The organism is Nocardia sp. NPDC055321, assembly GCF_053645575.1.
The window spans coordinates 265464-323134 of record NZ_JBSHMS010000007.1; the positions used below are offsets into that span (position 1 = coordinate 265464).

A 57671-nucleotide genomic window follows, 5' to 3' on the forward strand; every position below is an offset into this window, starting at 1 on the left:
GGTCCTGATCCTGCTGGCGGTCGTGGCGGTGCTGATCACGGTGGGCCTGCTCGCCTTCCGCCGCCGCGACCTGCGCTGACCCGCCCCGGTCACGGTTCCCTCGGATGCGCACCCGGCCCCGGCCGGGTGCGCATCGCCGTATCGGGGTGATCCGGCGCTTCGCCCACGGTGCCTCTCATGTATCCGGATCCGCCTAAGACGTTGTGGCCGAGTTTATCCCGGCAGCGTGCCCATTCCACATGTGTGACGGATGGAGGGCCTACAGGCCTACTCGTCCTGGTACGCGCGAGCGACGCTGACCGCTGGCATGACCGGTGGGTGCGGTATCCGGATGCCGATCTGTCGAGGCGGATACCCGAGAGTGGCCCGGATCTCAACACACACCGCGCTTCTCAGAACGGCCGCGCCCACCACCTGTCGTGCGAGGAGGCGGTCGAAGTCGTGACGGCACAGTGTCGTTCGCGGGCGGCGCACGGGGAGTGGCGGCGGATCGGGCAGTGGGCGGGCAGGGGGCGGGGGTGGATTAGTTCGGCGAAATGGTGGTAGATGAAAGGGGAACCGATTAAGGAGGTGGGGGATGTACGAGGGACTGATACTCGGCGCGCATCTGCCGTCCGGATGGCTGTGGCCCGCGCTGATCTTGTTCGGGCTGATCCTGTTTGCGGCACTGGTGGTGTTGCTGCTGGTCAGCGGGGCGCGCTTCGACGACATGTCACACGTGGTGCCGGCGACGCCGGGGCCCTGTGAGCCCTTCTGCTACACGCGCTGACGCCCGCCGGGGGCGGTGGATCGCGGAAAGGGTTACCGCGCCTCGGCCGGGGCTACTCCATGAACAGGTTCGACGAATGAGGTTTCTCATGGGGCAACGGGTTCCGGCCGTGGTGGGGTTGTACCTCCGCGTGTCCGGGCAGTGGCGGCGGATCGCCGAGTTCCGGCTGGCCGCCGACGGGCGCGCCACCTTCCGGGCGGTGGATCCGATCGAGGGGCTGGTGGCGCGGGTCTGGTACCACCAGGGCGTGGACGTTCCGGGCGAGGATCGCCGGGTGCTGCCGGAGGACGGGGCCGAGTTCCTGCGAGCGCTGCTGCAGCCGTTCGGTTTCCGGGACTACCGCTTCCGCGACGACAGTCCGGCGTCGGCCACGCACGCGGGAGCCTCCACCGGCCGGGGTGAGCACGGGCTCGGTCGTACCGGGCGAGCGGCCACCGGGACCGGCGGCGCGGCGGTCTGCCACCGGCACGCCGCGGTTCGCGGCAAAGGCGGCGACAAGTCGAGGGCGGCAGCGGATTCCGACTGCGCGCAGTGCGCGGAGACCGAGCCCGTCGTGCCGCGTGCCCCGGAGCCCGGGCGTCCCGCCGCCTGGCGGGCGCTCGACGCGGATACCCTGCGCTTCTGACCAGGCGAGGGAATCCGCCGAATCCGCGGCGCTACAGGCTGTTCGCCAGCAGCGCGTACTGCGCCGCCGCCATGCGGTGCACCTCGTCCGCCGTCTGCGCGTTCACCACGCCCACGTACCTCTTGTAGATCACGTAGCACCGGAACGCCGCCGTGCCGGACTTGCGATGCACGCACTTGGTGTCCGGCACGTTCTCCGGGCCCGGCCCGGTCGACCCCGACTCGCCCAGACTGCTGATCAGCCCGGCCACCAGATCCGCGCCCGACTTGGAATCGCGGGTGCGGAACAGATAGTTGTCGTCGACACCCGCCATGGCGTCCATGCCGGTGTCGGCGACCAGCCGGGACCGCAGGGCCTGATCCCCGGCCGGATGAACGAGCATGGCGGGACCGAAGACCGCGAACGTGTCCGGATCCGGGCTGCGGCCGTCGCGATCGGTGGTCAGCACCCGCGCCAGTAGCCGCTCCGGATCGACCGGCAGCGTGTCGATCTGATCGGCGGGCGTGGCGGCGAACGCGTCCACCGCGGGCACCTCCGCGTCCAGGGTCTTCTTCAGCCAGGACAGCAGATCGGCCTGATCGGCGCTCGGGCGGGAGATGAACACCGAGATGACGAATTCCTTGCGCGGCATGGTCATACCGATGTTGGCGACGCCGGGCCGCCAGTGCGACATGGCGTCGGGATAGTCCGGCAGGGTGAGTTTGCGGTTCTGGTCGAGGGCGACGTTGAAGTCCGCGTCCGAGAGCTCGCGCGCGGCCAGTTTCGCGCTGTCTCCGCTCGGGAACCGCAGCAGCCGGATCGTGACCGTGGTGCTCTTGGGATCGGGGGCGTTGGAACCGGCGGGATCGGGCAGATCCGAACTGCTGGTGGCGAATCCGGCGATGAAACCGCGATTCTGCAGCACCGGCCGCGCCGACGACGACAGGTGACTCACCGTCACCACGTCATCGACCGAGGTGAGCACGATGCCGCCGCGCCCGACCCGCAGACTGGAATCGACCTTGATCGCGGGCACCACGGCATCGGCCATTCGCATGCCCTCCAGCACCGGGCCCTTACCGCTCGAATCCCGGCCGTACGTATAGCGATCCACCGGATACGAGCCCGTGTCGAGCGTGCGGACATCGAGCTCGGCGGGTGTGGGTGTGCCCTCGACCGCGCACGCCGCCGTCGCTGCGAGCAGCGCGGTGCAGGCGAAGGCGGTGACGATCCGAAGTGCGCGGCTCATGGTCCGGTCCCTCCCGCGCGGCCTCGCGGCGGCGCTCCACCCCATGATTTTCGTCAACCGGGGCGGCCGCGTCCACCGTTATCCGCCGGATCACCCGGGCGGACGGGGTGTCATCACACCCAGATGCCCTTGCCGACGGTCACCACACCGCCCTTGCTGACCGCGAAACGCTCGCGGTCGCGGTCCCGGTCGACGCCGATGATCTCGCCCTCCGAGACCACCACGTTCTTGTCCAGAATGGCGTGCCGCACCACCGCGCCGCGCCCGATCCGGACTCCCGGCATGATCACGCTGCCCTCCACCGTCGCGCCGTCCTCGACTCGGACATTGGAGAACAGCACCGAATTGCGCACGGTCGCCGCCGACAGGATGCTGCCCGCGCCGACGATCGACTCCTGCGCCAGGCCGCCGCGCCCGAACTTGGCGGGCGGCAGGTTCTCGGCCGCGCCGCGAATGGGCCAGTGCCGGTTGTAGAGATCGAAGACCGGGTCCACCGACACCAGATCCATGTGCGCCTCGTAGAAGGCGTCCAGGGTTCCCACGTCACGCCAGTAGCCGCGACTGCGATCGGTCGATCCGGGCACGATGTTGCTGCCGAAGTCGTACACCGCGGCCTGGCCCGCGCGCACCAGGCCCGGAATGATGTCGCCGCCCATGTCGTGGTCCGAGTCGTTGTCGTCGGCGTCCGCGCGGATCGCGTCGACCAGGACCTTGGTGGTGAAGACGTAGTTGCCCATGGAGGCGAAGGTGACGTTCGGATCGTCCGGGGTGCCCGGCGGATGCGCGGGCTTCTCCAGGAAGTTCACGATGCGGCCGGACTCGTCGGAATCTATGCAGCCGAACGCGCTCGCGGTGCTGCGCGGCACCCGGATGCCCGCCACGGTCACGCCCGCGCCGGCCTCGATGTGCGCGGTCACCATCTGCTCGGGGTCCATGCGGTACACGTGATCGGCGCCGAAGACGACGATGTACTCCGGGTCCTCGTCGTAGATGAGATTGAGCGACTGCATGATCGCGTCGGCGCTGCCGGTGTACCAGCGCGGGCCCAGCCGCTGTTGCGCGGGCACCGGGGTGATGTACTCCCCGCCGAAGCCGGAGAGCCGCCAGGTCTGGGAGATGTGCCGATCCAGGGAATGCGACTTGTACTGCGTGAGTACGCAGATCCGCAGATACCCGGCGTTCACCATGTTCGAGAGCACGAAGTCGATGAGGCGGTACGCGCCGCCGAACGGCACGGCGGGCTTGGCACGGTCCTTGGTGAGCGGAAAGAGTCGCTTGCCCTCGCCACCGGCGAGCACGATCCCGAGTACGTGCGGCTGGCTCCTCACACTCGCCAAGTTACCTGTCTTCGGTGGCCGGGCCTGCGGCGGCGCGAGTTCGAAACCGGGGCACGCCGGTTGTTCGACCGCTGGTCGCCTGCCGGACGCTTGCGCGGCTGCTGCCGACGTGGCGTTCTCGGCGCCACGCGTCCGGCTGGACCACGGCGTCGCGGAAGGGGCAGGGGCGGCGGGTGATCGGATCGCCGTCGCCGTGGGGGTGGACCATGGCGGTCCGATCGTGTCCCCCGGGGTGCGAACTTGCGAGGACGGGTGGTTGGTCGCGGGTTGGACGAGAGACTAGGTTGGACCGGTGAGTTCTGGCGCGGATGGCGGCCGCGAACACGGCGTTCCCGGGCGCGGTGTTCATGACCTGCGTGTCGCCATGATGACCCGCGAGTACCCGCCCGAGGTGTACGGCGGGGCGGGGGTGCACGTCACCGAACTGGTGCCGCGGCTGCGGGAACTGTGCGACGTCTCGGTGCACTGCATGGGCGTGCCGCGGCTCGATGCCGTGGTGCACCAGCCCGATCCGACGCTCTACGCCGCCAACTCGGCGCTGCAGATGATGTCCGCGCAACTACGGATGGCCGACGCCGCCGAAGGCTCCGACGTCGTGCACTCGCACACCTGGTACACCGGGCTGGCCGGGCACCTCGCGGCCGAGCTGTACGCGATTCCGCATGTGCTGACCGCGCATTCGCTGGAACCGCGCCGGCCCTGGAAGGCCGAACAGCTCGGCGGCGGCTACCGGCTCTCGTCCTGGTCCGAGCACAACGCCATGACCTACGCCGACGCCGTGATCGCGGTGAGCGCGGGCATGCGCACCGATGTGCTGGCCGCGTACCCGGACATCGATCCGGCGAAAGTCCATGTGGTGCACAACGGTATCGACGCGAGCGTGTGGCATCCGGGCGGACCCGCGCCCGAGGTGCGCGACATTCTCGGCGAACTCGGCGTGCGGCGGGACCGCCCGGTCGCGGCGTTCGTCGGGCGCATCACGCGGCAGAAGGGCGTCCCGCACCTGCTGGCCGCGGCTCGATACCTGGACCCCGACATCCAGCTGGTGCTGCTGGCCGGGGCCGCCGATACGCCCGCCATGGAGGCGGAGGTGCGCGCCGCGGTGCGCGAACTCGGCGCGACCCGCGACGGGGTGTACTGGGTCCGCGAGATGCTGCCCACCGAGCTGGTCCGCCAGGTCCTGGCCGCCGCAACGGTTTTCATCTGCCCCTCGGTCTACGAGCCCCTGGGCATCGTGAACCTCGAGGCCATGGCCTGCGGCACCGCCGTCGTGGCCTCCGACGTCGGCGGGATTCCCGAGGTGGTGGTCGAGGGCGAGACCGGCCGCCTCGTCCACTACGACGAGACCCGCCCCGACCTGTACGAGCGGGCCCTGGCCCACGCGGTCAACGTGGTGGCCGCCGACCAGTCCGCCGCCGCCGCGATGGGCGCGGCCGGCCGCGCCCGCGCGATCGCCGAGTTCGACTGGAATCAGATAGCCGCCCGTACCGCGAAGGTCTACGACCTGGTTCGCAAGAACTGAGCCGCACGGGCGCCGGAGCCGGTCGCACGGTGGCGGCGGCCGGCGGAGTGGAGCGCGCCGGGTCGGCGATTCGTCAGGCGCGGGGGCTGTAGATCGAGATGGTGACCGACGCGGTGACGAGTGCGGGGTCCGGCAGTTGCGCGATGCGGGTGGGGCGACGGTCGGCGGCGTGGAAGGCCGAGGGGCCCATCGCGACCACCGCGGCGATGTCGGGGTGGGACAGGGACATCGTGTACTCCACGGCGGTGCGGTCGAGGAGTTCGAAACGGGCGTCCAGGGATTCGGCCAGGCGGTCCTGTTTGGTCGCGTCCACGTGGACCATGTCGAGGGGCTCGATCAGCTCGGTCAGGTGGCGGGGGGTGGGCGTCACGACGAGGAAGCGGCCGCCGGGGGCCAGGACCCGGGCCACCTCGTCGGCGTTGCGGGGGGCGAAGACCGAGAGGGCCGCGGCGAGGGAGTGGTCGCGGACGGGGAGGCCGCGCCAGGCGTCGGCCAGGATCGCGGCGGCACGGGGGTGGGCGCGTGCGGCGCGCCGGGCGGCGGGCTTGGCCACGTCGAGCGCGATGCCGCGCAGGTCGGGCAGGGCATCGAGGACGGCGGACGTGTAGTAGCCGGTGCCCGCGCCGATCTCCAGTACCGCGGGCCCGCCGGTGGTCGGTGAGCCCGGTCCGGAGACGATGCCGGGAACCGCGGAATCGCGCGGGGCGGCCGAGGGGATCGCGTCGGCTCGCGGGGTCTTGTGCGCACGTGCGGCTTCGCTCAGCAGGGTCGAGGCGAGGCGGGTCGCGGACGAGCCGGTGAGCGTCGCGCCCGGGCGGAGCGGGCGATCGGCAGCGTTGGGCTCGGGGGCCGGGAGCGGGCCACCCGCGAGAGCGCCGGCCAGGGCCGCGGCGATGGGTGCGAAATGACCGGCGGCCTGAAAAGTGGCTCTCGCATCGAGCATGTCGGGCGTGTCGCCGGACATTTTCGTGGAGGCGCCGGTGAGCAGGCTGACGTAGCCCTGGCGGGCGATGTCGAAGGTGTGGCCGGTGGCGCAGCGCAGGGCGCGCGCGTGCGGCGCGAGGTCCCGGCCGCATTCCGGACAGGACAGTAGATCGGCGCAGGCGATCAGGGGATCGACCGAGCCGAGGGGTGGTGGGCCGGCAGACACCGATATGCCGGTGAGCCGGTCCGCCCGGGGGCTGTGGCTCACCGGCACAGGTAGGTCTGGCTACTAGCTGGTGACACTCTTGAGTTCGTCACCCAGTGCCGCAGCTTCCTCCGGCGTGAGCTCGACGACCAAACGCCCGCCACCCTCGAGTGGAACCCGCATCACGATTCCACGCCCTTCCTTGGTTGCCTCGAGGGGACCGTCCCCGGTGCGGGGCTTCATGGCCGCCATCCTCTGCTCCCTCCAGATCTGCGCGGATTACTGCGCACTTTCATGGAACTCCAGTTGTTACCAACCAGGCAGCCCGCCGGTATGTGGCGGGCCGCACCAAGCCCATTCTTCCCTATCGCGGATCGGGGCGGGTACCTGAGTTCCAAAAACCGACCGATGCGGCGTTCAGGGAGTCACCGGATTCACCCAGCAATCGGCGATGTGATCGTCTACCATCCCGGTCGCCTGCATGAGTGCGTACGCAGTAGTGGGACCCACGAACTTGAACCCGCGGCGCTTCAGTTCTTTTGCGAGAGCAGCGGATTCGGGAGTGATGGCGGGCACATCGGCGAGGGTCGCGGGCCGCGGGCGCGGGTCCGGAGCGAAGCCCCAGAGCAGCTTTTCGAGGCCATCGGGGAGCTCCAGAGCGACCCGGGCATTGTGGATACTCGCATCGATTTTGGCCCGATTGCGAACTATGCCGGGGTCCGTCATGAGGCGTTCCACATCCGCCGGGCCGAACGCGGCGACCCGTTCCATGACGAACCCGTCGAAGGCCGCGCGGAAGGCCGGGCGCTTGCGCAGAATCGTGATCCACGCGAGGCCCGATTGAAACGCCTCGAGGCAGACGCGTTCGAACAACGCGTCGTCGCCGTGCAGCGGGCGGCCCCATTCGGTGTCGTGATAGTTCCGGTAGAGCTCGGAGGACTCGGACCAGCCGCACCGAATCCGGCCGTCCGTGGCCGGGGACGCGGCGGTCATCGGCGGCCCGGGGTGCCATCGGTGCCCGGCTCGTCGCCGGGTTCGGCGGCCGCGGGCTCGGCCGGCAACACTTCGGGCAACGGGTTGCCCGACTCGGCGGCGCGTACCGGGGGATCGGCGGGAAGCGGCGGCGCGGCGGCGGTTTCCGGTGTGGCGCCGGAACCGTCCGAGGCGGCCGAATCGGAAGATATTCGGCGCGGGCCGGGCGTGTCGGTGGTCTTGCCGAGCGCGACGGATCCGGTGTTCGCGGCCTCGGCCCCGACCATCACCTCGGAGCGCTCGTCCTGGGCGCCGCGCGCCTGGGCGAGCTGCCACTCCAGATCGTCGATGCGGGCGGCCAGCCGGGTCAGCGCCCAGTCCACCTCGCCCGCCTTGTAGCCGCGCAGCACCTGCTGGAAGCGCAACGCGCGCACGTCGCTGCCGCCGATGTTCTCCGCCGGGAGCACCGTCACCGTCGTCCCCTCCGGCAGCGGGCCCAGTTCCTCGGAGCGTCCGAAGACCGCACTGGCGACCAGGAACAGCAGCGCGGCGACCAGACCGACGATCAGCACGTACAGCAGCAGCGTGAGCATGTGTCCGAGCTTAGGGGGACGGGCCGACGCGGAAATAGTTAGGCCCGGCGGAAATCGGTCGTCGAACTCTCAGTGCGAGGACCGATTTCGCGCCGGGCCCGAAGGATCTCGGCCGTGCGCCGTGCCTACAGGTGGCGCGTGGTGTCGATGTTGAGGGACATGCCCGCCAGGCCGCGACGGCGCACGGCCAGCTTGTCGGCGATCTCGAGCAGGGCCTTGCCCGAGGCGCTCTCGGGGGCGCTCAGCACGATCGGGGTGCCCTCGTCGCCCGCCTCGCGCAGCTCCTGCTCGATCGGGATCTGGCCCAGCAGCGGCACGTTCGCGCCCACCGCGCGGGTGAGGTTCTCGGCCACGGTCTGCCCGCCGCCCGAACCGTAGAGCTCCATACGCGAGCCGTCGGGCAGGTCCAGCCACGACATGTTCTCGATGACGCCCGCGATGCGCTGGCGGGTCTGCAGCGCGATGGATCCGGCGCGCTCGGCGACCTCCGCGGCGGCGAGCTGCGGGGTGGTCACGACCAGGATCTCGGCGTTGGGGATCAGCTGGGCCAGCGAGATGGCCACGTCGCCGGTGCCGGGCGGCAGATCCAGCAGCAGGATGTCCAGATCGCCCCAGAACACGTCGGCCAGGAACTGCTGCAGCGCGCGGTGCAGCATCGGGCCGCGCCACACCACGGGGGTGTTGCCCTGGGTGAACATGGAGATCGAGATGAGCTTCACGTCGTGCGCGATGGGCGGCATGATCATGCGCTCGACCTGCGTCGGGCGCTGGTCGGTGCCGAGCATGCGCGGCACCGAGTGGCCGTAGATGTCGGCGTCGAGGACGCCGACGGACAGGCCCTTGGCGGCCATGGCGGCCGCGAGATTGACCGTGACGCTGGACTTTCCGACGCCGCCCTTACCGGAGGCGACCGCGTACACGCGGGTCAGCGATCCGGGCTGCGCGAACGGGATGACCGGTTCGGCGTTGTCGCCGCGCAGCTTCTTGCGCAGTTCGGTGCGCTGCTCGTCGTTCATGACGTCGAGGGTCACGTCGATCGTGCCGACCCCGGGCACGTCGTTGACGGCCTTGGTGACGCGTTCGGTGATGGCGCCCTTCATCGGGCAGGCCGATGTCGTCAGGTAGACCACGACCTGGACACTGCCGTCGTCGCCGACCACGACGCTCTTCACCATGCCCAGCTCGGTGATCGGTTTCCGGATCTCCGGGTCGTTCACCTTCGCGAGCGCGCCCCGCACATCCGATTCCGTTACCACTGGCATGCGTTCAACAATAGGAGGACGAGCGGCGGCACGAACGGTCAGGGCTCGGAACGGGGCCGGTTCCGGCGGCGCCCGGCGAACGTTCTCAGCGGGCCGCCGCCACTTCGGCCCCGGCGGGGTCCGGGTGGCCGGACGGCTCAGGAGCGCCCGGGGCGGGGCGCGTCGCGTCGCGCAGCAGAACGGCCCAGTACCCCACGAGGATTGCGCAGTAGAGCGACTGCGACAGCGCCGAGGTGATGCCGCGCGGCGGCATCTCCGTGTTCAGCGACAGCGGGATCGCCGACGCCGCGAGCGCTGCGGTGGTGATCGCGCCGCGACCCAGCACGATCAGCACGAGCAGACCGGGCCACAGCAGCATCAGGTAGTTGTGCCACGCGATCGGGGAGAACAGCAGACCGGCGGCCAGCACCGCCCAGGGCGCCACGCCGCCCGGGTCGGCGCGGTGCCGCCCGCACCACCACAGCGTGCCGGTCAGCACGGCGAGTCCCAGGGCGGTGCCGACACCGGCGGGCAGGCCGAACCGCACGGCGAGGCCCGGCAGCGAGGCGTTGTCCACCCAGCCGGACACCGGCTCGGAGAACGCGATTCGCAGCCAGCCCGCCGCGCTCGACGGTCCGGCGGCGAGCACGCCGACGAGCGACGCGATCGCCGCGGCCGCGATGCCGGCCCGGAAGGGCGCCCACGCCCGATGCACGGCGGCGAGCAACAGCAGCGGCGCCAGCGAGGGTTTGAGCGCCACCGTGACGCCGTACAGGACGGCCGCGAGCACCGGTCGTCCCCGGCGCTGTGCGATCCATCCGGCGACGAGTCCGGCCAGCAGCATCGGATAGACCTGGCCGAGCAGCAGCGTCCCGTACAGCGGCGCCGAGGCGATGACGGCCGCGACGACCGCCGCCGTGACCGCGGGCCGCAGCCGCAGTTCCCGGCACACCGCGAGCACCGCGCCGAGGACCACGAGCAGCATCAGCACGATGAAGACCCGGTGGGCCGTGACGGCGTCCAGCGCGGCGAACGGCGCGAGCAGCAGCGAGACGAGCGGCGGGTTGAGATTGCGTAATTCGGCCGGGGTGTCGTAGATGTCGTCCCCGTGCACGAGCGCGACGGCCGAGTGCCAGAACGTGTCGAAGTCGACGTGCACCCCACCCATGTCCGCCGACCACAGCGGCCCGACCATGCCCCCGAGGTCGGCCACCCGCAGGACCGTGACCCCCACCGCGACGACCACGAGCGGCAGGACCGCCACCCACCCGACAACACCCGCGCGATCGTTCCGCGCAACTCCCCGCAACACGGCTCCCGACGTTATAGCTACCGACCGGTTCCCGCCGAATCGCCGCGAATGTTGTGCCGGATCCGACCGGCTCGGGCTGTATATGCAAGGGCGGTGGGTGGATTCACCGCGACCGAGCACACCCTGTCGTCGGGACCGTCGCGCTGGGCCGAGTTGGCTGTCCGGTCCTGCGGGGGAGTCGGTCGGGTTGCGAGCCGGCCCGGGTGCCGCACGGTCGCTCAGGCCATCGCCACCGGCCCCGGGTAGGCCGGTGGGTTGCTGTGCCGCTGCGGGTCAGATGCGGGGGAGCTGGGCGGGCTGGGGGGCCACGCCGGAGGCGTAGGCCGTTTCCCAGGCCATCACGTTCGCCACGTAGGCCATGGAGTTGTTGTAGCGCAGGATCGCGCGGGTCTGCTGGGCGGCGTCGCGCATGTTCAGGCCGCCCGCGCAGAGGTATTTGCCCGCGGTCAGGGTGGCGTCGAAGATGTTCTGCGGATCGGAGATTCCGTCGCCGTTGCCGTCGGCCGCGTAGCGCGTCCAGGTCTCGGGCAGGAACTGCATCGAGCCCACGGCGCGGTCGTAGCCGGAAATCCCGTCCAGCACACCGTTGTCGGAGTCGTGGATGACGTTGTTGCCCGCGAGGCTGCCGTCCAGGACGGGGCCGTACACCGGGTCGAGGTTGTTGCCGTTCGCGTCGACCTTGCCGCCGAACGAGTGCACCGACTCCACGCGGCCGATGCCTGCGAGCATCTGCCACGGCATGCCGCACACCGGGTTGTCCGCCGCCAGTAGACGTTCCGCGTTCTGATACGCGTTCACGGAGATGCCGGGAATGCCGAGCGGGCCGGCGGGGAGGGCGGCGGGGACACGCCCGTCGGGCTGGGCCACCGTCTTCACGATCGGAGGTGGCGGGGGGAGAAGCTGTTTGGCCTCGCGAAGCAGAGGCTGTTCGGCCGCGGCCGGCAGGGCCGCCTCGGGTCTCGATAGCTCCTGACCCCCGGCGACCGTCAGCTTCTGTTGCTGGATGGTCGAGGTGATCTTGTCGGTGATCGATCCGTCGGCCGCGCCGGTGACCGTTGCGATTCCGGCGGGCAGGAGGCCGGTGAATGCCAGAACCGATCCGCGCCGCATCGTCGGGACCGGGGGCTTGCGATGACGTCCCACAGTGTGGTGACCCTCCATTACCGTCGGGAAGAGACCGGGGGTGGTGGACGCCACGCTACCGCATTCGAGACCTTTTCGTTACTACTCCGTGACCATCTGAAATTTTTGCGCAGATCAGCCGGTAGAAAACCGGTTTTCCGGGCCGTGCGGCGCGTCCCGCCCCGCACGGCCGGGAAAATTACGGCGCGGGCGCGGGCGCCGGCAGCGGAATCGTGATGCCGAACGGGAGGGTGATGCCGGGCGCGGCGGGCGCCGGCTCGACCGGTGCGGCGGGCACCTCGGCGGGCTCGGCGACGCCGGGCTCGGGGGTCTTCTCCGGCGCCTGTGCCTGCGGGGCGACCGGTTGCTGGCCCTGCTCCTGCGGCTTCTCCTCGGTGGCGGCCTGGCACGAGACGGTCGCCTGTTCCGGCGGCAGCGCGCGGCCGTCCGGCCCGTAGGTCACGTTCGCCTGTCCGGGCTGCGCGCCGTCCTCGGGCTTGGCGTCGACCGGCAGCGCGTCCGGCTGCACCGGAACCTCGGCCTCCACGCAGTTTTCCGGCGCCGGGGCGGCGGGCGCGGCGGGGCAGAAGATCCCGCACGGAATCGGCGGCAGCCCCGGGATGGTGATCATCACCTGGGTCGCGGGCGCCTGCGTGGTGCCGACCGGCTTCTCCTCGGCCGTCGTGGTCGGCAGCGTCGAGGAGGCCAGCGACATGTCCGGCGCGCTCTGCAGCGAGCCCGGCGGGACCAGCGTCGAGGAGATCTCCACCGGCGCGGGCGCGCCGCCGGTCTTGTACGCGTTCGACCAGCTCAGCACGCTCGCCGCGTAGGACATCGAATTGTTGTAGCGCAGTACGGCTTTGAGCTGTTGCTGCGCGTCGCGCAGGTCCAGCCCGCCCGAGCACAGGTACTTGCCCGCGGCCAGCGCGGCGTCGAAGACGTTGTGCGGATCGGAGACGCCGTCGCCGTTGCCGTCGGCCGCGTACAGCGACCAGGTGCCCGGCAGGAACTGCATGGGGCCCAGCGCCCGCACGTAGCCGCCGTCCGCGGCCTTGATGACCTCGTTGCCCGGCAGCGTGCCGTCCAGGGCCGGGCCGTAGATGGGCTGCACCGTGGTGCCGGCGGCGTCGGTGCGGCCGCTGCTGGCGTGCCCGGACTCGATGCGGCCGATACCGGCCAGCAGATTCCAGGGCAATCCGCAGCCCGGCGTGGAGGATTCCATGGCCAGTTCCGCGTTGCGGTAGGCCGCGAGCACGATCTCCGGAATGCCGAGCGCGCCGGTGCCGCCGGGCAGAGCGATGTTCTGCAGTGGCACGTTGCCGAGGCGGGAGCCGTCGGCGGGCGGGGTCATGGCGCTGAGTCTGCGCGGGGCCTCGGGTGCGGCCGGGACCAGGCCGACGAGCTGATCGGACGCGGGTTCGGCGCCGGCGGGTGCGCTGTCGCTGGCCGCCGCTGCCAGCAACGCTTCCGGGGCGGCCTGCGGGGCCGCCTGGGGATGCGTCGTGACATTGGTGGCCGAACCGGCGGTGACCAGGCCCGCGATCAGCAGGGCAGACGCTGTCACCGGTGCAGATATTCTCTTCGCCACCACACAATCCCCTCGGTCGTGCGGCCGAAGCCCTGTGATGACAGCCGCAGTGCGGTGGTGTCTGGGTCGGTCGCTCGGAACAACGTGATCCAGGTTACCCATCCGTAAGCTTGTTGTGTACTCCTTCTGCGGTCAGTCGCCATCTTTCTGCGCCAAATTTGCGACCCCAGGCCTCTTTCGATCGGTACCCTTCTTGGTTTTGCGCTCGGGTACCGCCTCGCCGTCGGTCGCCAGTTTCTCCAGCCTGAGCAGGGCTTCCTTCACATCGTCGAGTTCGCGGCGGACGTAATCGCGGGTCGCGACCTCGCCGACCGCCAGGCGCAGGGCGGCCAGTTCGCGGGCCAGGAATTCGGTGTCGGCTTTTGTCTGGGCTGCCCGCGTCCGGTCCTCCTCCAGGGCGACCCGGTCACGGTTGTCCTGCCGGTTCTGCGCCAGCAGGATCAGCGGCGCGGCGTAGGCGGCCTGGGTGGAGAACGCCAGATTCAACAGGATGAACGGGTACGGATCCCAGCGCAGCCGAACGGCGAAGACGTTGAGCAGAATCCAGATGATGACGATCGCGCTCTGGATCACCAGGTAGCGGCCGGTGCCCAGGAACCGGGCGACCCGCTCGCTGGAGCGCGCCAAAGCCTCTGCGTCCCAGTCGAATCCGCGGAATCTGCTCTCGACCGGGGTACCGAGGCGCTCGCGAGCGCTCAGTTTGTCCATTCGATCGGTCATGCCCGCCCTCCGGTGCCGTCGATCAGCGGCATGCCGTGCACGTCGTGATTGTCGTCCTGCTCGCGCCAGTCCTCGGGAAGCAGGTGATCGAGGACGTCGTCGACGGTCACCGCGCCGAGTAGATGGTTCTCCGCGTCCACGACCGGCCCGCACACCAGGTTATACGTTGCGAAATACCTGGTCACGGCTGTGAGCGGCGCGTCGGCGCGCAATTGCACCAGATCCGCGTCCAGGATGCCGCCGACGAGGTTCGCCGGTGGTTCGCGCAGGAGTTGCTGAAAGTGCACGCACCCCATATATCTACCGGTGGGCGTCGCGGTCGGCGGGCGCACGACGAAGGCCATGCTGGCCAGCGCCGGGGTGAGCTCGGGATCGCGGATACGGGCCAGCGCCTCGGCGACCGTGGTGGACGGGGTGATGACCACCGGTTCGGGGGTCATCAGGCCGCCCGCGGTGTACGGCGCGTGTTCGAGGAGTCGGCGGACCGGCTCGGAATCCTCCGGATCCATCAGTGCCAGAAGCGATTCGGCTTCGTTCACCGGCAGCTCGCCGAGCAGGTCCGCCGCGTCGTCGGGGTCCATGGCCTCGAGCAGGTCGGCCGCGCGCTCGACGCCGAGCTGTTCGAGCACCTCCACCTGATCTGTCTCGGGCAGTTCCTGCACCACGTCCGCGAGGCGTTCGTCGTCGAATGCCGAGGCGACCTCGATCCGGCGCTTGCGCGGCAGCTCACGCAGCAGATGCGCCACGTCTGCCGGGCGCATGCCCTCGAATTGCTCGAGCAGCTGGGTGACGTCCTGCCCGGGCAGATTCAGCTCTGTCTGAGTGAGTCCGCGCACCTGCGCCCAGTCCACCACGTGCACCGCGCCGCGCCGCCCGAACCCGATGCCGAGCCGGCGGCGTTCGCGCACCGCGACCCGCGTCACCACCCAGTCCCGGGTCCGGGACTGCTCGACGCCCAGGTCGACCACCACGACCTCGACGTCGGCCAGCCGCGGCAGTTCCGGATCGGCGACGCGCACCGTGGAGTCGAGCAGCTGCGCGATGGCGAGCACCTCGCCCGGGCGCAGCTCGAAACGCCGGACCGAGATGTTTCCGGTGGTCAGCGTGACCGACCCGGGGTCGACCGCCTGCACGCGCAACATCGGGACGAAAATCCGCTTCCGGGTGGGCAGTTCGACGAGGATGCCGAGCACGCGCGGTTGCTGCCGGTCGTACCGGATCGAGAGCACGATGTCGCGAATGCGACCGATAGACTCCCCGTCCGGTCCCAGCACCACCAAGCCCGCGAGCCGAGCGGCGAAAACTTTGGTCGCTGCCATGAGAGCCAAGGCTAGTGCGTGGGGGCCGCCCGAAATGTCACGCCACGAGCGTGCCTTTCGCCACTGGACAAGGAGTGACCCATGACAGCGCGCCGTTCGGTGCTCGCCGTGCCCGGCAGCAACCCCCGCATGATCGACAAGGCCAAGGGCCTGGCGGCCGACGAGATCTTCCTCGATCTGGAGGACGCGGTGGCCCCGGCGGCCAAGGCGCAGTCCCGGGCGAACATCGTCGCCGCGCTCAACGCCGAGGGCTGGAACGGCCAGATTCGCGTTGTGCGCGTGAACGATTGGACCACCCAGCACACCTACGCCGATGTCATCGCCGTGGTCGAGGGCGCGGGCGCGAACCTCGACGCCATCCTGCTGCCCAAGGTCACCGACGGCGGCCAGGTCCGGGCGCTGGATCTGCTGCTGACCCAGCTCGAGAAGGCCGGCGGGCTGCCCGTGGGCCGCATCGGCATCGAACCGCAGATCGAGAACGCGCTCGGGCTGCGCAACATCGACGAGATCGCCACGGCGAGTTCCCGGGTGCAGACGCTGGTGTTCGGCCCCGCCGATTTCATGGCCTCCATCAATATGCGCACCCTCGTGGTCGGCGAACAGCCCGAGGGCTACACCCCCGGCGATGCCTACCACCACATCTATATGACCATCCTGCTCGCGGCCCGCGCCCACGGATTGCAGGCCATCGACGGCCCGTACCTGGCCGTTCGCGACATCGAGGGCTTCCGGCGCAACGCCGCGCGCACCGCGGCGCTCGGTTTCGACGGAAAATGGGTGCTGCACCCGGACCAGATCGCGGCGTGCAACGAGATCTTCAGTCCGCGCCAGGCCGATTACGACCGCGCCGAGGAGATTCTGGATGCCTACGCCTTCCACACCTCCGCCGAGGGTGGTGCGCGCGGCGCCGTCATGCTGGGTGACGAGATGATCGATGAGGCCAGCGCCAAGATGGCCCAGGTCATCGCGGAGAAAGGACGTGCGGCCGGAATGATGCGCAGCACGTCCGCGGTGTGAAACCGGCGCTGCGATACCCCGGGTGACCCGGACGAATAGCATGATGGAGATATGACGAATCCCCTGGGGAACTCGAACCGGAACCGACCGGGCCTGCCGACGCCTCCGTCGGGCTGGCCGGTCGCGTCGTACCCGACCTACGCCGAGGCACAGCGGGCGGTCGACTACCTGGCCGACAACCAGTTCCCGGTGGAGAACGTGACCATCGTGGGTGTCGACCTCATGCAGGTCGAGCGGGTGCTGTACCGCCTCACCTGGGGCAAGGTCATCGGCACCGGTGTGGTGTCCGGCGCCTGGCTGGGCCTGTTCGTCGGCCTGCTGCTGAGCCTGTTCAACAGTGGCGGCGCGATCATCATCGGCCTGATCGGCGGCATCATCTTCGGCGTGATCTCCACGACGATTCCGTACGCGGCCAGCCGCGGGCAGCGCGACTTCGCCTCCAGCATGCAGTTGGTGGCCGGGCGGTACGACGTGCTGTGCGATCCGAAGGCCGCCGAGCAGGCGCGCGACATGCTCGCCAGGCTGGCGCTGTAGCCGATGGACGTGATCGACACGGTCCGGGCCGGCGTGCTCGGGCATTTCGGCGTGCAGACCGCGGACGCGGCCTCGGTGACCTTCCTGGGTCTCGAGCCCATCGACATCCTGCGGATCCCGGACGCGGATCTGGTGCACTACGTGACCCTGGGCGGTTCCCGCCATCCGATGACCGATCCGAGTGCGGCCCTGGCCGATCCGGTGCGCGGGCCGCGCGCGGAACTGGCGCTGACCCTGCTCGGCAACGTCGGCGCCGGTTCCGGGCTGACCCGGGCGCTGGCGGTGCTGGTGGCCTCGCCGTCGGTGGAGGGCATCGTGCTGCAGCCGGACGCGCTGCTGGACTTCGGCGAACCGCTGTGGGGCGGCGCCATTTTCACCGCGGTGCTGCTGGGCGAGAGCGAGATCCCGGACGTGCCGCTGCCCGACCCCGCGGACCCGGTGCGGTTCCTGACCGCGACGCCCATCACCGCGACCGAGGCCGCCTGGGTGCGGATCCGGGGCGCGGCGGCGCTGCGCGAGGCCTGGACCGAGGCGAAAATCGATGTGCGGGACCCGGATCGGGGTTCGGCCAGCCTCTAGCCCGGGCCGAGCCCGGACCGATCCCGCGGATCAGAGCCAGTCGTTGCGGTGGAACGTCTTGTACAGCACGGCGCAGACCAGCACCATGAGCCCGATGATCAGCGGATAGCCGTAGGTCCACTTCAGTTCCGGCATGTGATCGAAGTTCATGCCGTACACGCCCGCGATCATGGTCGGCACGGCCGCCATGGCCGCGTACGCGGAGATCTTGCGCATGTCGGTGTTCTGCTGCACGCTCACCTTGGCCAGCGCGGCGTTGATGAGCGCGCTGAGCGATTCGTTGAAATCGGTGATCTGTTCCGCGGCCGCGGTGTGATGGTCGAGCACGTCTCGCATGTAGCGCCGAATCTCCGCCGGCAGCGGCAGTTTCGGGTCGTGCGTGAGCAGTTGCAGCGGGAGCGCCAGCGGTTTGACCGCGCGCCGCAGTTCCACCACCTCGCGCTTGAGCTGATAGATCGCCTCGATGACGATGCGGCTCGCGGGGGTGAACACCGCCTCCTCCATGGCGTCGACGTCCTCCTCGATCGACGCGGTCACCTCCACGTACGAGTCGACGACGTGATCGGCCACCCCGTGCAGCACCGCGCCGGGACCGAGCCCCAGCTGCTGCGGGTCGGCCTCCAAGTGCTTACGGACACCGGCCAATCCGGTGTGGTCGCCGTCGCGCACGGTGATCACGAAGTCGGGCCCGGTGAAGATCATGATCTGGCCGGTGTCGACGATCTCGCTGACCGTGTTCAGCTCGTGCACGTGGTACTGCACGGTCCGCAGCACCAGCACCAGAATGTCGTCGTAGCGTTCGAGTTTGGGGCGCTGGTGGGCGTGCACCGCGTCCTCGACCGCGAGCTGATGCAGGCCGAACGCCCGTGCCACGTCGAGCATGAGGGCGTGGCTCGGCTCCAGCAGGCCCAGCCAGACGAAGCCCTCGCCGCGTTCGCGGACCTCCGCCAGCGCCTGTTCGTAGGTGCACTGATCCAGCAGCCGCCGCCCGTCCACGTAGACCGCGCAGTCGACGACCACGTTCGCCCCGTCCTCGCGGCCGGTCGATGTCGGTGGGTGGTCCTCCGGCCGGTTCGATCGGTGCAGGGACGGCAGCGGCGGAATCGACACGGTCGAAGTCTAGTTGTCACCGGGCCCGCCGCCGGGGCACCCGCGTGCGGCGTGCGCGGGCCACGTCCGATCGTTACGGGCGCGCGCGGGCAAGATGGGGGTGTGCGCATCGATCTTCACACTCATTCCAATGCCTCCGACGGCACCGACACCCCGGCCGAGCTGATCGCCAACGCCGCGGCCGCCGGGCTCGACGTGGTCGCCCTGACCGATCACGACACCACCTCGGGGTGGGCCGAGGCGGTCGCGGCGCTGCCGCCCGGCCTGACGCTGGTGCGGGGCATGGAGATGTCGTGCGTGGGCAACGGCGCGGACGGCTGGCCGGTGGCGGTGCACCTGCTGGCCTACCTGTTCGATCCGGCCGACGCGTGCTTCGCCCAGGAGCGGGAGCGGTTGCGGGCCGAGCGCATCGTGCGGTTGCGGTCCATGGCCGAGCAGATGCGGGCCGACGGTCTGCCGGTGGATCCGGACGCGGTGATGGCGTCGGCGGGGCCGTCGGCGGGCCGGCCGCATCTGGCCCGGGCGCTGGTGGAGGCGGGCGTGGTGCCGACGGTGGACGCGGCCTTCCAGGATCTGCTGTCCTCCGACGGCCGCTACTACGTGGAGAAGGCCGACACGCCGTTGGAGCGCGCGGTGGAGATGGTGGCCACGGCGGGCGGGGTGAGCGTGATCGCGCACGCGCGGGCCCGCAAACGCGGCCGGTTGCTGGCGCTGGATCACATCCGGGAGTTGAGCGAGCAGGGTCTCGGCGGGCTGGAGCTGGACCATCCCGACCACAGTGCCGCCGATCGCGCGGTGCTGGCGGACCTGGCCGCCGAACTCGGTCTGCTCACGACCGGGTCCTCGGATTACCACGGTCGCAACAAAACCATCCGGCTCGGTGAATTCACCACGGATCCAGAACAATTCGAGCGGCTCGTGGAGAAGGCGAGCGGGGTTCCGGTGATCACGGGATGAAGGTGCTGCGCGGGCTGAGCGGCATCGTCGCGGGCGGCACGGTGGTGCTGGCGGCGACGGTCGTCGGCGCCGAGATCGTGGGCGCGCGGCGCGGGTTTCCGGGCCCGGGAGCCGCCGATGTCGCGTGGCACGTGGTCGCGGCGATAGCGGTGGTCGCCGCGCAAATTTATTCGGATAGGCGTTCGGGTTCGGCGGCTTTTTTCGGGTCCATGGTTGTTTTTCTACTGGCCGGATATCTGTTGTGGGCCCAGTGGTGGAATTGATACACGCATAACAGTTGCGAGCAGTTGAACTCTGGTCGAACATTTGTCGATATGACCGAATTCGACGCCGATGTGCTCGTGCTGGGCGGTGGCCCGGCCGGGGCCTGGGCGGCGCTCGCGGCGGCCGCCACCGGCGCCCGGGTATTGCTGGTCGACAAGGCGCACTGTGGAACCAGCGGGCCCACCGCGCACGGCGGCGCGACACTGTGGAACATCGCGCCGGGCCCCGCGCGCGACGAGGCGGTGGCGCGGAGTTTCGCGCACGGCGGCGGACTCGCCGATCCCGAATGGATGTACCGCGTCCTGGACGAGACGCACCGGCGTGTCGGCCAACTGGTCGGGGGGAGCGCGCGGTCCGCGGAACCGCACGGGCTGCCCAGTCGAATTCACCTGGACGGCCCGGCGTACCTGGGCCGCATGCGGCGCAGCATGATCGTCGCCGGTGTACGAATCCTGGACCACCACCCGGCATTACAGCTGCTCACCGACGCCGACGGCGTCGTGTCGGGCGCGGCGGGGGTGGCCCTGCGGGGTGAGGCGCACGCCTGGATCGTGCGGGCGCGCGCGGTGGTGCTCGCCACCGGCGGCTGCGCGTTCCTGTCCGGCGGCGCGGGCACCGACGTCGCGACCGGTGACGGCCTGCTGATGGGCGCCGAGGCCGGCGCCGAACTCTCGGGGATGGAATTCTCCAACGCGTATTCGCTGGTGCCCGCCGGTGATTCGCGACGGACCGGCGCCGGCGCGTCGCTCGTAGTGCCCGATCGGCTCATCGACGCCGCCACGCTCTACGACGAGTCGCGCGCGGTGCTGTGCGAGCACGGCGCCGAATCCCGGGTGCGGGCATTCACCGCGATCGCAGACGGCCGCCGGGTCTACGCGGCCCTCGACGACCTCCCCGAATCGGTCCGCGAGCGATTGCACGGGGACGCGAGCACACCTGATCATGTGGCCCTGCGCCCGGTGTTCGAGGGCACGGTGCGCGGGACCGGTGGCCTGCGACTGGCCGGAGCCGATTGCGCCACCACGGTTCCCGGGCTCTACGCCGCGGGCGACGTGACCACCCGCGAGCCGGTGACCGGCGCGGTCTCCGGCTTCGGCGGGCAGAACGGGGCCTGGGCGATCTCCTCCGGGGTCTGGGCGGGCGCGGGCGCGGCGCGCTACGCGAGCACCCGGCGGCGGGCGGGCAAGACCCGCGCAGTGCCGGGCGCGGGGCTCGGCGCGAAGGCGCGCATCGATCCGCGCGCGGTCATCGGACTGGTCCAGGAGCACACGCTGCCGTTGCGCCGCAGCTACTGGCGCAGCGACGGCAGCCTGCGGGACAGCATCGGCGAGCTGGACGGCATGTGGCCCGGCGCCGAATTCGACCTCGGCGGCGCGGGCGCGCACCGGCTGCGGGCCAGACAGGCGGCGGCGCTGCTGGCGGTGGCGCGCTGGACCAAGTACAGCGCGCTGGCGCGCACCGAGACGCGCGGGATGCATCGCCGCACCGATCACCCCTGTGCGGCCGGTGATTGGCGCGTACGGTTGCTCTCGGGCGGGCTCGACAGCGTGTGGGTGCGCCCGGAACGCTCGGCCGCGCCGCGGTCCATGCGCGGGCCGGTCCCGCCGCTGGTGCTCCCCGACGACGCGCCACTGCCCGACGCGGCGGGCAAGCACAGCCGGACCCGGTCCGCGGCCCTGGTGCACGAGCCGACGCTGACGGAGATCGAATTGCACTGATCCGCTGGTCCGGCGGGTCGTGCAGCGTGCTCACAGGTGAGCCTGCCAACCAGGCATGACAGCTCACCGCGGTGGTCGTCGCCGCGTTGTGACAGTTCTCCACGGTCGCGGCCGGACGTGCGAGTTTCCCTTTACCTGGGGGTGATTCGCCTCGCCTAGGCTTCGTTGATGGTGAACGCGCGCGATGGGCCCGGACCCGATTTGGCGCGTCGTCGCAGCTACTGGCAGAATGTTGCGATCCCCGGTTGGAGCCGACCGCCCGGCCCGGGACACTCGGTGATCACGATCCGCTGACTCGCGGATTCACCCACGATCACCCCGGCGACATCGCCCGGACCCACCCGTCCGGTTCCCGCTCGACGATCTGTGCCGCGACACGCTGCCTCGGCTTCGTGAACCGATACTCGTAATGCTTTGTGACACTTGCTCGATAGACCGGCGCAGTTCCGAAGTAACGGTATCGGTGAAGCAGTGCGGCGCGCCCGATATAGAGCAAGAAACCTGAAATAGCTATTACCGAACGGTAACCGTCAAACGGTTGAGTCCGCACCGAGATGGAGTGAAATCGTGTCACCCGTGACTGAAGCAGTGAATGCCCCCGCGAGCAACGCGAACCTGGCCGACATCACCACGGAAGAAATTTTCGCGGGCCACCTGGGCGGCAAGCTCTCGGTCGAACTCACCGCGCCGCTGGAGACCCAGCGCGATCTCTCCATCGCCTACACCCCGGGTGTAGCGCAGGTGTGCCGCGGCATTCACGCGGACGAATCGCTCGCCAAGACCTACACCTGGGCCGAGCGCCTGGTCGTGGTCGTGTCCGACGGCACCGCGGTGCTGGGCCTGGGCGACATCGGCCCGCGCGCCTCGCTGCCGGTGATGGAGGGCAAGGCGGCGCTGTTCAAGAAGTTCGCCGGACTGGACTCGATCCCGATCGTGCTCGACACCAAGGATGTCGACAAGATCGTCGAAACGCTGATCCTGCTGCGTCCGAGCTTCGGCGCGGTCAACCTCGAGGACATCTCCGCGCCGCGCTGCTTCGAGATCGAGAAGCGCGTCATCGAGGCCCTGGACTGCCCGGTCATGCACGACGACCAGCACGGCACCGCGATCGTGGTGCTGGCCGCGCTCAAGGGCGCCGCCGCCGTGCAGGGCCGCGACATGTCCGAGATGAAGGTCGTGGTCTCGGGTGCGGGCGCCGCCGGCGTGGCGTGCACCGACATCCTGCTGGCCGCGGGCGTCAAGGACGCGATCGTGCTCGACTCCAAGGGCATCGTCAGCCGTGACCGCGGCGACCTCAACGACGTGAAGCTGGATCTGGCCCAGCGCACCAACCCGCGCGACATCACCGGCGGTCCGGCCGAGGCGCTCGCCGGCGCCGACGTGTTCCTGGGCCTGTCGGCGGGCACCGTCGCCGAGGAGCTCATCGCGTCGATGGCCCCGGAGTCCATCGTGTTCGCCATGTCGAACCCGGATCCGGAGATCCACCCCGACGTGGCCGCCAAGTACGCCGCGATCGTGGCCACCGGCCGGTCGGACTTCCCGAACCAGATCAACAACGTGCTGGCCTTCCCCGGCGTGTTCAAGGGCGCGCTCGACGTGGGCGCGCGCCGCATCACCGAGGGCATGAAGGTCGCCGCCGCGGACGCCATCTTCGCGGTGGTCAAGGACGAACTGGCCGTGGACAAGATCATCCCCAGTCCGCTGGACCCGCGCGTGGCCCCGGCCGTCGCCGCGGCCGTGGGCGCGGCGGCGATCGCCGAAGGCGTCGCGTAGTCGCACTCCGCTGAAAGTCCCGGCCCCCGCACAGTTCCTGTGCGGGGGCCGGATCAATTTCAGAGGAAACGACGGTCAGCGGCGCTCGGTGGTCCGCTGCATTCTCGGTGAGGCGGTCACCGCGGCCACGAACTCGGCCAGCTGCTTGTCCGAGACGTTGCGGGCCAGATCGGACTCGCAGATCATGCCGATCAGGCGTTTGCCGTTCGCCATGTCGACCACGGGCAGGCGCTTGATCTGGTTCTGTTCCATGATCTCCAGGACCTCGGAGACGTCGGTGTCGGCGTCGACCCAGCGCGGGGTGCCCGTCGCGAGGTCGCCGGCGCGGACGCGGGCGGGATCGTGGCCCTCGGCGATACATCGGACCACGATGTCGCGGTCGGTGAGCATGCCGATCATGCGCTCGTTGTTGCAGATGGGGAGCGCGCCGACGTCCATGTTGCGCATCAGTTGCGCGGCGCGGTCCAGGGTCTCGTCCGCCGGTATGCACTCCACGCTGTCGTGCATGATGTCGCGGGCTTTCATGGCTTTCACGCAAAACCTCCTCGGAAGTGGATGGTGCTGTAGCCACTGCCCATCGTGTCCCGGATCACAGTCGAGGTCAATGCGTTCTTTGCTGAGAGGTAGCCGATCGCTGGTCGGGGGGTGGCGCGGGGTCCGCGATGGTCCGGCGCAGGCGGCCCGAGCCGGGGGCCGCGGCCCACACCGCGGCCGCCAGCAGCGCGTCCAGGATCAGCGCCAGCGCGGCGACCAGGATCGCGCCGACGAGCACGCGGTCGTAGCGGTAGAGGCCGATGCCGTCGAAGATGTAGCGGCCCAGTCCGCCCAGATTGACGTAGGCGGCGATGGTCGCGGTCGCGACCACCTGCAGGGTGGCCGCGCGCAGCCCGGTGAGCAGCACCGGGAGCGCGTTGGGCAGTTCCACGCGGAACAGGACCTGGCGTTCGGTCATGCCCATGGCCCGCGAGGCGTCCACCACCGTGTGGTCGACGTTCGCGATCCCGGCGTACGCGCCGGCCAGCAGCGGCGGGATGCCGACGGTCAGCAGGGCCAGGATCGGCGGCAGCAGGCCCAGGCCAAGGCCGAGCACCGCGAAGGTGAGCAGGCCCAGGGTCGGCAGGGCGCGCATGGCGTTGGCGAAGCCGACGATCAGCGCCGAACCCCGCCGGGTGTGCCCGATAGCGAGGCCGAGGGGCACCGCGATCAGCGCCGAAAGTCCCACGGCCAGCACGGTGTACCAGAGGTGCTGCAGTACGCGAACCCCGATGCCGGTGGGCCCGGACCAGTTCGCGCCGTCGGCGAGGAAGGCCCAGGCATCCGCGAAAAGACTCATGCGGCGGGCCCTTTCGCGGTGCGGCTGTCGCGCAGCCACGGGGTGGCCAGCCTGCCGAGCAGGAACAGCGCGCGGTCCACGATGAGCGCCAGGACGAGCACCACGATGATGCCCGCGACGATCTCGTCCGGATAGTCGCGCTGATACCCCTGGGTGAAGAGCTTGCCGAGCCCGCCGACGCCGATGAGCGCGCCGACGGTCACCATCGAGATGTTGGTGACGGCCACGACCCGCAGGTTGGCGACGAATACCGGGAGAGCGAGCGGGAAGTCGACGGTGAGCACCCGCCGCAGCCGGGTGTAGCCGATGGCGTCGGCGGCGTCGAGCACGGCCGCGGGCACCGAGTCCAGGGCGGCGGGCACCGCGGTGACCAGCAGCGCCACCGAGTAGATGGTCAGGGCGATCACCACGTTGAGCGGATCGATGACCGCGATGCCCAGCAGCGGGGGAATGATCACGAACAGCGCGAGCGAGGGAATCGTGTAGGCGATGCTCGCGACGGTGGTGGTGATGCGCCGCGGCCAGCGGGTGCGGTGCACCAGCGCGCCGATCGGCACCGCGATGACCAGCGCGAGCAGCAGCGGCAGCAGCGCCAGATACAGGTGCGTGCGGGTGAATCCGGCGATCTCGCCGAGATTGTCGAGGAGGTAGTTCACCGCGGTTCCCCGGCGAAGAACGCGCGGTTGCGTTCGGCGTCCTCGTCCGCGCGCTGGCGGGTGAGCTGTTCCAGCACGTCCGCCGCGCGGATCCCGCCGACGGCGGCCCCCGAATCATCGACCGCCACACCGATTTCCGAGGGCGAGGAGATGGCGCTGTCCAGGGCCTGGCGCAGATCGCCGCCGGGCGGGAACAGCGAACCGCCCGCGGCGACGCACTCGGTCAGCGCGCGCCCGGCGCGGACCCCTTCCACGCCGGTGGTGTCGATCCAGCCGATGGGATGGCGTGCGGCGTCGACCACGAGCCGCCATTCGTTCCGGCCCAGGCGGACGCCGGGCACATCGGCGGGGGACAGGGTCGCGAGGTCGAGCAGCGTGACACCCGCGGCGCTGCGGAAGGACAGCTCGCGATAGCCCCGATCGCGGCCGACGAATCCGGCGACGAAATCCGTTGCGGGCTGCGAGAGTACGCGCTGGGGCCGGTCGTACTGCTGGAGCCGTCCGCCGGGCCCGAAGACGGCGATGCGCTCGCCGAGTTTGATGGCCTCGTCGATGTCGTGGGTGACGAAGACGATGGTCTTGCGCAGTTCGGCCTGCAGGCGCCGCATCTCGGCCTGGAGTTCGGTGCGCACCACCGGGTCGACGGCGCTGAAGGGTTCGTCCATGAGCAGGATCGGGGGATCGGCGGCCAGCGCCCGCGCCACCCCGACGCGCTGCTGCTGGCCGCCCGAGAGCTGCGCCGGATAGCGCCGGGCCAGTGCGCGATCGAGCCCGACGCGGTCGAGCAGTTCCAGCGCGCTCGCCCGGGCGGAGCGGCGCGAGACACCGCGCAGCACCGGCACGGTGGCGACGTTGTCGAGCACCGTGCGGTGTGGCAGCAGCCCGCCGCTCTGGATGACGTAGCCGATGCCGAGCCGCAGCTGCACCGGGTTTCGCGTCGAAATGTCCTGTCCGTCAACGGTTATGGTTCCGCTGGTGGGCGCGATCATCCGGTTGATCATGCGCATGGAGGTGGTCTTGCCGCAGCCGGAGGGGCCGACGAACACGGTGAACGAGCCGGACTCGATCCGCAGGTCGAGCTCGTGGACGGCGACCGTGCCGTCCGGATAGGTCTTGCTGACGCCGCTGAATTCGATGTCGGACACCGTGTTCCCCTACCGCCGTTGTTCTCGTCCGTCCCGCGCTACGCGACCGGTTTGTCGAGCCCCTGGGCCGTGATCCAGGTCTTGGCGGCGGCCGCCGGTTCGGTCTTGGCGTCGCCGGAGACCGCGGTGTTCAGCGAAATCAGTTCGGCGGTGGTCAATTTCGCGGAGACGGCGTTGAGCACCGCGATCATCTTGTCGCTCTTGCTCGCGGTGTTGAACAGTGGCACCACGTTCTGCGCGGCGAAGTTGTGCAGCGGATCGGCCAGTACCACCAGGCCGTTGGCGGCGATGGCGGGCGAGGTGGTGAAGATGTCGGCGGCGGTGACCTGGCCCTCGACCAGCGCGCGCACCGTGGCCGGACCGCCGCCGTCGGCGATGGGCACGAAATTGGCGGGCGCGATATCGAGGTTGTAGAACTTCTTCAAACCGGGCAGACCGCCCGGGCGCTCGGCGAATTCGGCGGGCGCGGCGAACTTCACCTCGGCCGAGTGCGCGGCCAGATCGGCGATGCTGCGCAGATTCCAGCGCTGCGCGGTGGCCGCGGTGACCACCACGGCGTCGGAATCCTCGGCGGGCGCGGGTTTGCCGATGCCGAGGTCGGTGCCGAGCGCGGTGATCAGCGCGGCGTTCACGTCGACCGCCGCGGTCGCGGTGGCGTTCTTGTCCAGGTACTGCAGCAGATTGCCGGTGTAGTCGGGCACCAGGTCGATCGCGCACTGGCGCAGCGCCGGGACATAGGCCTCGCGGCTGCCGATATTCAGCTTGGTGTCGATGGTGAAACCGTTGGCGCGCAGGGCTTCCGCGTAGAGGTTGGCGACGGTCTCGGACTCGGGGAAGTTGGCGGATCCGACCGTGAGGTGGTTCGTGTCGCCGCCGCAGTCGCCGGAGGCGCCGAGGGGATCGGAGTCCCCGCCACAGGCAGAGGCGACCATCGCGGCCGCCAGGGCCACCGCGGCGGCGAGAATACGCAGGGCGGTCCGAGCGTTTCGCCGGCCATTGGCCCGCGTGGTGAGTAGGGGGTGCACAGGCTTCCTTCCACCAAGAAAACAGACTTGACTGTTTATATTGCCCGCTTACCCACGCCGACGCCGCCTACGCCGGGTCGGTTTTGAATTCGCCTGGCACGACACCGTATTTCGGAGTGTTGAGGCCCCGATCCGCTTTCCCGGAACCCGGGGGAGCAGACTGTTGCGGGTGTTCGGCAGAACGGATTACCTCACCCGGGCCCGGCGTGCCCGGCGGCGATCGGCGCGGGCACCGCGCGTGACACGGCGCGTCGCCGTGCTCGCGACGCTGGCGGTCCTCGGTGCGAGTTGCGGTTCCGAGTCCGGGCCCGTGCTCACCATCGGCGCGGGCGAGTCCGCGCAATCGCAGGTGCTGGCCGCGGTCTACGCGGGCGCGCTGGCGCGCACCGGCGCGCGCACCGCGGTCCGGGACGGACTCGGCGACCGGCGGGCCGCGATCGCCGCGCTGGACGCGGACGAGGTCGTCGCGGTCGGCGAGGTCAGCGGTGATCTGCTCACCGACCTCGATTCCGGCTCCGCCGCACGCAAACCCGACGCCGTGACCGCGGCGCTCAACGCGGCGCTGCCCGCGGGCCTGATCGTCGGTGACGCCGCGGACGGCACCGATCTGCGGCCGGTGGTCGTGGCGGCGGCCACGCGGGTCGCCGAATTCCCGCCCACGCTGCGGGATCTCGGCCCGCGGTGCGCGGGGCTGGCGGTGGGCGTCGCCACCGGGCCGGCGCTGGATCCGCAGCGGGCCCCGCTCGATCCGCATCGGGACGTGGTCGAGCCGCTGCGCGCGGTGTACGGCTGCGAACTCGCGGAACCGGTGCCCTTCACCGACCTGGGTGAGCTGCGGAAAGCGCTCGCCGAGGGCCGGATCGGGCTGGGCGTGCTGTCGGGCCCGCCCGCCTATCTGCCGGACGGCGGCGGGGATCTGGTGGCGCTGGCCGATCCGGAGTACGCGTTCCGGGCCGCGATGGTGCTGCCGCTGGTGCGCAAGGGTGAGCTGAACGAGATTCGGCTGCGCAAACTGAATTACGTGGCCGGTGAGCTGACCACCGGGGACCTGGCGGACCTGATTCGCCAGGTGCGCGAGGACGGGGTGCGCCCGGACGAGGCGGCACGCGCCTGGCTGGACGCGCACGCGCTGTAGGCGATTGGAGGTCGTCCGCGCGGGACGCCTTGCCGCCGTGCGGGTGTGGCGGCTCGGCGTGCGGAGGTCAGTCCAGCAGCGCCGCGGCGAGTCTGGGGGTGAGCGCCAGCGACGGCAGCGATTCCACCAGCAGTTCGATGAGTTCGTCGCGGGATATGGGTTCCTCGCGCAGCCAGATGAGGGTGGTCTCCTCGAGGAAGGCGATCCAGCCGCGGACGGCCAGGGTGAGCCCGGGGCGTTCGGCGTCCTCGATGGGCAGCGGCGAGTTGGCCAGGATGCGCTCGACCTGTGCGGCGCGGTGCGCATCGACCATGGCGATGAGTTCGGGGATGGCGCTGGCCGGTCCGCGCAGCAGGGCGCGGTAGGAGGTGCGGTTCTCGCTGACGTAGTCGACGTAGCGCTGGATCGAGTCGCGCAGCATGTCGAGCATGTTCAGGTCCGGGTCCGGCGCGGTGCGGGCCAGCAGTTCGGCGTTGGCGTGCGCGACGACCGCCAGGTAGAAGTCCTGTTTGGTGGGGAAGTAGTGGAACAGCAGGGCGCGCGAGATGCCGGCCTGTTTCGCGATCTCGCTGACGGAGATGTCCTCCAGTTCCCGTTCGCGCAGCATGCGGGTGCCCAGGGTGATCAGTTGCTGACGGCGTTCCTCGGGGCTGAGGCGCACGCGTTTGGTTCCCGTGGCCGGTCTGCTCACGCCTACTCCTTCGGTCACCCGGGAAATCCTACTGAACGCGAGTCAACACTGTTGACTCGGACTCAATAAGACCTTACGCTCGATTTCATGAGTCGCAAGGTTACAGACAAAGCTGTCGATAATCGGCCGGTCCGGCATTCGCACATCATCATCGTCGGCAGCGGGTTCTCGGGCCTGGGCATGGCGATCCGCCTAAGCCAGCAGGGTCAGCGGGACTACCTGGTGCTCGAGCGCGGCGATGATGTCGGCGGCACCTGGCGCGACAACACCTACCCCGGCGCGGCCTGCGACGTGCCCTCGCACCTGTACTCGTACTCCTTCGCGCTGAACCCGGAGTGGACGCGCTCGTTCTCCAAGCAGCCGGAGATCCAGAAGTACATCCAGGGCGTCGCCGACAAGTACGGGGTGCGCGACAAGCACATCTTCGGCTGCGACATGACCGGCGCGCAGTTCGATAACGAGACCGCGCGCTGGGAGATCCAGACCTCGCAGGGTCCCTTCACCGCCGACATCCTGATCTCCGCCGTCGGCGCGCTGTGCGAGCCGAACCTGCCGGACATCAAGGGCATCAACGACTTCCAGGGCGAGATCTTCCACTCCGCCCGCTGGAACCACGATTCGGACCTGACCGGCAAGCGCGTCGCGGTCATCGGCACCGGCGCCTCGGCCATCCAGATCGTGCCGAGCATCGCGAAGCAGGTCGCCCATCTGGACGTGTACCAGCGCACCGCGCCGTGGCTGCTGCCGCGTGGCGACCGGCCGTACCTGCTGCCCGAACGCCTTGCCTTCAAGTACATTCCGGGCGCGCAGGCGCTCTCGCGCGCGGCCATCTACGCGGTCCGCGAGAGCCAGGTTGTCGGCCTGGCCAAGTTCCCGCCCGCGATGAAGATCCTGGAGACCGTGGCCCGCGCCAAGCTGCGCGTGGAGGTCCGCGATCCTGAACTGCGCGCCAAGGTCACCCCGAACTTCCGCATCGGGTGCAAGCGCATGCTCATCTCCAACGAGTACTACCCGGCCCTGGGCCGCGACAACGTCGAGCTGGTGACCGACGGCATCAAGGAGATTCGCGGCAACTCCGTCGTCACCAAGGACGGCGTCGAGCGCGAGGTGGACGCGATCATCGTGGCCACCGGCTTCCACGTCACCGATTCCCCGGCGTACGAGACCATTTCCGGTCGCGACGGCCGCACCCTCGCCGGCGTCTTCGAGGAGGGCGGTCAGCAGGGGTACAAGGGCTCGGCCATCAACAACTTCCCGAACATGTTCTTCATGCTCGGCCCGAACGTGGGCCTGGGCCACACCTCGATGGTGTACATGATCGAATCGCAGATCAACTACATCTCCGACGCCGTGGCCACCATCGACCGGCTCGGCCTGCGGACCATCGAGGTCCGCAAGGACGTGCAGGACGCGTACAACGTCGAGCTGCAGGGCAAGCTCGAGGGCGCGGTCTGGAGCACCGGCGGGTGCGCCTCCTGGTACATGGACAAGCACGGCAACAACACCACGCTGTGGCCGGACTTCACCTTCCGGTTCCGTAGTCTGCTCGAGAAGTTCGATGTATCCGCCTACGAGACTTCCGAATCCACCGCGCGGGTTTCCGCGTAATACTCGCCGTAACCGGCACAATCGAAAGTGGTAAACGTGAGCAACGATGCTTACTTCAAGGACAAAGTCTGTGTGATCACCGGCGCCGGCTCCGGCATCGGCCGCGCCCTGGCGGAGAACCTGGCCCGCCGTGGCGCGAAGCTCGCGCTGTCCGACATCGACACCGACGGCCTCGCCGAGACGGTCAAGCGCTGTGAGCGGTACGGCGTGGACATCAAGTCCGATCGCCTGAACGTCGCCGAGCGCGAAGCGGTGCTGCTGTACGCCGACGAGGTCGCCAAGCACTTCGGCAAGGTCAACCAGATCTACAACAACGCCGGCATCGCGCATCACGGCGATGTGGTCAGCACCGCGTTCAAGGACATCGAACGCATCATGGACGTCGACTTCTACGGAGTCGTCAACGGCACCAAGGCATTCCTGCCGTACCTCATCGAATCCGGCGCGGGTCACGTGGTGAACGTGTCCAGCCTCTTCGGCCTCATCGCGGTGCCCGGCCAGAGCGCCTACAACGCGGCGAAGTTCGCGGTGCGCGGCTTCACCGAGGCGCTGCGCCAGGAAATGATCATGAGCGGCAAGCCGGTCAAGGTGACCTGCGTGCATCCCGGCGGCATCAAGACCGCCGTGGCGCGCAACGCCACCGTCGCCGAGGGCCTGGATCAGAAGAACCTGGCCACGATGTTCGACAAGCAGCTCGCGCTGCACACCCCGGAAATGGCCGCGCAGGTCATCACCGAGGGCGTGGCCAAGGGGCACGGCCGCGTGCTGATCGGCTGGGAGGCCAAGCTGCTCGACCTGTTCGTGCGCAGCACCGGCTCGTACTACCAGCGCATCTCCGCGGTGGTGCAGAAGCGCTTCCTGCCCTAGGGAATTGGATATGTTGGACGTGAAACTGCCACTGCCCGTGGCACGTGCGGTGCTGCGCCCGGTCTTCCGGGTCATGCTGAACGCCCGGCTGCCTTTCACCGTGCAGCGCAAGCTCATGGAGATCGGCGCGCCGGCGCAGCGCCCGCCGCGCGGCACCCACGTGGAGCGCGTCCGCCTCGGCGGGCGTCCGGCCGAACGGGTCACCGTCGGCCCGGTCAGCGACCAGGCCACCGTGCTGTACCTGCACGGCGGCGGCTACACGGTCGGTTCGCCCGTCACCCACCGCGCGCTGGCGGGCTATCTGGCCCGCGAAACGGGTTGCGCGGTCCATGTTCTGGATTACCGCCTGGCGCCCGAGCATCCGTTCCCGGCCGGACTCGACGACGCCGAGATGGCCTTCCTGGAACTGGTCGCCACGGGGTACCGGCCCGAACGCATCGCGCTCGGCGGTGACTCGGCCGGCGGCGGGCTCTCCCTCGCGCTCGCGTTGCGGCTGCGGGACAAGCACGGCTACGTGCCGGCCGCGCTCGGGTTGATCGCGCCGTGGACCGACCCCAACGAGCTGCCCGCGCGGGACGAGGATCTGGTGCTGACCCGGCCGTGGTCGCGGTCGTGCGCCGACGCGTACCTCGGCGACGGCGACAACCAGGACATCGGCTACGCGCCGCTGCTGGCCGAACTGCACGGGCTGCCGCCCACCTACGTGCAGGCCGATCGCGACGAACTGCTGCATCCGCAGTGCGTGCGACTGGTCGACAAGCTCACCGCGGCCGGTGTTCGCACCGAGTTCTCCGAGACCGACGGGCTCTGGCACGTCGCGCAGCTGCAGGCGTCGCTGGTGGCCCCGGCCGCGGCGATCACGATCGAACTCGGCGACTTCCTGCGCCAAGCGCTGCGTCCCGCGCCCACCAGGTCCATAGGATAGGCAGCGCAGCGCGTGTGACCGCCCGGACCGGCGAACGAGAACATGTTCGGGCGGTCCGTGGGGTGTGACCTGGAAGCGTGGCGTAAATTACTCGCCAGTATTACTCAATGTGGAGGGCAGCGATGCGAGAGTTCGAAGTCCCGGCTACCTACACCATCCCGGAAACCGCGAACATGTCGGACGGCGCGTTCCGGCACGCGAAGGAAACGCCAGGTCTGGTCGTTTTCAACACCCCGGATGGCAACGGCGGCTGGAACGATGTCACCGCGGCGGAGTTCGCCGCGACCGTGACGGGAGTGGCCAAGGGTCTCGTCGCCTCCGGCATCGAACTCGGTGACCGCGTCGCCATCATGGCGGCGACCAGCTACGAGTGGGTCGTGCTGGACTTCGCCATCTGGGCGGCCGGCGGCTGCGGCGTCGCCATCTTCGACAGCTCCTCCGCCGAGCAGGTGCGCTGGATCCTCGAGGACTCCGCCACCAAGATCACCATCGTGCAGAACGACAAGCTGCGCGCCACCGTCGCCGAGGTCGAGGGCGGACTGCCCGACCTGCGCGAGGTGCTGATCCTCGATTCCGGCGTCATCGCCGAGCTCACCAAGCGTGGCGCGGAGCTGGACGACAGCGTTGTGCACGAGCGCCGCGCGCAGGTGAAGGCCGCCTCCCCGGCGACCCTCATCTACACCTCGGGCACCACCGGTAAGCCCAAGGGCGTCATGCTCTCGCACGCGAACCTGTACGCCGAGTCGGCCGCGGACCGCTCCTCGATGAGCGAGTTCCTGCAGCCGGGCCGCAAGTCGCTGCTGTTCCTGCCGCTGGCCCACGTCTTCGCCCGCGCGGTGGCCCTGGCCGCCTTCGACGCCGGCGTCACCGTGGCGCACACCGCCGACTGGTCGACGCTGGTCGAGCAGTTCGGCAAGTACAAGCCGGACTTCATCCTCTCGGTGCCGCGCGTGTTCGAGAAGGTGTTCAACGGCGCCAAGCAGAAGGCGCACGACGGCGGCAAGGGCAAGATCTTCGACTACGCCACCGAGGTGGCCATCGCCTACAGCGAGTCGCTGCAGAACGGCGGCCCCGGCCTGGGTCTGAAGATCAAGCACGCGGTGCTGGACAAGCTGGTGTTCAGCAAGCTGCGCGAGGCCATGGGCGGGCGCTGTGAGTCGGCCGTCTCCGGCGGCGGGCCCCTGGGCGCGCGCCTGGGCCACTACTTCCGCGGCGCCGGCGTCACCATCTACGAGGGCTACGGCCTGACCGAGTCCACCGCGGCCGTCAGCGTCAACACCCCCAAGTTCATCAAGGTCGGCTCGGTCGGCCGCCCGCTGCCCGGCCACGGCGCCAAGGTCGCCGAGGACGGCGAGCTGCTCATCCGCGGCCCGGTGGTCTTCAGCGGCTACTGGAAGAACGAGCAGGCCACGGCCGACGCGTTCGACGGCGAGGGCTGGTTCAAGACCGGCGACCTGGGCGCGATCGACGATCAGGGCTTCATCTCGATCACCGGCCGCAAGAAGGAAATCCTGGTCACCGCGGGCGGCAAGAACGTCTCCCCGGCGATGCTCGAGGATTCCCTGCGCCAGCACCCGCTGATCAGCCAGGTCATGGTCGTCGGCGACGGCCAGCCGTTCATCGGCGCGCTGATCACCATCGATCAGGAGGCGCTGCCGGGCTGGAAGGAACGCAACGGCATTGCCGCGGACATCTCGATGGCAGAGCTGATCGAGAACGCCACCCTGAAGTCGGAGATCGACGCCGCGGTGGCCGCGACCAACAAGCTGGTCTCGCACGCCGAGGCGATCAAGAAGATCCGGATCCTCCCGGTCGACTGGACCCAGGAGGGCGGCGAGCTGACCCCGAAGATGTCGCTCAAGCGCAACGTGGTGATGAAGCAGTACGCGGCCGACGTGGACGCGATCTACGCCTAGCCCACGGCTCTCGAACGAGGCGCCGCCCGCGGAAATGTCCGCGGGCGGCGCTTTTTCGTCGGGGTCGCAGCCGGCGCTGTGGTGTCCGGTGCGCTCGGGCTCGGCTGCGCGCCGAATCGTGTGCGGCCCATCGCGTGGCCGATGAAATTCGGGCATCCCGGTCGTCATACCCTGTGGGTGGCACGCGTTCGGCCACCCGAGGAATCGACCGAGGAGGCAGACATGACCGCTGTGAACCCGTATCTCGTCTTCAACGGCAATGCCGAGGAGGCATTCGTCTTCTACCGGTCCGTGCTCGGCGGGGAGCTGCAGATCGCCCGTTTCGCCGACATGGGCGGGACCGACGACTTTCCGGCGGAGTTCCGCGACAAGGTCGCGAACGTGACCTTGCCGCTGGGGGATTCGCTGCTCATGGGCTCGGACGTCCCGCCCGGGCAGACCGTGAGCTTCGACCGCCCGGCGTTCTCGGTGAGCCTGGACGTGGACAGCGCGGCCGAGGCCCAGCGGGTGTTCGACGCGTTCGCCGCGGGCGGGCAGGTCGCGATGCCGCTCGGCAAGACCGAGTGGGCCGAGGCGTTCGGGATGATCACCGACAAGTTCTCGATCCCGTGGATGATCAACTACGCCCCGCGCTGACGCTCGCCACCCCCGCGCCCGTCACGGTTATGTCACCGGCGGGCCGTGGGGAAGCGGCGAATCGGGCAGTAGGGTCGGGGGTGTGACCGGTCGTGGATTCCGGATAGGGAGTGGCATCGTCGCCGCCGGGGTGACCCTCGGGGTCGCCGAGGTCGTCGCGGCGTTCATCGGTCCGGACTCGGGCCCGCTGCAGGCCGTGGGGGCGTGGGTCGTCGACCACACGCCGGACGGGGTGCGGGAATGGGCCATCCAGAGCTTCGGGACCAACGACAAGCTCGTGCTGTTCGTGGTGATGGGCATCGTGGCGGTGCTGGTCGCCGGTGTCGCGGGGCTCGTCGAGCGGTCCGAGCGGCCCGCGGGGTCGGTGTTGTTCGCGGGGTTCGGGCTGGCCGCGGCGCTCGCGGCGCTCTCGCGGTCCCAGGCCTCGTGGACGTGGACGCTGCCCGCGCTGCTGGGCACGTGGGCCGGAATCATGGTGCTGCGCACGCTGATCGACCGGGTGGACGACTGGGCCGGAGTCGTCGCCGCCGCGAGTGCGGGCACGCTCGCTTCAAACCGTTCGGTGACGCGCGACCATGAATCGTCGCCGGTTTTGGGCGTATCCGATTCCGGCACTGCCGGGTCGGCGGGCGGGCCAACCGGCCTCGATCCGGTTACCGGGTCGGGCGGTGGGCCCTCGGGGGCGGAACCGGCGGGCGCGCAACGGGACACGAGCGGCCGGGGCAGCGCGACGGCGGAGGACGTCGCGGTCGAGCGGCGGCTGGTGGTGCGGGGGATCGCGGTCGCGGCGGCCGCGGGTATCGGGGCGGGGATCGCGGGGCGCGTGCTGGGGACGCGGACGCGGAGCGTGGCGGGGGAGCGGGCCGAGGTCGTGCTGCCCACGCCGAAAGGCGTTCCCGTCGTAGTGGATCCGGCGGCCGACCTGCGGCTGCCGGGGCTCACGCCGTACCTCACGCCGAACGCCGATTTTTATCGCATCGACACCGCGCTCACCGTGCCGCAGCTGAGCCGGGAGAACTGGTCGCTGCGGATCCACGGCATGGTCGATCGCGAAATCCGGTTGAGCTGGGCCGATCTCGACGCGCGGACGCCGGTCGAGCGGCTCGTCACCCTGGCGTGCGTGTCGAATCCCGTGGGCGGGGACCTGATCGGCAACGCGCAGTGGCTGGGGTACCGGCTCGACGAGCTCATCGCCGAGGCCGGCCCGCACCCGGACGCCGATATGGTGATGTCCCGCAGCGTCGACGGGTTCACCGCGGGCAGTCCGCTGGCCGCGCTCACCGACGGCCGCGACGCGCTGCTGGCGGTGGGCATGAACGGCGAACCGCTGCCGACCGCGCACGGCTACCCGGCCCGGCTGGTGGTGCCGGGACTATACGGTTACGTCTCGGCCACCAAATGGGTCACCGAACTCGAGATCACCAGATTCGATCGCGCGCAGGCATACTGGACCAAACGCGGCTGGTCGGAGCGGGGCCCGATCAAGACCGGCACCCGCATCGACACCCCGCGCGGCGGCACCCTCGCGCCAGGAACGGTCACCGTCGCCGGCGTCGCGTGGGCGCAGCATCGCGGAATCCGCGGCGTCGAGGTCCGCGTCGACAACGGCGAATGGCGGCCCGCGCGCCTGGCCGCGGAACCCACCATCGACACCTGGCGCCAGTGGGTCTTCGACTGGCAGGCCGAACCCGGCGTGCACACGCTCTGGGCGCGCGCCACCGACGGCACCGGTGAAACCCAGACCGCCGACCGGCGCGATGTGGTGCCCGACGGCGCGAGCGGCTATCCCTCGGTGACGATCCGCGTCGGTGCCTGAGAGCTCCAACCCGCGACGAAGGTGACCGGCGCGGTCGGCGGGCTCCTCTCGTTCGCGACCCGCGCCGGCGGACCGGCGCCCGCCCGGTCATGCCGCCGACCGCTGTGCCGGGGTCCCGGTACGGTCGCACCTCGGTGCGGATCGCCCGGTGGCTGAAACCCGCCGAAATCGGTGAGGTTCGACCGGTTTGCCGTGCTGCGGAAAGGTTTTCGGTGTGGCAAAGTGCCGAACGGCCTCTTGGCCGCTGCCGCGGGATTACGATCGGCGCTGCCCGTCGACCCCCGTCCGAGCCCATCCGAGGGAGCCCCGCGTGACCGGAGTACTGGAGTGGGCGCGGGCGGAGAACCTGCAGCCGGAGCCGCTCACGCTCGACCACTGGCACCAGCTCCCCCGGGAGTTCGCCCGGCTCGTCGAAGTGGTGAACGGCGACATCGTGCGCGCCGAAGCCCCGAGTCTCTGGCACGGCAACGCGGCCAAGCACCTGTCGTCGATGTTCGAGAGCGCCGCCGAAACCCATATGAGCCGCTACCAGGACGGCGTGCTCTACGTCGGAACCGGCCTGGACGTGCTGCTGTGGGAGACCCCGCGCCTCACCGTGCGCAGGCCCGACATCGTCATGTTCTCCTGCAGCCCTTCGGAAATGGGCCTGCTGCCCGCCTCGCGCATCCGCGTCGTGGTGGAGGTGGTGACCCCGGTCAGCGAACGCGTGGACACCACCGACAAGCAGGCGGAGTACGCCGCGGCCGGAATCCCCTGGTACTGGCTGGTCTACATGGATCGCGACCGGGTCGCCTACATCCAGACCTTCGTCCTGGTGCTCGGGCACTACCGCCCGCATCGCCGCCTGATGCCGATCGTCGGGGAAACGGTGCTGGACATGCCGATCGAGATCCGCCTCGACTGGCACTGGCTCATCGCACTGGCCTACTGACCTCGGATGCGAACAGGCTCCCGGCCGTGAAAACGATCGGGAGCCTGCTTATTTCGTTGTGCGGTGGCTGAGATCGGCTGTCTCGCAACCGATCCGCGGTCGGGAGCCGATCAGCTCGCGACGGGCTCCTTGTCGAGCCGCGTCTCGGACTGCTCGGCCGACTTCCCGTGCCCGACGAACAGCGCCGAGGCCACCACGCCGATCAGCAGAATGAACCCGGGCAGCAGCATCGACTGGCTCAGCGCCGTGCTGACCTTGTCCAGCACCGCCTCCGGCAGCTTCGCCATTCCCGCGCCGCCCTCGTGGATCGGTCCGGCGGGCAGATTCTGCGCCGCGATCCGCGAGGACATCAGCGCGGCGATCGCCGCCGAACCCAGGACCGAACCCACCTGGCGGGTGGTGTTGTAGACGCCCGCGCCCGCACCGGCCTGCGAGACCGGCAGATTGTGCGTCGCGGTGGTGGCCAGCGGCGCCCAGATGCACGCGTTGGCGATACCGGCGACGCCGCCGATGATCAGGAACGCCAGGATCGAGGCGTCCGGCTTCATCAGCGCGGCGAAGGCGAAGATCGTCGCCGAGAACGCGGCGAAACCGATGGTCGGGAACACCCGGGGCGGCATCCGATCGGACAGCTTGCCCACGATGGGCGCGAAGACGCCGGTCAGAATCGCCATGGGCGCGAGCACCAGCGCCGACCGGGTGGGCGACATGTCGCGCACCTGCTGCAGGTAGAAGTAGAACGGCACGAAGACCGCGGTCACCGAGGCGCCCATGGCCGCGATGGCCAGGTTCGACATGGCGAAGTTGCGGTCCTTGAACAGGCTCAGCGGCACGAGCGGCTCACCGGTGTTGCGGGCCTGATTGACGATGAACAGGCCGAGCACCACCACGCCCGCGGCGATCAGCAGCCAGATCAGCGCGTCCCAATCGCGGGTGTTGCCTTCCTGGATGCCGAAGACCAGCAGGAACATGCCCACGGCCGACAGTGCCACGCCGACGAGATCGAACTTGTGCTCGTGCGTCGGCAGCGCGGGCACCAGCCACACGGCCAGCGCGAACGCGATGATGCCGATCGGGACGTTGACGTAGAAGATCCACTCCCAGCCCTGCCAGTCCACCAGCACGCCGCCCAGGATCGGGCCGACCAGGGTGGCCAGGCCGGCGACGCCGCCCCACAGGCCCATGGCCGCGCCGCGCTTGTCCGGCGGGAAGGTGCGGGTGATGACGGCCATGGTCTGCGGGGTCATGAGCGCGGCGCCCAGACCCTGGACCGCGCGGGCGGCGATCAGCATCTCGATGCTGCCGGACATGGCGCACCACAGCGAGGCGGCGGTGAACACGGCCAGGCCGATGAGGTAGATGTTCTTGGGGCCGAAGCGATCTCCGAGCCGGCCGGTGATCAGCAGCGGCACCGCGTAGGCGAGCAGGTAGGCGCTGGTCACCCAGATGACCTTGCTGATATCGGCGTTCAGATCGTCCATGATGGCCGGGTTGGCCACCGCGACGATGGTCATATCCAACAGGATCATGAAGAAGCCGACGACCAGCGCATATAGCGCCAGCCACGGATTGCGTTCGGTGGACATGGATTCAGGTTTCCTGTCTGGCGGGGGCGGCCGAAAAGGGCTGCCCGGAAAGAGAAGTGGTCACGAGGCGCTCGGTCCGAGCGGGTTGCGGCCCTCGCGGACCGCGGCCACGTCGTCGGCGCTCAGGCCCGCGCCCCAATCCGAGCCCAGGCTTTCGGTCGGCAGGATTTCGAGGCGTTCGCCGGTCTCCGGGTCGAACTCCTCCCAGGGCAGCTCGCCGCTCTCCAGGTCGGCGACGAAGGCACGGATCCACTCGCCCTCGGTGACGTTGAGCGCGTGCATGTATTCGATGACGGCCCAGAAACGACGCGGCACCTGCCGGCTCACCGCCCACTCGCGCAGCGCCTCGATCTCGGCGCTGCGACCGTCTATCCAGGTCAGGCGTTCGCGCAAGAGCGCGATCACTTCCTGCACCGGCAAATTGTGCGCCTCGGCCAGGGCGACCGGGAAGGCCGGGTACTCCTTGATCGGCAGGCGCAGGAGCTCGGTGATGCGGGCCCGCAGCCGCGCTCGGCCCTCGGATCGGATGCGGTAGATGGTGCGTTCGGGCCGGTTGCCCGCCCGATCCGTGCCCTCCGCGAGCACCAGTCCCTGCTCGGCCAGGCGCGCCACCGTGTGATAGAGCGAGCCGGGCTTGATCTTGACCAGTTCGTCCTCGTGGCGGGTCATGAGCAGCTGATACATCTCGTACGGATGCATGGGCCGCTCCTCCAGCAGCGCGAGTACCGCGATCGCCATCGGCGTCAGCGCCACACCCGCCTGCTTCCGGTTCACCGGTACCTCCATCCTCCAAGCCAAATATTCCACGTGGAATATACGACCCGGAGCATTCCTGGAACAAGGGTCCGCTCACCGTCTGTGAAACACCTCACCGGGCCGAATAATTGCCCGGGTCGGCCCCGAAGTCGCCCGGCGCGCGATCGGGCAGGTCGCTCGGCGGTCGGACCGTGTGCGATGGCGGACGCGCCGCGATTGCCGCGGGGTGGCCGGAACGATCGCGGCGGCGGCGCGGCTTTCGTAGGCTGGCAGCCGAAAACTCGCGCGCACGAAGGAGCAGTCATGGTCGCCACGCTGATGAAGGGGCAGAACGCCCCGCTGGAGGCGGCGGGCGTCGCGATCTCGGTGCGCAGCGCCGCGGCCGTGGACGTGTCCGCGTTGCTGGTGACCGCGGACGGGAAGGTGCGCTCGGACGCGGACTTCGTCTTCTTCAATCAGCCGTCCGGGCCCGGGGTCGATTTCGTGGCGGGTTCGCCCGCGTCCCTGTGGGTTTCACCCGCGGCCGTGCCCGCCGATATCGACCAGGTGCGCGTGGTGCTGACCCTGGATGATCCGGCCGCCACCTTCGGGGGCTTCGCGCCGCCGGTCGTCGCGGTGGGGGACAGCTCGGGAAACACGCTGTGCGAGTACACGGTCGAGGGGCTCGACACCGAATCCGTGGTCATCGCGGTGGAGATCTATCGCCGCGCGCAGGCGTGGAAGGTGCGCGCGGTGGGGCAGGGGTACGCGGGGGGATTCGCCGCGCTGGTCACCGATCACGGTGTGAGCGTGGATGATTCGCCCGAGCCCGCCGCGGCTTCGGCACCTGCCGCGTCGTCGGTGCCCGCTGCGCCCGTAGCGCCCGCGACCGCTCCGAATCAACTGGAAATCCGCAGCGTCCCTGGCGAATCCGCTCTCCCCGCCGAACAGCGCGAGCGCCTCGATTTCCGCAAACGCGAGGTCGCGAAGGTGCTGCTCACCAAGCAGGCCACCGGCGTGCGCGCCCGCGTCGTGCTCGTTATCGACAAGACCGGCAGCATGCGCCAGCTCTACAACAGGAAAGTGGTCCACCGCGTCGTCGAGCGCATGATCCCCATCGCGATCCAGCTGGACGACGACGGCCTGCTCGAGCCCTACCTGTACGCCCGCGACTTCCTGAAGCTTCCGAACATCACCGTCGAACAAGCACATTCGTGGACCGAGAAGTACCTGCACCTGTCCGGCACCCGCGAGGGCCTGGACTACGACTTCATCGGCCTCGGCAACGTCGAGATGCCGATCATGCGCGAGGTCATGCGCACCCTGAAGCCCGGCGGCCCGCCCACCCTGGTGCTGTTCTTCACCGACGGCGGCTTCGCCAAGAAACGCGAGATCGCCGACCTGATGCGCGAGGCCGCGAACCTCCCCGCCTTCTGGCAGTTCATCGGCCTCGGCAAGGCCAACTTCGGCGTCCTGCACACCCTCGACGAGCTCGACGGCCGCACCGTCGACAACGCGGGCTTCTTCCCCGCCCTCGACATAGACGAGCTCGACGATCCCGCCCTCTACACGAGCCTGCTCGGCGAGTTCCCCGACTGGCTCCGCGCGGCGCGGGCGGCAGGCATCAGCCGCTGATCCTCGCCGGGGCCGGCGGCTGCCCCGGTGATCTCGGGACCCGTACCCGCGGTGGGCGATTCCGGCCGAGAGCGTGCAGGGCGGAGCGAGGCGGGCCACCTGCCGCAGGTGCTCGAACGCAACAGGGCCGGACCTCCAGAAGGAGATCCGGCCCCGCGGCGGAACGGTTTTCGCCTAGGAGGTGGGGCTCATGGCCTCGGCGATGATCTCGGCCTGTTCGACCGCGTGCACCTTCGACGAACCCGAGGACGGGGCCGACATGGCGCGGCGGGAGATCCGGCGCAGCTTCGCGAAGCGGGCCGGGAGGATCTCCGGGAGGTTCAGGCCGAAGAAGGGCCAGGCGCCCTGGTTGGCCGGTTCCTCCTGGACCCACGCCAGATCGGTGGCGTTGGCGTAGCCCTCCAGGGCCTCGTTGAGGCGGAACTTCGGGATCGGGTACAGCTGCTCGACGCGCACGATCGCGAGGTCGTCGCGGTTGTTCTTGACCTTCTCCGCGAGCAGCTCGTAGTAGATCTTGCCCGAGGTCAGCAGCACGCGCTTGACCTTCGAACGATCACCGTCGCCGGTCTCGTAGGTGGGCTCCTCGAGCACGCTGCGGAACTTGTTGTCCGTGAAGTCCTCGATGTCGGAGACCACGGCCTTGTTGCGCAGCATGGACTTCGGGGTGAAGACCACCAGCGGGCGGCGGATGCCGTCCAGCGCGTGCCGGCGCAGCAGGTGGAAGTAGTTCGACGGCGTGGACGGAACCGCCACGGTCATCGAACCCTCGGCGCACAGCTGCAGGAAGCGCTCGATACGGCCGGAGGTGTGGTCCGGGCCCTGGCCCTCGTGACCGTGCGGCAGCAGCAGCACGACCTCGGAGAGCTGGCCCCACTTGGCCTCACCGGAGGAGATGAACTCGTCGATGATGGTCTGCGCGCCGTTGACGAAGTCACCGAACTGCGCTTCCCACAGCACGAGTGCGTCCGGGTTGCCGAGCGAGTAGCCGTATTCGAAACCGACGGCGGCGAATTCGGACAGCGCGGAGTCGTGCACCGCGAACCAGCCGGCCTTCTCGGACCCGATGTTGTGCAGCGGGGTGTACTCGCCACCGGTCTTGCGGTCGATGATGACCGAGTGCCGCTGGGTGAAGGTGCCGCGCCGCGAGTCCTGACCGGTCAGGCGCACCGCGTGGCCCTGATCGATCAGCGTGCCGAAGGCCAGCAGCTCGGCGAAGGCCCAGTCGACCTTGCCCTCGTACGCCATCTCCTTGCGGCGGTCCAGGACCGGCTTGACGCGCGGGTGCACGTTGAAGCCCTCGGGCACGTTCACGAACGCGTCACCGATGCGCTGCAGCACCGACTTGTCCACGGCCGTGACCATGTTGGCCGGCATCTGCTGCTCGTCCTCGACGGACTCGGACTTCTCGGGCCGGTACTTCTCCAGTTCACGAACCTCGTTGAAGATCCGCTCCAGCTGGCCCTGGTAGTCGCGCAGCGCGTCCTCGGCCTCCTTCATGGAGATGTCGCCGCGGCCGATGAGCGATTCGGTGTAGGTCTTGCGCACCGAGCGCTTGGTGTCGATGACGTCGTACATGTACGGCTGGGTCATCGACGGGTCGTCGCCCTCGTTGTGGCCGCGACGGCGGTAGCAGATCAGGTCGATCACGACGTCGCGGTTGAACTTCTGGCGGTAGTCGACGGCCAGCTTGGCGACCCACACGCACGCCTCGGGGTCGTCGCCGTTCACGTGGAAGATCGGCGCGCCGATGAACTTCGCGATGTCCGTGGAGTATTCGGTGGAGCGCGAGTACTCCGGCGAGGTGGTGAAGCCGATCTGGTTGTTCACCACGATGTGCACGGTGCCGCCGGTGCGGTAGCCGCGCAGACCCGACAGGTTCAGGGTCTCGGCGACGACGCCCTGACCCGCGAACGCCGCGTCACCGTGCAGCATGAGCGGCACGACCGAGAAGGTGCGCGCCTCTTCGCCCTTGGTGACGAGGTCTTCCTTGGTGAGCAGATCCTGCTTGGCGCGCACCAGGCCCTCGAGGACCGGGTCGACCGCTTCCAGGTGCGAGGGGTTGGCGGTCAGCGACACCTCGATGTCGTTGTCGCCGAACATCTGGATGTAGGTGCCGCGCGCGCCCAGGTGGTACTTCACGTCGCCGGAGCCGTGCGTGGCCGCCGGGTTCATGTTGCCCTCGAACTCGGTGAAGATCTTCGAGTAGGGCTTGCCGACGATGTTGGCCAGCACGTTCAGGCGGCCGCGGTGCGGCATGCCGATGACGACCTCGTCGAGGGCGTACTCGGCGCACTGGTCGATGACGCCGTCCATCATCGGGATGACGGCCTCGGCGCCCTCGAGCGAGAAGCGCTTCTGGCCGACGTACTTGGTGGCCAGGAAGGTCTCGAACGCCTCGGCCGCGTTGAGCCGGGACATGATGTACTTCTGCTCGGCGACCGAGGGCTTCTCGTGCTTCTGCTCGACCCGGTCCTGAATCCACTGCAGCTGTTCGGGATCCAGGATGTGGGTGTATTCCACACCCACGTGCCGGCAGTACGCGTCGCGCAGGATCGACAGCACGTCGCGCAGCTTCATGCGCTCCTTGCCGTGGAAGCCCGCGACGTTGAACTCGCGGTCGAGGTCCCACAGGGTCAGCCCGTGCTGGGTGACATCGAGGTCCGGGTGCGAGCGGAACTTGTCGTGCACCAGCCGCAGCGGGTCGGTGTCGGCCATGAGGTGACCGCGGTTGCGGTACGCGGAGATCATCTCCTGGACGCGGGTCGACTTGTCGATGCCGCGTTCCTTGATGTCCTTGCGCCAGCGGACCGGCTCGTAGGGCACACCCATGCCGTGGAAGATCTCGTCGTAGAACTCGTCCGAGATCAGCAGGTTGTGCACGGCCCGCAGGAAGTCGCCGGACTCCGCGCCCTGGATGATGCGGTGGTCGTAGGTCGAGGTCAGCGTCTGGAGCTTGCCGATGCCGATGTCGGCCAGCTGCTCGTCGGCCATGCCCTGGAACTCGGCCGGGTACTCCATGGCGCCGGCGCCGATGATCGCGCCCTGTCCGGGCATGAGCCGCGGCACCGAGTGGTTGGTGCCGATGGTGCCCGGGTTGGTGAGCGAGATGGTGACGCCGCTGAAGTCGTCGTTGGTGAGCTTGCCCGCGCGCGCCCGTCGCACGACATCCTCGTACGCGGTGTGGAACTGCGCGAAGGTCATGTCTTCGGTGTTCTTGATGGCCGCGACGGCGAGGGTGCGGTTGCCGTCCTTGCCCTGCAGGTCGATGGCCAGGCCGAGGTTGGTGTGCGCGGGGGTGACCGCGTTCGGCTTGCCGTCGATCTCGGCGAAGTGCCGGTTCATGTTCGGGAAGGACTTGATGCCCTGCACGATGGCGTAACCCAGCAGGTGGGTGAAGGAGATCTTGCCGCCGCGGGTGCGGGCCAGGTGGTTGTTGATGACCAGCCGGTTGTCGATCATCAGCTTCGCGGGGATGGCCCGGACGCTGGTGGCGGTGGGGATGGTCAGCGAGGCCGACATGTTCTTGACGATGGCCGCGGCCGGACCGCGCAGCACCTTGGACTCGTCGGCCGACTCGGTCTTCGGCGCGCCCGCGGTGGGGGCGGCGTTGGACGTCTTGGCCGGAACGGTCTGGGGCGCGCGCTCCTGGGTGGGCGCGGCGGCCGGGGCGGGCGCCGGGGCCGGTGCGGGCTTCGGCGCGGCGGGGGCCGCGGGGGCGGCGGCCTTGGCGGGCGCCGGAGCCGCCTTGGGGGCGGGCGCGGGAGCCGCGGCGGCGGGAGCGGGGGCTACTGCCTGGCTGTTGCCGGAGTCGCCGGTGGCTTCCGGCGTGTAGTCCGCGAGGAACTCGTGCCAGCTCTCATCGACCGACGACGGGTCTTGCTTGTACTTCTGGTACATCTCGTCGACGAGCCACTGGTTCTGTCCGAACTGGGATGTTGAGCTGCTCACAGCAGGTGTTCGCCTCATTTCGTTCTTCGCGCTGCGACGTTTGTGACGTGCCCGGCACGGGTAATCGGCGGATGCGCACCGACGCGCCCCCTCTGAGGATATGCCCACGCCTCTTCGCGCCTGGGCATGGACTACCACCGAGCGGACACATCTTCTCGTGACGACTCGTCCTCGCCCGAGAATATTCCTACTTCGCTGCCCGCCGCAGCCCACAGGCGAGAGTAGCGACCTCCCATTGATAGCAATTCCTCATGAGTGCCGATTTCGGTGATTCGCCCGTGTTCCACGACCGCGATCCGATCGGCCTGCGCGGCCGTCGCCAGGCGGTGCGCGACGATCACCGAGGTGCGGCCCCGGGTCACCGATTCGTTCGCTACCAGCACCGATGCCTCCGCGGCGGGGTCCAGGACGGCGGTCGCCTCGTCCAGCAGCAGCAGATCCGGGCGGACCAGTTCGGCGCGGGCCAGCGCGATCAGCTGCCGCTGTCCCGCCGACAGTCCGCGACCTCGTTCGCCCACCGGTTGCCGCATTCGCAGCGGCAGGGCGTCGATGGCGGGCAGCGCGCCCACCGCGGCGGCCGCCGATTCGATCTCCGCAAGACTCGCAAAAGGTTTGCCAAATGCAATGTTGCTGGCAATGTCGCCGGCGAATAAGTGAGCTTCCTGCGGCACCACCCCGAGGCGCGAACGGAAGCCCGCCAGCGCGTAGTCGCGGATATCGATGCCGTCGACCCTGATAGCGCCGTTTTCCTCGTCGTTTTCGGCGCTGTGATGCGAATCCGCTATATCGATCTTCGATAGCGCCGTGGTCGAACCGTGATTTGCCTCACGCGGCATGTCGTAAAGCCGGGCAAGCAGTTTCACGACCGTGGACTTGCCCGCGCCGGTGGCTCCGACCAGCGCCAGACTCGATCCGGCGGGGATTCGCAAACTCACACCATCGAGGGCCGCGGTGCGGGTTCCGGGGTACCGGAAACGCACCCGGTCGAACTCGACCTCGCCGCGCAACCCGTGCTCGGGGGTGACCGCGCCGGCCGGATCGGGGGCGATGGACGACGGCGTGCGCAGCAGTTCGCCGATGCGCCGCAGGCCGACCCGGGCCTGCTGGTATCCGTCGAAGAGCTGGGACAGCTGATGGACCGGGCCGAACAGCAGCCCGAGGTAGAGCACGAACGCGACCAGGGTGCCCGCGCTGGTGACGCCGTCGGCGACCTGCCGCGCGCCCAGGAACACCACCGCGGCCAGCGCCACGTCCGCCCAGCCGCCGACGAAGGCGAAGAACAGCGAGATGGCGCGCTGGGCCCGCATCCGGCTGTCGCGGTAGCGGCCGGAGTACTCGGCGAAGCGGCGCGCGGCGCGCTCCTCGTGCCGGTGCGCCTGCACGACCCGCAACCCGGCCACGTTCTCGGCGAAGTCGCCGTTCACCGTCGCGGCGTGTTCGCGCGAGGCGCTGTAGGCCGCGTTGGAGGCCCGGCGGAATGCCCAGGTGGCCAGCATCAGCGGCGGGAGCGCGACCAGGACGACCAGGGCCAGGCGCGCGTCGATGACGGTCAGCGCCACCGCCACGCCCGCCACCATGAGCAGGCTCACGAGCGCGTCGGGCATACCGGTTTGCAGGAAGGTGGAGAGCGCGTCGACGTCGGTCGTCATGCGCGTGAGGATCTTGCCCGACAGTTCACGCTCGTAGTAGTCGAGCCCGAGCCGCTGCAGATGCGCGTAACTGCGCACCCGCAGGCCGAACAGCACCCGCTCCCCGGCCTTGGCCCCCCACACCAGCGCGGTCGAGGCCGCGATCCAGCCCACGACGGCCAGCGCGATCCCGGCCCCGGCCGCGAGCACCAGCGCCCCGCCGTCCTGCCGCGTCACACCACCGTCGATGGCGTACCGCACGATCGACGGAAACCCGACCCCGACAACGGCTTCCAACGCCAGCAGCGCCATGGTGCCCGCCACCAGCCACCGCACCGGCCGCAACGCGCTCGCCAGCCGGAACCCGGGGTCGGGTTCGCGCAGGGCCGTGCCGTCCATCTCGGGCCGCTCGTGCGGGGCCGGCAGCCCGCGCAGACCACGACGTACTTCCGCGGGAACGTCGTCGCGCAGCGTCGTCGACTCCGGTACGGCCGCTGCACCATTCGCGGCCGGTCCATCGTCTGTGCGCGACGACAGGCCGGTCGCGAGTGCCGGAGGGTTCAGGGCAGCGTGTACCGCCGTCTCCGGGTCGAGTGCGGCCGGCGGAGGCTCGGGGAGGCGGATCACGCGGTCGGCGCGGGCCAGGGTGGACTCGCGGTGGGCCAGGATCAGGGTCGTGCGGGGGCGATCGGTGGGGAGGGCGTCGAAGATCGCGGCCTCGGTGAGGGCGTCCACGGCGGAGGTGGCGTCGTCGAGGATGAGGACGCGGGGGTCGGTCAGCAGGGCGCGGGCCAGGGCTATGCGCTGGCGCTGGCCGCCGGACAGGGTGAGGCCGCGTTCGCCGACCACGGTGTCGTAGCCGTCGGGGAGGGCGGTGATGAACTCGTCGGCGGCGGCCCGGGTCGCCGCGGCCCGGATCTCGGCGGCGGTGGACTCGGGGCGGCCCAGGGCGATGTTGGCGGAGATGGTGTCCGAGAGCAGGAACGCCTCGTCGAAGACGACGCCGACGGCCGACCGCAGGTCGGTCGCGCGCAGATCGGCGATGTCGGCGCGGGAGTCGGTGTCGTACAGGCTGATCCGGCCCGACCGCGGGCTGTAGAAGCGGGGGATGAGCAGGGCGAGGGTGGACTTGCCGGACCCGGCCGGGCCGATGATCGCCACGGTCTCGCCGGGCGCGATGGTCAGGTCGAAGCCGTCGAGGACGGTGCGGTCGGGCGCGAAACCGAAAGTGAGAGCCTCGATCTCGACGCCGAGCGGCCCGCGCGGCAGCGCGACCGGGTGGTCGGGATCGGTCTGCTCCGGCGCGCTGTCGATGACCTCGTTGACGCGTTCGGCGGCGGCGCGGGTCAGCTGGGCCAGCACCACGACCATGGACATCGTGCGGGTGGCGGCGGTCATGGTGCCGACGTACGCGCTGAAGGCCAGGAAGGTGCCCAGGCCGATCGATCCGCGCAGGGCCAGCGCGCCGCCGACCGCGATGACCGCGACCAGGCCGAGCTGCGGGATGGCGGACAGCGTGGGCGCGAAGCGAGAGTCGATGCGGGCCGCGCGCATTCGTTCCCCGTAGAGGTCTCGCCCGTGCCGCTCGAGCACGTCGACCATGCGGGCCTCCTGGCCGAACCCCTTCACCACGCGCACGCCGGTGACAGTCTCCTCCACGTGCTGGGCGAGGTCGGCTGCGCGCTGCTGCGCGGACCAGGTGGCCGCGTACAGCCGCGGCCGCACCCGGTAGACCACCAGCCCGAGCACCGGGACCACCAGCAGTGCGGTCAGCGCCAGCGGCGGCGAGAGCCACAGCATGACCCCGGCCGCGAGCACGAATTGCACGGCGGCGAGCGAGGACCACGGGCCCATGGCCAGCAGCCCCTGCACCAGGGTGAGATCGGAGATGGACCGCGAGACGACCTGTCCGGTGCGCAGTGCGTCCTGGCCCGGTCCGTCCAGGCGCTGCAGCGCGCCGAGCAGATCCAGGCGCAGTTCGTGCTGCACGTCCAGGGCCAGGCGGCCGGCGAGCATGCGGCGGCTGAAGCTGGTGAGGAAGCGGGCGGCGGCGAGCAGGGCCAGCAGGCCAGCCATGGCGGTGATGATCTCGGTGTTCCCGGCGGTGGCGCCGTCGAGCGCGCGTTTGGCCAGCAGCGGCCCGGTCACCTCGATGACCGCGCCCACCAGGACGGCCAGCCCGATTCCGGCCAGCACCCACGGGTGCGCCCTGGACCGCTGCCACAGCCGCCGCAACCAGCCGTCGGTCCGCTCGTTCCCGGCCGTCGCGCTCACCACGGGGTCACCCCCGATCTCATCCACTCGCCGCACACTCATCTGCTTCCTCAACGATCCGAGCACCCCCCGTTTGTTCCCGGACGCCCGGGTTGTCCCGCGTGGCGGGCCGCCGGCGGCGCGTCCGTGGAGTGTCCGTCGAGTGTCCGGGTGCGAAGTCGGGACGTCGCCTTGTGCACGATGGCGTCAGCGTGATCGGCTGGACGGAACAGTCCATTCGAAAGGGGCCGCGCCCATGCCAATCCAGCGTCTCAACCACGCTGTGCTGTTCGTCTCCGACGTGGAGCGCTCGGTCGCGTTCTACGCCGAGGTGCTCGGGTTCCGCCGGCTGCCGATGGGTTTCCCGGGCGGCGCGTTCCTGCAGGCCCCCGGTTCGGCCAACGATCACGACCTCGGCCTGTTCCAGTCGCCGGATCCGTCGACGCCGCATCGCGCCGGCCGGGTCGGTCTCTACCACCTGGCCTGGGAGGTGGACACCCTCGACGAGCTGGGCCGCGTGCGCGCGGCCCTGTCGGCGGCGAACGCCCTGACCGGCGCGTCCGACCACGGTTCCACCAAGGCCCTGTACGCCGCCGATCCCGACGGCATCGAGTTCGAGGTCTGCTGGCTGGTTCCCGACGCCGCGGTCGAGGCGGAACTGTCCGCCATGACCGCGCCCACGGTTCCGCTCGACCTGCCCGCCCTCATCGCGAAGTACGGCGGCGACACCCCGGGCGGCCCGCGCACCGACCACGAGATCTGGCGGCGGATGTTCGCCGATCGCGGCTGAGCGCGGCCGGGGCGGTTGTCAGAGGTCGCGGGTGGTGGTGAACCACCACGCCGCGCCCGCGGCGCCGGCCGTCCAGACCAGCAGTACGACGATCGCGGCGGGGGTCGGGGCGATGAGGCCGCCGTCGGTGAACTCGCTGCTGGTCATGGCGCCGATGGTGGCCGACACCGGCAGCACGGCGGCCACGGCGGGGATGCCCGCGGCGCGGACGATGAGCCACAGCAGGGGTTCCAGGAGCACCACGGCCAGCCCGATCGCCAGCGCGCGCACGGGGGAGCGCAGCAGGAAGCCCAGGGCCGTGCCGAGTACCGACCAGCACACCGCGGCCAGCGCCACCCCGGCCAGGACGGCGAACAGCCAGGCCCCGATCTGCACCCGGTCCCGGCCGAACAGCAGCAGCGCGCCCACCCCGAGGGCTTCGGCGAGCAGGACGGTCGCCAGCGAGATCGCCGCCACCACGGCGGCTTTCGCCCCGAGCAGCACGTTGCGGTCGCGGGTGTACAGCGCGCTCACCGCGAGCGATCCGTACCGGTACTCCGCGCCCGCGGACAGCGCGCCGAACACCCCGGCCGCCAGGACCGCGGTCACCATGGCGAGGGCGGCGAACAGCCCGGGCCAGCCCGCGTCCGAGAGGATCCGGTCCTCGTCGTCGGACGGCAGCTTGTCCAGGACCAGCCCCAGCGTGGCGAACGCCAGCACCGCGAGCAGCGGAATCAGTCCGCCCAGCGCCTGATTCACCCGCAGCGACCCGGCCTTGCGTGCCTCCGAGCGCGCCGCCCGCACTACTGGTTCCGGCACAGCGATGCGGATCATCGAAAGTCCTTTCGTGGCGAACGGGCGCCCGCGGGCACGGATGAGCGGCGGCAACCGCTGATCGCGGTCCGGCTGGAGTCCGCGTGGGTGAGGCCGGCGCGGTCCCCGTGGGTCGAGCCGTCCGCGCCGAGGAAGGCGGCAACCCTGCCGCCCGCTGCGGTCCGAGCCGCGTCGGGATGCGAGCTGCCGACCGGGTGCGGGCACGCGCCTCGAACTCCGATCGCGATGTGGTGCGCGGGATGGGGTCGAGACGGGGAGACCCGTTGCGGGGGTGGGCATTCGGGCTCGCCACTGGTCGCCGTGGGTCGCGGGGCGGGCTGGGGATTCGTGGTCAACGCGGCATGCCGTAGGCGGCGGGGGTCGGGTAGGGGGCGGGGGCCGACCGGGTCAGGGTGGCCAGGACCTGGTCCGGGTGGATGTGTTCGGGGGTGATCTCGGTCAGCTGGACGCGGGCCTGGGAGGCGGCCGATTCCAGTTGGGCGAGAGTCACTTCGGCGATCGCCAGGCGGCCGTCGGGGCGCATGACCGCGTCGGTAAAGCCCTGGGCGGCCAGGGTGGTGGCCAGCGCGATGGGGCTGGAGGCCTTGACCAGCAACCGATCCGGATGGCTGCGCCGCAGGCGGGCCGGGCTGCCCTGATAGGTGATCTTGCCGTGATCGAGCACGATCAGCTCGTCCGCCACCGGTACCACGGTGCTCAGGGTGCGCGAGGTCAGCAGTACCGTGCCGCCGCGCCGGGCGTGCGCCTGCAGATACTCGAAGAGCCAGGCGCATTCGGACAGGTCCAGGCCCTGCAGCGGCTCGTCCAGCACCAGCAGCGGGGGATCCCCCAGCAGGGCCACGGCCAGCGCCAGCCGCGTCTGCGCACCCGGCGACTGTGTCGAAATCCGTTCCCCGGCCACGGCGTCGAGCCGGGTCAGGGCGAGCAGGGCGTCCACCCGATCGTCGGAAACGCCCGCGGCAGCGGCGAATACCCGCAGCTGCGCGCGCACGGTCCGGGCCGGATGCAGTCCGCGCGGGGTGAGCACGGCCCCGACGGGCTGGCGGCCGCGCCGCACCCCCGAGCCGGGTCCGCCGACGCTCGCGGTGCCCGCGCTCGGGCGCACCTGGCCGAGCAGCATGCGCAGCACGGTCGACTTGCCCGCGCCGGCCGGCCCGACCAGCGCGGCGATCGTCCCGGCGGGCACCACGAAACTGACCCCGTCCACCACGAGGGCCGAGCCGAAGCTCCGGCTCAGCCCGGCGGCGGCGAAGGCGAGCGGGCGCGCCTGGCTCACTTCTGGAGTTTCTTCGGCGCGGCTTCCACGGCGGGCAGCGGATCGGCGTCGATGACGAGCAGTTGCGGCCAGACCCGCGGCGGCGGTCCGAAAGCCTTGCGCGAGTTGTCGATCAGATTGTGGCCCAGGGCGCGGTTGCCGAAACCGCCGATGACGGCGCCGATTCCGGCGGGGATCACCTTGCCGAGCATGAGCGCGCTGCGCTTGGCCAGGAACTGCACCATGAAACGCTTGAGCAGCGAGTCGTTCATGGCGCTGAGTCCGGGGATCTTGTTGGCCAGCAGGTTGCCCCAGTTCTTGGCGGAGTGGCCGACGCTCTTCTGCACGATCGCCATGCCGCTGTCGCCCAGCACGACCGCGAGCACGAGCGCGCGGCGGCGTTCCTTGTCCTCGGGCGCCACGCCGTGCACGGCCGCCACGGCCAGGGTGTAGACGGCCGAGGCCTCCATGAAGAACGCGGTCTCCGCGCTCATGGCCGCGATCGAGGCGACGGTGCCGACGCCGGGGACCGCCGCGGTCGCGCCGACCGCGGTGCCGCTGCCGGTGACGGTGGTCAGGTACAGCTTCTCGATACGGGCGATGATCTGCGCCGGGGATTCGTCGGGGTGGCTGCGCCGCAGCTTCTCCACGTATTTGGCGACGGCGGGAGCCTGTACCTGCGCCCCATTGTCGAGCAGGGAGACAACCGCCCGCTCGAGCCCGGTCTTGTACATCGCGATCCCCTTCTTCGTGCGGTCCTCCGACCGAAACTCTATGGCAATCGGACAACGAACCGCGAGAGAAGCCGGTTCCGCCCCGCGCGTTCGCACCGGACCCGCCTACGGTGGGGAGGTGTCCGGTGTGTCGGAGGGCGCGAGCGGTGTACCCGATCCGCGCCTGCGCGAGTATGTCCTCGGTTACGAGGGTTACCTTTTGCGCGGATTCGAACCAGGCGTTCACGTGGGAATGCCCGGTCCGGGCCTGACCGTGATCGTCACTCTCGACGAGCCGCTGCGGATTCCGGTCACCGCTCATCCCGAGCAACCGGGCGGCAGCTGGGAGACCCTGGCCAGCGGGCTCACGGTCCGGCCGGTGGTCATCGCGCATTCGGGGTATCAGCACGGCGTCCAGCTCACGCTGACCCCGCGCGGCTGCCGCGCGCTGCTCGGCGTTCCCACCGCCGCGCTGGGTTCCTGGATGGTCGAGCTGGACGCGTTGCTCGGCGGCGAGGCCGGGGAACTGCGCGAACGTCTCGCCGCGACCGCGGACTGGAACGCGCGCTTCGCGATCTTCGACGAGATCCTGCTGCGCCGGATGCGGCCGGTGCGCTGGGATCCCGAGCTCGCGCGCGCCTGGGATCTGCTATCGGGCGCGGATCCCGGCGTGCGGGTGGCCGCGGTCGCCGACGAGATCGGCTGGAGCCGTAGGCATCTGAGCGGCAGGTTCGCCGCCGAGTTCGGCATCACCCCCAAGGACGCGGTGCGCCTGGCCCGCTTCGAGCGCTCGCACCGGCTGCTGCGGCTGCCCGATCCGCCCCCGCTCGCCGAGATCGCGGCGCTGACCGGCTACTACGACCAGGCTCACATGGCCCGCGAATGGCGTGAGCTGGCCGGATTGCCGCCCTCGGTGTGGCGCGAACGCGAGGAGTTCCCATTCGTCCAAGACCATCAGGGGGCCGGGGCGACAGGCTAGAGCCATGAGCGAATCGGCAACCACCAAGACCCTGACCACCATCTGGCCCGCCCTGATCTATCGGGACGCCGGCGCCGCGATCACGTTCCTGGAGAACGCCTTCGGGTTCGAATGCACCGCCCGGCACGGCTCCGGCGACGTCGTCGAGCACGCCGAGCTGCGCTACCCGGGCGGCGGCGGCATCATGCTCGGCTCGGTGCGCGCGGGCTCGACCCTGAGCGAGCAGCCCGCCGGGATCGGCGCGATCTACATCGTGACCGCCGAGCCGGACGCGCTGTACGCCCGCGCGGTCGCGGCGGGCGCGACGATCGTCCGCGAGTTGCGCGACGAAACCGATTACGAGTCACGCGGTTTCACCTGCCGCGATCCCGAGGGCGTGTACTGGAGCTTCGGCGACTACGCGGGGGAGTAGGGTCGCCTGCCGGGCCAGGTATCCCGGCACCGGTGCTCGGAATGCCCGCCGCCGGGCCGGCCGACCGCGAGCTGACCGACTGCCGGGCCCGGTTGACTGCCGGCCCGATCGACCGCCGGGCCGATCGACTGCCAGGCCGACCGACCATCGGTCCGGCCGGTGAACTCCGGCCGTCGAGGCGCTACGCCGAGTGCGCGGCCGGGACCACGTCGCCGGGCTGTGGCGGCGGGGGCGGGGTGCCGTCGCCGAAGGGGTTGCCGCCCAGCGCTTCCCGGCCGTGCGGGGTGAGCCAGTTGGCCAGGTCGGGGCCCTTGGGCACGACCCGCGTGGGATTGATGTCCGTGTGCACCACGTAGTAGTGCTCTTTGATCTGTGTGAAGTCGATGGTGTCGCCGAAGCCCGGGGTCTGGAACAGATCGCGGGCGTAGGCCCACAGCACGTCCATCTCGGTCAGCTTCTGCCGATTGCACTTGAAGTGCCCGTGGTACACCGGATCGAAGCGCGCGAGGGTGGTGAACAGGCGCACGTCGGCCTCGGTGATGGTGTCGCCCACCAGGTATCGCTGGCCGGCCAGGCGTTCGGACAGCCAGTCCAGGGCGGTGAACAGCCGGTCGTAGGCCGCGTCGTAGGCGTCCTGATCACCGGCGAACCCGCAGCGGTACACCCCGTTGTTGACCTCGGTGTACACCCGCTTGTTGACGGTGTCGATCTCCTCGCGCAGGTCCTTCGGGTACAGCTGCGGGGCGCCGGGCCGGTGGAACTCGGTCCACTCGGTGGAGAAGTCGAGGGTGATCTGCGCGTAGTCGTTGGTGACGACCTGCCCGGTGGCGATCTCCACGATCGCGGGCACGGTGATGCCGCGCGGATAGTCGGGGAAGCGGGCCAAGTAGGCGTCGCGCAGGAAGTGGATGCCGAGCACCGGATCCACCCCGCCGGGGTCGAGATCGAAGGTCCAGCTGCGTTTGTCGTGGGTCGGGCCCGGCATGCCGGCCGACAGCGCCGACTCCAGGCCGAGCAGCCGCCGCACGATCAGCGTGCGGTTGGCCCACGGGCAGGCCCGGGCCGCGACCAGGCGATAGCGCCCGGCCTCGACCGGGTAGCCCTCGCGCCCGTCGGCGGTGATCCGGGTGGTGATGTAGTTCGTGTCCCGCTTGAACCCGCCCGCTTCGACGTAGGTCCCGTTCTCCGATTCCGAGGTGGTCACGCGATCCAGTCTGGCAGAGACCGTGTCGTAGATTCGGGACCATGACTGACTCGAAGCCCACCCGTCTGGAACGCATCGTCACCGCGGGGGGTGCGCAGGCCGCGATCATCACCGTCGCGCATCCGCCGCTGAATCTGTTCGACAAGGCGCTGCTGGACGCGCTCGCCGCCGACTTCGAGGAGCTGGCCGCCGATCCGCCGCGGGCGCTGCTGCTGCGCGCGGAGGGCAAGCTGGTCTCGGGCGGGGTGGACGTGCACGTGTTCGACGGGCTCACCACCGAGGAGGGCGCGCAGCTGTGGCAGACCCTGTTCGCGCGGGTCATCCACCCGATCGAGGCGCTGCCGTGCCCGGTGGTGTTCGCCGCGCACGGTCTGACCCTGACCGCCGCCTTCGAGATCGCGCTGGCCTGCGACATCATCCTGGCCGCGCCGAAGGCCAAGTTCGGTCTGGTGGAGACCGTGGTCGGCCTGACCCCGTCGATGGGCGGTCCGCAGCGCCTGGCCGAGCGTGCCGGTTCGGGCCGCGCCCGCGAGTTCGTGATGACCGGTGACCTGTACGACGCGGCCACCATGGCGGACTGGGGCGTGGTCAACGCCGTGCACGAGGACGTCGACGCCGCGGCCCGTGCCCTGCTGGCGCGCTTGGCCGAGGGTCCGACCCGGGCGCACGCCGCGACCAAGGAGATCATCGGCGCCTGGCGTTCGGGCGGTGTGGCGCACGCGGATTCGGTGACGCCGGAGATCTCGGGCGCGCTGTTCGCCACCTCGGACCTGAAGAACGCCGTGCGCAGCTTCCTGGATGTGGGGCCGGGCAAGGCCACGTACACGGGCGAGTAGTTCCCCTCGCCGCCGTCCGCGCCCGGGTTCCGGGCCGGGTGGTGCGGGGGTGTGCCGGGCGCGTGGGAACCGGATCGGGGGAGCCTCGGACACGGGCAACTAGCCGCAAAGACGGCGCAATCCGCCCGTAGCTGTGATCTGCATCATATAGTCACTGGTGCCTGCTGGCCACAAGGCGCTCGGAGGGACCTATGTCGCAGCTACTGGTGGAATACCCGCACTCGCGAAATGCCCGGTGCGACAACCCTCTTGCGCGCGGAGCCGATGGCGTCCTGCGTTATGGAAACCTCAATCCAGCACTCACCGAGTTACTGGATATTCAGGTGCACACCTTCGCCGCGCGCGAGGCGGTCGTCGAGATCGGGGGCCCGCGGCTCACCTACCGCGAACTCTGGTACTCCGCCTCGCGCATAGCCGGCGGTTTGCAGGAGCACGGGATCGGCTACGGCGATCGGGTGGCGGTCCGCATGCCGGTGGGCGTGCGCTGGGTGCAGGCGTTCCTGGGCGCGCTGCTGTCCGGCGCGGTGCCGGTGCTCGTGCACGACCGCCTACCGGACGCGCTGGCGGACAAGGTGATTCACGATGCCAGCGCCGACTACATCCTGGACGGCGGCGGCAGCGCGAGCGGATACCGCGCGGCCCTGCCCGATGCCGCCGCCTTCATCGACGACGGCGCGTCCCTGGGTGAGCTGGCCCTGCTCTGCTACACCAGCCCCGGATCGCCGGCCGGTCCGCGCGGGGTGGAACTCACCAACGAGAATCTGCTGTCCG

General features: G+C 69.9%; 51 protein-coding genes and 1 pseudogene (2 of these 52 cut by a window edge). 25 read left to right on the plus strand and 27 right to left on the minus strand.

Annotated features, from left to right (window positions below):
- The 3 genes from ACWIGI_RS14200 to ACWIGI_RS14210 form a co-directional block, all read left to right on the plus strand.
- Positions 1 to 79: the final stretch of an ABC transporter permease gene (locus ACWIGI_RS14200; RefSeq protein WP_454202798.1), read on the plus strand. The gene continues 1592 nt to the left of window position 1, outside the view; only the last 79 of its 1671 coding nucleotides appear in the window; its start codon lies beyond the left edge, outside the window; it ends in the stop codon at positions 77 to 79.
- A gap of 498 nt (positions 80 to 577) precedes the next feature.
- Positions 578 to 769, plus strand: coding sequence for a hypothetical protein (locus tag ACWIGI_RS14205; RefSeq protein WP_454202799.1), 192 nt, complete (start codon positions 578 to 580; stop codon positions 767 to 769).
- Between the two features lie 76 nt (positions 770 to 845).
- Positions 846 to 1394, plus strand: coding sequence for a hypothetical protein (locus ACWIGI_RS14210; protein ID WP_454202800.1), 549 nt, complete (start codon positions 846 to 848; stop codon positions 1392 to 1394).
- A 31-nt stretch (positions 1395 to 1425) separates the two neighbouring features.
- Here the strand turns inward: ACWIGI_RS14210 and ACWIGI_RS14215 are convergent, their stop codons facing one another.
- The gene (locus ACWIGI_RS14215) at positions 1426 to 2622 is read right to left on the minus strand and encodes a DUF7373 family lipoprotein (protein ID WP_454202801.1); all 1197 of its coding nucleotides are present in this window, start codon (positions 2620 to 2622) and stop codon (positions 1426 to 1428) included.
- A 113-nt stretch (positions 2623 to 2735) separates the two neighbouring features.
- Positions 2736 to 3950 (minus strand): glucose-1-phosphate adenylyltransferase, encoded by a 1215-nt coding sequence (gene glgC, locus ACWIGI_RS14220; protein ID WP_454202802.1) that lies wholly within the window; start codon positions 3948 to 3950, stop codon positions 2736 to 2738.
- 361 nt (positions 3951 to 4311) lie between these two features.
- On the opposite strand from glgC, the gene glgA reads away from it, so the two are divergent.
- Positions 4312 to 5481: a glycogen synthase gene (gene glgA, locus ACWIGI_RS14225; RefSeq protein WP_454202858.1), complete on the plus strand. Its 1170-nt coding sequence runs from the start codon at positions 4312 to 4314 to the stop codon at positions 5479 to 5481.
- Between the two features lie 73 nt (positions 5482 to 5554).
- Here glgA and ACWIGI_RS14230 read toward each other — a convergent pair whose 3' ends face one another.
- From ACWIGI_RS14230 to ACWIGI_RS14275, 10 genes and pseudogenes are all read right to left on the minus strand, one after another.
- Positions 5555 to 6673, minus strand: a complete 1119-nt coding sequence (locus ACWIGI_RS14230) for a putative RNA methyltransferase (RefSeq protein WP_454202803.1) — start codon at positions 6671 to 6673, stop codon at positions 5555 to 5557.
- Between the two features lie 21 nt (positions 6674 to 6694).
- Positions 6695 to 6862: a DUF3117 domain-containing protein gene (locus ACWIGI_RS14235; RefSeq protein WP_006554284.1), complete on the minus strand. Its 168-nt coding sequence runs from the start codon at positions 6860 to 6862 to the stop codon at positions 6695 to 6697.
- A gap of 165 nt (positions 6863 to 7027) precedes the next feature.
- A complete protein-coding gene (locus tag ACWIGI_RS14240) occupies positions 7028 to 7603 on the minus strand; it encodes a DNA-3-methyladenine glycosylase I (RefSeq protein ID WP_454202804.1) in 576 nt (191 codons plus the stop codon).
- 284 nt (positions 7604 to 7887) lie between these two features.
- A pseudogene (locus ACWIGI_RS14245) lies at positions 7888 to 8175 on the minus strand (DivIVA domain-containing protein); the annotation flags it as partial.
- Positions 8176 to 8300: 125 nt separating this feature from the next.
- Positions 8301 to 9437: an Mrp/NBP35 family ATP-binding protein gene (locus tag ACWIGI_RS14250; RefSeq protein ID WP_454202805.1), complete on the minus strand. Its 1137-nt coding sequence runs from the start codon at positions 9435 to 9437 to the stop codon at positions 8301 to 8303.
- Between the two features lie 85 nt (positions 9438 to 9522).
- A complete protein-coding gene (locus ACWIGI_RS14255) occupies positions 9523 to 10728 on the minus strand; it encodes a glycosyltransferase family 87 protein (RefSeq protein ID WP_454202806.1) in 1206 nt (401 codons plus the stop codon).
- A gap of 273 nt (positions 10729 to 11001) precedes the next feature.
- Positions 11002 to 11871 (minus strand): lytic transglycosylase domain-containing protein, encoded by an 870-nt coding sequence (locus tag ACWIGI_RS14260; RefSeq protein ID WP_454202807.1) that lies wholly within the window; start codon positions 11869 to 11871, stop codon positions 11002 to 11004.
- Positions 11872 to 12049: 178 nt separating this feature from the next.
- Positions 12050 to 13414 carry a lytic transglycosylase domain-containing protein gene (locus ACWIGI_RS14265; protein WP_454202808.1) on the minus strand — a complete coding sequence of 455 codons (1365 nt, stop codon included), beginning with the start codon at positions 13412 to 13414 and terminating at the stop codon, positions 12050 to 12052.
- 156 nt (positions 13415 to 13570) lie between these two features.
- The gene (locus ACWIGI_RS14270; RefSeq protein ID WP_454202809.1) at positions 13571 to 14158 is read right to left on the minus strand and encodes a DUF1003 domain-containing protein; all 588 of its coding nucleotides are present in this window, start codon (positions 14156 to 14158) and stop codon (positions 13571 to 13573) included.
- Entirely contained in the window at positions 14155 to 15477 is a 1323-nt protein-coding gene (locus ACWIGI_RS14275; protein ID WP_454202810.1) for a magnesium transporter MgtE N-terminal domain-containing protein, read from the minus strand. Before ACWIGI_RS14275 ends, ACWIGI_RS14270 begins: the two co-directional genes overlap by 4 nt.
- An 81-nt stretch (positions 15478 to 15558) precedes the next feature.
- Between ACWIGI_RS14275 and ACWIGI_RS14280 the strand changes: the two genes are divergently transcribed.
- The 3 genes from ACWIGI_RS14280 to ACWIGI_RS14290 are packed head-to-tail and all read left to right on the plus strand — an operon-like array spanning position 15559 to position 17607.
- Complete coding sequence (locus tag ACWIGI_RS14280) at positions 15559 to 16494, plus strand: HpcH/HpaI aldolase/citrate lyase family protein (protein WP_454202811.1); 936 nt, start codon at positions 15559 to 15561, stop codon at positions 16492 to 16494.
- Between the two features lie 51 nt (positions 16495 to 16545).
- Positions 16546 to 17028: a general stress protein gene (locus ACWIGI_RS14285; RefSeq protein ID WP_454202812.1), complete on the plus strand. Its 483-nt coding sequence runs from the start codon at positions 16546 to 16548 to the stop codon at positions 17026 to 17028.
- Positions 17029 to 17031: 3 nt separating this feature from the next.
- Entirely contained in the window at positions 17032 to 17607 is a 576-nt protein-coding gene (locus ACWIGI_RS14290; protein WP_454202813.1) for a suppressor of fused domain protein, read from the plus strand.
- Between the two features lie 30 nt (positions 17608 to 17637).
- On the opposite strand, the gene corA is transcribed toward ACWIGI_RS14290, so the two are convergent.
- Positions 17638 to 18711, minus strand: coding sequence for a magnesium/cobalt transporter CorA (gene corA, locus ACWIGI_RS14295; RefSeq protein WP_454202859.1), 1074 nt, complete (start codon positions 18709 to 18711; stop codon positions 17638 to 17640).
- 108 nt (positions 18712 to 18819) lie between these two features.
- Between corA and ACWIGI_RS14300 the strand changes: the two genes are divergently transcribed.
- The 4 genes from ACWIGI_RS14300 to ACWIGI_RS14315 all read left to right on the plus strand — a co-directional run bounded on the left by ACWIGI_RS14300 (position 18820) and on the right by ACWIGI_RS14315 (position 23429).
- Positions 18820 to 19674, plus strand: coding sequence for a PHP domain-containing protein (locus ACWIGI_RS14300; protein ID WP_454202814.1), 855 nt, complete (start codon positions 18820 to 18822; stop codon positions 19672 to 19674).
- On the plus strand, positions 19671 to 19937 hold the full coding sequence (locus tag ACWIGI_RS14305) for a hypothetical protein (protein ID WP_454202815.1): 267 nt from the start codon (positions 19671 to 19673) through the stop codon (positions 19935 to 19937). Before ACWIGI_RS14300 ends, ACWIGI_RS14305 begins: the two co-directional genes overlap by 4 nt.
- Before the next feature lie 51 nt (positions 19938 to 19988).
- A complete protein-coding gene (locus ACWIGI_RS14310) occupies positions 19989 to 21656 on the plus strand; it encodes an FAD-binding protein (protein ID WP_454202816.1) in 1668 nt (555 codons plus the stop codon).
- A gap of 567 nt (positions 21657 to 22223) precedes the next feature.
- Positions 22224 to 23429 (plus strand): NAD(P)-dependent malic enzyme, encoded by a 1206-nt coding sequence (locus ACWIGI_RS14315; protein WP_454202817.1) that lies wholly within the window; start codon positions 22224 to 22226, stop codon positions 23427 to 23429.
- A 75-nt stretch (positions 23430 to 23504) separates the two neighbouring features.
- On the opposite strand, the gene ACWIGI_RS14320 is transcribed toward ACWIGI_RS14315, so the two are convergent.
- The 5 genes from ACWIGI_RS14320 to ACWIGI_RS14340 form a co-directional block, all read right to left on the minus strand.
- On the minus strand, positions 23505 to 23954 hold the full coding sequence (locus ACWIGI_RS14320; protein ID WP_454202860.1) for a CBS domain-containing protein: 450 nt from the start codon (positions 23952 to 23954) through the stop codon (positions 23505 to 23507).
- A 76-nt stretch (positions 23955 to 24030) separates the two neighbouring features.
- On the minus strand, positions 24031 to 24762 hold the full coding sequence (locus ACWIGI_RS14325) for an ABC transporter permease (RefSeq protein ID WP_454202818.1): 732 nt from the start codon (positions 24760 to 24762) through the stop codon (positions 24031 to 24033).
- Entirely contained in the window at positions 24759 to 25418 is a 660-nt protein-coding gene (locus ACWIGI_RS14330; RefSeq protein ID WP_454202819.1) for an ABC transporter permease, read from the minus strand. The genes ACWIGI_RS14325 and ACWIGI_RS14330 overlap by 4 nt, the downstream gene beginning before the upstream one ends.
- Complete coding sequence (locus tag ACWIGI_RS14335; protein WP_454202820.1) at positions 25415 to 26563, minus strand: ABC transporter ATP-binding protein; 1149 nt, start codon at positions 26561 to 26563, stop codon at positions 25415 to 25417. Before ACWIGI_RS14335 ends, ACWIGI_RS14330 begins: the two co-directional genes overlap by 4 nt.
- A 38-nt stretch (positions 26564 to 26601) precedes the next feature.
- Entirely contained in the window at positions 26602 to 27495 is an 894-nt protein-coding gene (locus tag ACWIGI_RS14340) for an ABC transporter substrate-binding protein (RefSeq protein ID WP_454202861.1), read from the minus strand.
- Positions 27496 to 27826: 331 nt separating this feature from the next.
- Here ACWIGI_RS14340 and ACWIGI_RS14345 point away from each other — a divergent pair, with 331 nt between their 5' ends.
- A complete protein-coding gene (locus ACWIGI_RS14345) occupies positions 27827 to 28723 on the plus strand; it encodes a glycine betaine ABC transporter substrate-binding protein (protein ID WP_454202821.1) in 897 nt (298 codons plus the stop codon).
- Positions 28724 to 28790: 67 nt separating this feature from the next.
- Here ACWIGI_RS14345 and ACWIGI_RS14350 read toward each other — a convergent pair whose 3' ends face one another.
- A complete protein-coding gene (locus ACWIGI_RS14350) occupies positions 28791 to 29414 on the minus strand; it encodes a TetR/AcrR family transcriptional regulator (RefSeq protein WP_454202822.1) in 624 nt (207 codons plus the stop codon).
- 87 nt (positions 29415 to 29501) lie between these two features.
- Here ACWIGI_RS14350 and ACWIGI_RS14355 point away from each other — a divergent pair, with 87 nt between their 5' ends.
- The 7 genes from ACWIGI_RS14355 (at position 29502) to ACWIGI_RS14385 (ending at position 38113) form a co-directional block, all read left to right on the plus strand.
- Entirely contained in the window at positions 29502 to 31022 is a 1521-nt protein-coding gene (locus ACWIGI_RS14355; RefSeq protein WP_454202823.1) for a flavin-containing monooxygenase, read from the plus strand.
- A 36-nt stretch (positions 31023 to 31058) separates the two neighbouring features.
- Positions 31059 to 31889 carry an SDR family NAD(P)-dependent oxidoreductase gene (locus ACWIGI_RS14360; RefSeq protein ID WP_454202824.1) on the plus strand — a complete coding sequence of 277 codons (831 nt, stop codon included), beginning with the start codon at positions 31059 to 31061 and terminating at the stop codon, positions 31887 to 31889.
- A 10-nt stretch (positions 31890 to 31899) separates the two neighbouring features.
- Positions 31900 to 32814, plus strand: a complete 915-nt coding sequence (locus ACWIGI_RS14365; protein WP_454202825.1) for an alpha/beta hydrolase — start codon at positions 31900 to 31902, stop codon at positions 32812 to 32814.
- 122 nt (positions 32815 to 32936) lie between these two features.
- Positions 32937 to 34730 carry an AMP-dependent synthetase/ligase gene (locus tag ACWIGI_RS14370; protein WP_454202826.1) on the plus strand — a complete coding sequence of 598 codons (1794 nt, stop codon included), beginning with the start codon at positions 32937 to 32939 and terminating at the stop codon, positions 34728 to 34730.
- Between the two features lie 222 nt (positions 34731 to 34952).
- Positions 34953 to 35366, plus strand: coding sequence for a VOC family protein (locus ACWIGI_RS14375; RefSeq protein WP_454202827.1), 414 nt, complete (start codon positions 34953 to 34955; stop codon positions 35364 to 35366).
- Positions 35367 to 35448: 82 nt separating this feature from the next.
- Complete coding sequence (locus ACWIGI_RS14380; RefSeq protein ID WP_454202828.1) at positions 35449 to 37182, plus strand: molybdopterin-dependent oxidoreductase; 1734 nt, start codon at positions 35449 to 35451, stop codon at positions 37180 to 37182.
- Between the two features lie 310 nt (positions 37183 to 37492).
- Positions 37493 to 38113, plus strand: a complete 621-nt coding sequence (locus ACWIGI_RS14385; protein ID WP_454202829.1) for a Uma2 family endonuclease — start codon at positions 37493 to 37495, stop codon at positions 38111 to 38113.
- 110 nt (positions 38114 to 38223) lie between these two features.
- Here ACWIGI_RS14385 and ACWIGI_RS14390 read toward each other — a convergent pair whose 3' ends face one another.
- Together ACWIGI_RS14390 and ACWIGI_RS14395 are read right to left on the minus strand one after the other, a co-directional pair.
- Positions 38224 to 39699, minus strand: a complete 1476-nt coding sequence (locus ACWIGI_RS14390) for a DHA2 family efflux MFS transporter permease subunit (protein WP_454202830.1) — start codon at positions 39697 to 39699, stop codon at positions 38224 to 38226.
- A 60-nt stretch (positions 39700 to 39759) separates the two neighbouring features.
- Positions 39760 to 40473 carry a PadR family transcriptional regulator gene (locus tag ACWIGI_RS14395; RefSeq protein WP_454202831.1) on the minus strand — a complete coding sequence of 238 codons (714 nt, stop codon included), beginning with the start codon at positions 40471 to 40473 and terminating at the stop codon, positions 39760 to 39762.
- 285 nt (positions 40474 to 40758) lie between these two features.
- On the opposite strand from ACWIGI_RS14395, the gene ACWIGI_RS14400 reads away from it, so the two are divergent.
- Positions 40759 to 42069, plus strand: coding sequence for a vWA domain-containing protein (locus ACWIGI_RS14400; protein ID WP_454202832.1), 1311 nt, complete (start codon positions 40759 to 40761; stop codon positions 42067 to 42069).
- A 174-nt stretch (positions 42070 to 42243) separates the two neighbouring features.
- On the opposite strand, the gene ACWIGI_RS14405 is transcribed toward ACWIGI_RS14400, so the two are convergent.
- The gene (locus ACWIGI_RS14405) at positions 42244 to 46035 is read right to left on the minus strand and encodes a multifunctional oxoglutarate decarboxylase/oxoglutarate dehydrogenase thiamine pyrophosphate-binding subunit/dihydrolipoyllysine-residue succinyltransferase subunit (protein WP_454202833.1); all 3792 of its coding nucleotides are present in this window, start codon (positions 46033 to 46035) and stop codon (positions 42244 to 42246) included.
- Between the two features lie 113 nt (positions 46036 to 46148).
- Entirely contained in the window at positions 46149 to 49961 is a 3813-nt protein-coding gene (locus ACWIGI_RS14410) for an ABC transporter ATP-binding protein (protein WP_454202834.1), read from the minus strand.
- A gap of 193 nt (positions 49962 to 50154) precedes the next feature.
- Between ACWIGI_RS14410 and ACWIGI_RS14415 the strand changes: the two genes are divergently transcribed.
- On the plus strand, positions 50155 to 50688 hold the full coding sequence (locus ACWIGI_RS14415) for a VOC family protein (RefSeq protein ID WP_454202835.1): 534 nt from the start codon (positions 50155 to 50157) through the stop codon (positions 50686 to 50688).
- A gap of 18 nt (positions 50689 to 50706) precedes the next feature.
- On the opposite strand, the gene ACWIGI_RS14420 is transcribed toward ACWIGI_RS14415, so the two are convergent.
- From ACWIGI_RS14420 to ACWIGI_RS14430, 3 genes are all read right to left on the minus strand, one after another.
- Entirely contained in the window at positions 50707 to 51501 is a 795-nt protein-coding gene (locus ACWIGI_RS14420; RefSeq protein ID WP_454202836.1) for an ABC transporter permease, read from the minus strand.
- 331 nt (positions 51502 to 51832) lie between these two features.
- Positions 51833 to 52777: an ABC transporter ATP-binding protein gene (locus tag ACWIGI_RS14425; protein WP_454202837.1), complete on the minus strand. Its 945-nt coding sequence runs from the start codon at positions 52775 to 52777 to the stop codon at positions 51833 to 51835.
- Positions 52774 to 53490, minus strand: a complete 717-nt coding sequence (locus tag ACWIGI_RS14430; protein ID WP_454202838.1) for a hypothetical protein — start codon at positions 53488 to 53490, stop codon at positions 52774 to 52776. The genes ACWIGI_RS14425 and ACWIGI_RS14430 overlap by 4 nt, the downstream gene beginning before the upstream one ends.
- 118 nt (positions 53491 to 53608) lie before the next feature.
- On the opposite strand from ACWIGI_RS14430, the gene ACWIGI_RS14435 reads away from it, so the two are divergent.
- Positions 53609 to 54448, plus strand: a complete 840-nt coding sequence (locus ACWIGI_RS14435) for a helix-turn-helix domain-containing protein (RefSeq protein WP_454202839.1) — start codon at positions 53609 to 53611, stop codon at positions 54446 to 54448.
- Between the two features lie 4 nt (positions 54449 to 54452).
- Positions 54453 to 54860: a VOC family protein gene (locus ACWIGI_RS14440; protein WP_454202840.1), complete on the plus strand. Its 408-nt coding sequence runs from the start codon at positions 54453 to 54455 to the stop codon at positions 54858 to 54860.
- Positions 54861 to 55041: 181 nt separating this feature from the next.
- On the opposite strand, the gene ACWIGI_RS14445 is transcribed toward ACWIGI_RS14440, so the two are convergent.
- Positions 55042 to 56064: a glutathione S-transferase family protein gene (locus ACWIGI_RS14445; RefSeq protein ID WP_454202841.1), complete on the minus strand. Its 1023-nt coding sequence runs from the start codon at positions 56062 to 56064 to the stop codon at positions 55042 to 55044.
- Between the two features lie 41 nt (positions 56065 to 56105).
- Between ACWIGI_RS14445 and ACWIGI_RS14450 the strand changes: the two genes are divergently transcribed.
- Both ACWIGI_RS14450 and ACWIGI_RS14455 read left to right on the plus strand, forming a co-directional pair.
- On the plus strand, positions 56106 to 56900 hold the full coding sequence (locus ACWIGI_RS14450) for an enoyl-CoA hydratase/isomerase family protein (RefSeq protein WP_454202842.1): 795 nt from the start codon (positions 56106 to 56108) through the stop codon (positions 56898 to 56900).
- A 191-nt stretch (positions 56901 to 57091) separates the two neighbouring features.
- Positions 57092 to 57671: the beginning of a class I adenylate-forming enzyme family protein gene (locus ACWIGI_RS14455; RefSeq protein ID WP_454202843.1), read on the plus strand. The gene runs 677 nt beyond the window's last position; 580 of the gene's 1257 nt are visible here — the first part of the coding sequence; the start codon lies at positions 57092 to 57094; the stop codon falls past the right edge of the window.

Bases quoted from the DNA above. Each gene is read 5' to 3' on its own strand.
- ACWIGI_RS14370 (WP_454202826.1), top strand. From the start codon at position 32,937: ATGCGAGAGTTCGAAGTCCCGGCTACCTACACCATCCCGGAAACCGCG.
- ACWIGI_RS14450 (WP_454202842.1), top strand. From the start codon at position 56,106: ATGACTGACTCGAAGCCCACCCGTCTGGAACGCATCGTCACCGCGGGG.
- ACWIGI_RS14285 (WP_454202812.1), top strand. From the start codon at position 16,546: ATGACGAATCCCCTGGGGAACTCGAACCGGAACCGACCGGGCCTGCCG.
- ACWIGI_RS14405 (WP_454202833.1), bottom strand. From the start codon at position 46,035: ATGAGGCGAACACCTGCTGTGAGCAGCTCAACATCCCAGTTCGGACAG.
- ACWIGI_RS14235 (WP_006554284.1), bottom strand. From the start codon at position 6,862: ATGGCGGCCATGAAGCCCCGCACCGGGGACGGTCCCCTCGAGGCAACC.
- ACWIGI_RS14430 (WP_454202838.1), bottom strand. From the start codon at position 53,490: ATGTACAAGACCGGGCTCGAGCGGGCGGTTGTCTCCCTGCTCGACAAT.
- ACWIGI_RS14305 (WP_454202815.1), top strand. From the start codon at position 19,671: ATGAAGGTGCTGCGCGGGCTGAGCGGCATCGTCGCGGGCGGCACGGTG.
- ACWIGI_RS14240 (WP_454202804.1), bottom strand. From the start codon at position 7,603: ATGACCGCCGCGTCCCCGGCCACGGACGGCCGGATTCGGTGCGGCTGG.
- ACWIGI_RS14210 (WP_454202800.1), top strand. From the start codon at position 846: ATGAGGTTTCTCATGGGGCAACGGGTTCCGGCCGTGGTGGGGTTGTAC.
- ACWIGI_RS14415 (WP_454202835.1), top strand. From the start codon at position 50,155: ATGCCAATCCAGCGTCTCAACCACGCTGTGCTGTTCGTCTCCGACGTG.
- ACWIGI_RS14420 (WP_454202836.1), bottom strand. From the start codon at position 51,501: ATGATCCGCATCGCTGTGCCGGAACCAGTAGTGCGGGCGGCGCGCTCG.
- ACWIGI_RS14275 (WP_454202810.1), bottom strand. From the start codon at position 15,477: ATGGCAGCGACCAAAGTTTTCGCCGCTCGGCTCGCGGGCTTGGTGGTG.
- ACWIGI_RS14400 (WP_454202832.1), top strand. From the start codon at position 40,759: ATGGTCGCCACGCTGATGAAGGGGCAGAACGCCCCGCTGGAGGCGGCG.
- ACWIGI_RS14390 (WP_454202830.1), bottom strand. From the start codon at position 39,699: ATGTCCACCGAACGCAATCCGTGGCTGGCGCTATATGCGCTGGTCGTC.
- ACWIGI_RS14365 (WP_454202825.1), top strand. From the start codon at position 31,900: ATGTTGGACGTGAAACTGCCACTGCCCGTGGCACGTGCGGTGCTGCGC.
- ACWIGI_RS14280 (WP_454202811.1), top strand. From the start codon at position 15,559: ATGACAGCGCGCCGTTCGGTGCTCGCCGTGCCCGGCAGCAACCCCCGC.
- ACWIGI_RS14440 (WP_454202840.1), top strand. From the start codon at position 54,453: ATGAGCGAATCGGCAACCACCAAGACCCTGACCACCATCTGGCCCGCC.
- ACWIGI_RS14410 (WP_454202834.1), bottom strand. From the start codon at position 49,961: ATGAGTGTGCGGCGAGTGGATGAGATCGGGGGTGACCCCGTGGTGAGC.
- ACWIGI_RS14355 (WP_454202823.1), top strand. From the start codon at position 29,502: ATGAGTCGCAAGGTTACAGACAAAGCTGTCGATAATCGGCCGGTCCGG.
- ACWIGI_RS14310 (WP_454202816.1), top strand. From the start codon at position 19,989: ATGACCGAATTCGACGCCGATGTGCTCGTGCTGGGCGGTGGCCCGGCC.
- ACWIGI_RS14250 (WP_454202805.1), bottom strand. From the start codon at position 9,437: ATGCCAGTGGTAACGGAATCGGATGTGCGGGGCGCGCTCGCGAAGGTG.
- ACWIGI_RS14320 (WP_454202860.1), bottom strand. From the start codon at position 23,954: ATGAAAGCCCGCGACATCATGCACGACAGCGTGGAGTGCATACCGGCG.
- ACWIGI_RS14205 (WP_454202799.1), top strand. From the start codon at position 578: ATGTACGAGGGACTGATACTCGGCGCGCATCTGCCGTCCGGATGGCTG.
- ACWIGI_RS14340 (WP_454202861.1), bottom strand. From the start codon at position 27,495: ATGGTCGCCTCTGCCTGTGGCGGGGACTCCGATCCCCTCGGCGCCTCC.
- ACWIGI_RS14375 (WP_454202827.1), top strand. From the start codon at position 34,953: ATGACCGCTGTGAACCCGTATCTCGTCTTCAACGGCAATGCCGAGGAG.
- ACWIGI_RS14325 (WP_454202818.1), bottom strand. From the start codon at position 24,762: ATGAGTCTTTTCGCGGATGCCTGGGCCTTCCTCGCCGACGGCGCGAAC.
- ACWIGI_RS14290 (WP_454202813.1), top strand. From the start codon at position 17,032: ATGGACGTGATCGACACGGTCCGGGCCGGCGTGCTCGGGCATTTCGGC.
- ACWIGI_RS14215 (WP_454202801.1), bottom strand. From the start codon at position 2,622: ATGAGCCGCGCACTTCGGATCGTCACCGCCTTCGCCTGCACCGCGCTG.
- ACWIGI_RS14270 (WP_454202809.1), bottom strand. From the start codon at position 14,158: ATGACCGATCGAATGGACAAACTGAGCGCTCGCGAGCGCCTCGGTACC.